Origin of the sequence: Halomonas sp. MMH1-48, from assembly GCF_022348105.1 — a bacterium.
Classification (GTDB): Bacteria; Pseudomonadota; Gammaproteobacteria; order Pseudomonadales; family Halomonadaceae; genus Vreelandella; species Vreelandella piezotolerans.
Genome location: NZ_JAKRFL010000022.1, coordinates 1 through 45,452, shown reverse-complemented (window position 1 = coordinate 45,452; position 45,452 = coordinate 1). Strand labels below are relative to the sequence as shown.

Genomic DNA, 45,452 nt, shown 5'->3' with positions numbered 1-45,452 from the left:
TTTGAGGTGAGGAGAGCGAGGCCTGTACGGCCTCACGTATAAATGCTTCGGTATAGCGTGGACTATTCTTGAACTTCATGACACCTTCTCCTAAAAAAAAGGTGTCTACTTTTTTAGGGCCGCTCCATGTGAATGGCTAGTTGTGAATGGCTAGTTGTGAATAGCTAGTTGTGAATGGCAAAACGCCGCCCGGTGTGGGCGGCGTTTTTTATGCGGGATGGATTGGCGGCTTGGCCGTCAGTCTTCCTGCTTACTGCCGGACTTCCACGACCAGTCGCGCCAGCGTAGGTCGAAGAGATCCTTGCGGCGGTCTTTGAGGTTGGTGACCGAGCCTTCGGCGCGCACCACGGTGAGGCGGGTGAGGTCCAAGTCGGAGAAGAAGATCATCTCCGTGTTGGGCGTGGTTTCGGCCAGCACCGCATCGTGGGGGAACGCGAAGTCGGAGGGCGTGAACACCGCCGACTGCGCGTATTGGATATCCAGGTTCTCGATGGACGGCAGGTTGCCGACGCTGCCGCAAATCACCACGTAGCACTCGTTTTCGATGGCGCGGGCCTGGGCGCAGTGGCGTACCCGCAGGTAGCCGTTTTTGGTATCGACCCAGAACGGCACGAAGAGAATGTCCATGTCCTGATCGGCCAGCAGGCGGCCCAGCTCCGGGAATTCCACGTCGTAGCAGATGAGAATGCCCACTCGGCCCGCGTCGGTGTCGAAGACCTGCAGATTGTCGCCCCCTTCGATCACCCAGTCGCGGCGCTCCTGCGGGGTGATATGTAGCTTGAGCTGCTTCTCGACCTCGCCATCGCGGTGGAACAGGTACGCTACGTTATAAAGACGGTCGTCTTCGCCCACCTCGATCATCGAGCCACCGATGATATTGATGTTGTAAGAGACCGCCATGCGGGAAAGCTCGCTCTTGAAGCGGTCGGTAAAGCCCGCCAAAAAGCGAATGGCCGCCGTTTGGTCTTTTTGGGCAGCCCGGTCCTGAAGCCCCATGAGTGGCGTGGTGAACAGCTCCGGGAAAACGGCAAAGTCGCTCTGATAATCCGACAAAGCATCGACGAAATACTCGATTTGCTGCAGCGCAGCCTCCACGGAGGCGAACTCACGCATTTGCCACTGCACCGCGCCCACGCGTACCTGAGTGGGGCGAGTGTCCAGCACGTTTTCAGCGGGCTCGAACAGAATGTTGTTCCACTCCAACAGCGTGGCGTAGCCTCGGGACTGCTCATCTTCCGGCAGGTACTTGCGTAACAGACGTTTGACCTGGAAGTCGTTGGCAAGCTGGAACGACAGAATCGGATCGTAAATCTCTTTGCGGGAGACTTTGTCGATGTACTGGGCAGGCGTTAGCTCGACGGCGTGCTGGTGATACTCGGGAATACGTCCGCCCGCCAAAATAGCCCGCAGGTTGAGCGAACGGCACAGCTCTTTACGCGCTTCGTACAGGCGGCGGCCCAGGCGGTAGCCGCGATAGTCTGGGTGGATCAGTACATCCAGCCCGTACATGGCATCGCCTTCCGGATCGTTCAGGATGATTTCACGATGGCCGATCAAATCGTCGTATTTGTGCGGGTTGGAGAACTCGTCGTAATCCACCTGCACGGTGAGCGCCACGCCGACCAGCACGCCATCGTCCTCGATAGCAATCTGACCATCAGGAAATTCTTGGATCAGCTTATCGATGGTGTGCTTGGGCCAAGCGCCACCAATGTCGTGATACACCGCGTCCATCAGCGACTTCAACTGATCGTAGTCGTCGCTGGCGAGGTTACGCAGATTGAGGTGCAGGTCTTCTAGGGACATAGTTCAGGGGTACCCAGTCGTCGAATGGAGATAGCCTAGTGTATCACTGCTGGGCGCTGCGCGTTTTATGCGGCGCGGCGGCGCGTACCAGCGGGCGCGTCAGCGTTTGGGCCATGATCACCCCGGCGAGAATCAGCAGGCCGCCAATGAAGTGGAAGCCCGATACCTGCTCACCCAATAGCGCCATGGCAATCAGCGCACTAAATAATGGCATGAGGTTGATGAAAATACTCGATTGATTGGCACCGATCTGGCGTACGGCGCGCATCCATAAAAACGTGGTGATGACCGAGGCGGGAATGCCCGCGTACAGGATCAGCCAAACGTTCTGCCCATCCACCGGTGTCATGGGGCCCATGAGATAGGGCGGCAGCAAGAACAACACGGCAAAACAGACCTGGGCATAGAGCATGACCCAAGGAGGCAGATTCATCGCCCAGCGTTTGAGCATCACGCCATAAAGCGCATAGCAAGTGGCGGCGACCACCATTAACGCGTCGCCCTGCGCCACCTCTAACTGCAGCAGAGAAAGTGGGTTGCCGCGGCCCAGCAGCACGGTGACGCCGATAAAGGCGAGCACGCCGCCTACGACACCGCCCAGCGTTGGGGGTTCCTTGAGAATCAAGGCGCTGAGTAGCACCGTCAGGAGCGGAACCATGGCGGCTAAAATGCCCATGTTGGTCGCGGTGGTGGTCTCTGCAGCCACGTAGGCCAGCCCTTGCCACAGCCCCATGCCCAGCAGCCCCAGCAGCGCCAGTTTCGGCCAGTTACGCACTATTTCCTCACGGTGGCGCAGAGCGGCAGGCAGCACGAAGGGCGTCATGACCAGCAGCGCGAGCAGCCAGCGCAAAAAGGCGATGCTGCTGGGGGCAATCGCCCCAACGGTCAGCTGGTTGATGGTCATGTTGCCCGACCAGATCAACACCGTGGCCAGCGGGGGTAAAAAGTACATCAACGGCATAGCGGCTTCCCTTAACTCGGTCCCTTATCGTTAGCCGGTTAATGTGACGCGCTTTGCTACGATGAGCAAGGGGCAGCGGCGTTTCGTGGTAGACCAAAGAGCAGGTCAACGAGCCGCCTAAAAGGCTGTACGTCGAACGCGCCATGTCATACGCTTGTTTGAATATGAGAGGCTAGCCACATCGATAACATTAAAGGAGCGCCGTGATGCACCCAGCGCCAGCTTATCCGCACCTGTTTCGACCGCTGACCGTCGGTCATTTGACGCTGCCCAATCGCGTTTTGATGGGGTCCATGCACACAAATTTGGAAGAGGCGCCGAACGGTTTCGAGCGTTTGGCTGCGTTCTATGCAGAGCGGGCGCGGGCGGGGGTCAGCCTTATCGTGACGGGAGGCATCGCGCCGAACGCCGAAGGCGCCGTCTTTCAGGGAGCCAATGCGCTGACGGACGCCTCGCAGGTAGCGGCGCACCGCCAGGTGGTCGAGGCGGTTCACGCCGAAGGCGGCCATTTATGTATGCAGATTCTGCATGCGGGGCGCTACGCCTACTCTCCGGAGTTGGTCGCTCCTTCAGCGCTGCAGGCACCGATCAACCCCTTTACGCCCCGGGCGCTCTCCAGCGACGACGTCGAGCAGCAAATCGACGACTACGTTCGCTGCGCCATCCTGGCGAAACAGGCGGGCTACGATGGCGTCGAGGTGATGGGATCGGAAGGCTACTTGATCAACCAGTTCATCTGCCGGCGTACCAACCAGCGTGATGACGACTGGGGGGGAGATTTCGAGCGGCGCATGCGTTTCCCCGTCGAGATCGTCAAGCGTATTCGCCAAGCCGTGGGCGAGCGCTTCCTGCTGATCTTCCGGCTCTCGATGATCGATTTGGTAGAGGAGGGCAGCTCCTGGGAAGAAGTCGTGCAGCTGGGCCAAGCCATCGAAGCCGCTGGCGCCAACGTCATCAATACCGGCATTGGCTGGCACGAGGCGCGGGTGCCGACCATCGTGACCAGCGTGCCCCGGGCCGCATTTACCGAGGTGTCTCGGCGCATGCGTGCGGCCCTGTCGATTCCGTTGATCACCACCAACCGTATCAATATGCCCGAGGTGGCCGAGCGGGTGCTGGCAGAAGGCCATGCGGACATGGTGTCGATGGCGCGCCCGTTTTTGGCAGACCCTGAGTGGGTACGCAAAGCGCAGGCGGGCTTGGCGGATGAGATCAATACCTGCATTGCCTGTAACCAAGCCTGTCTGGACCACACCTTCATGGGTAAGTTGACCTCCTGCTTGGTCAATCCCCGCGCTTGCCACGAAACCGAGATTACCCTGACACCGACGCAAACGCCTAAGCGGGTCGCGGTCGTTGGCGGCGGCCCGGCGGGGTTGGCGACGGCCGTGGCGGCGGCCAGCCGTGGCCACGCCGTGGTGCTGTTCGAGCGGCGCAGCGAGCTGGGCGGACAGTTCAATTACGCTCGTAAAATTCCTGGAAAGGAAGAGTTCAACGAAACGCTGCGTTACTTCCGTGTGATGCTGGAGAAACACGCGGTGGATGTGCGTCTGAATACCGAGGCCACCGTAGACGCATTGGCGGATTTCGATGAGATCGTGGTGGCCACTGGAGTGATGCCCCGTGAACTGGCGCTGTTGGGCGCCGGCCATCCCTGCGTGTTGAGCTATGCCGAGGCGATCGAGCAGCCCGAGCGGGTGGGGCAACGCGTGGCGGTCATTGGGGCAGGCGGAATTGGCTTCGATGTGTCTGAGCTGCTGTCTCACGAAGGCCACCCTGCTACGGATATCGACGCGTGGTGCGATGAATGGGGCGTGGATTTGGCAGTGGGCGAGCGAGGCGGCTTGAAAGCGCCACAGCCGCCGCGCTCACCGCGCAGTATCGTCATGCTGCAGCGTAAAAGCTCCAAGCCAGGCAAAAACTTAGGCAAAACCACGGGCTGGGTACATCGTGCTTCTCTAAAGCAGCGGGGTGTGCAGACGCTCACCGGCTGCGAATACGTGCGTATCGATGATGCCGGGTTGCATATTCGTCGCGACGGACAGGAGCAAGTGATCGAGGTGGACACCGTCGTAGTGTGCGCAGGGCAGGAGTCCGTGCGCGATTTGATAGCGCCGCTCACCCAGTTAGGTGGCCGCGTGCATGTCATTGGTGGCGCAGCAGAAGCGGCCGAGTTGGATGCCAAACGTGCCATCGATCAAGGCACGCGGTTGGCGGCAGCGCTGTAACGCGCATCGAGAGCGTGACGTTAACGGCACAATGGCGATAGACTGATGAATCACCCTAACTACTAAGCCACGTTAGGGATTTAAGGCGCAGGTGGCACCCAGCCTGCGCCGCACGACCGTCAGACATAAGGATTATCGTCATGCCCTCGGAGTGTACCCCACGATTTCTAGCCAGTGACAACACCTCCGGTATCTGCCCGGAGGCGATGCAGTACTTACTCGAAGCCAATCAGGCGGATGACCTCGCCTACGGCAATGACCGCTGGACCGCCCGTGCCGCCGACCGTTTTCGGGAAATGTTCGACTACGACTGCGACGTGTTTTTCGTGTTCAACGGCACTGCAGCCAATTCACTGGCGCTCTCCGCGATGGGGCGCAGCTACCACAGCGTGATTTGTCATGAGCTGGCACATATCGAGACCGACGAGTGTGGCGGCCCTGAGTTCTTTTCCAACGGTGCGAAGTTGCTCACCTCGCCGGGGGCAAATGGCAAGTTGACGCCCAAGGGGATCGAAGCGCTGGTCACCAAGCGTAGCGACATTCACTATCCGAAACCGAAAGTCGTTTCGCTCACCCAGGCCACCGAAGTGGGTACCGTCTATTCTCGCGAAGAGCTGCTGGCCATTCGCGCCATGGCAGATAAGCATGACCTTCGGCTGCACATGGACGGTGCACGCTTTGCCAACGCTTGCGCAAGCCTCAATGCATCGCCAGCAGAGCTGACGTGGCAAGTGGGCGTCGATGCACTGTGCTTCTCGGGCACCAAGAACGGCTTGGCGTTTGGTGAGGCGATCCTATTCTTCAATCGCGAATTGGCGGAAGACTTCTCCTACCGATGCAAGCAGGCGGGGCAGCTAGCATCGAAAATGCGCTATGTCTCTGCGCCGTGGTTGGGCTTGCTGGAGAGCGGGGCCTGGCTGACCAACGCCGAACATGCCAACGCCATGGCGCGTTATCTATCGGAAGGGCTACAGGCGCTGCCGGGTGTCTCGCTGATGTTCCCCACCCAGGCGAACAGCGTGTTCGTTGAATTGCCGCCTCACGCCATCGAAGCGTTGAAAGCCAAAGGATGGACCTTTTATACCTTCATCGGTGCTGGCGGAGCGCGGTTCGTCTGCGCTTGGAACACCACCGTTGAATTGCTCGATCAGCTATTGGCCGATGTGAAAGAGGTACTAGGATAGCCTGGCCAAGCGGCTAGAGCACTGCTTACACGCCACCTAAAAGGTGGCGTGTTGCGTTGTAGCGCCGAGTTGGATTCAACGCAACTAAACCTCTCCTCATACGCTCATAAGGGTATCTCAGCGGTCACATGAGCTGCGTTGAAGATAGTGTCATCACTTTTTGCTAATGCTGACTACGCTGATAGAGCGACACCTCGAATAGCACGCCGTCTGGGGTATTGGCTTGGCGGTTGCGCTGGGGGATGGGCCACAGGAGAGTTCCATGAGCATCTTTGATCACGTTCAAGACCGTTTTGCCCGCGTTCAGCAAGAGGACATGAGCCTCGAGGAGTACTTGGCGCTTTGTCGCCGCGACCCCAAGGTGTATGCCAGCGCCGCAGAGCGCATGCTGGAAGCGATAGGCGAACCTGAAGTGATCGACACGGCGAAAGACCCGCGTCTATCACGCATTTTTTCGAACAAGGTGATTCGCCGCTATCCAGCTTTTGCCGAGTTTCACGGTATGGAAGAGGCCATCGAGCAGATCGTGGCTTACTTCCGTCACGCGGCCCAGGGGCTCGAAGAGCGCAAACAGATTCTTTATTTGTTGGGCCCGGTCGGCGGCGGTAAATCCTCGCTGGCCGAGCGCCTGAAGCTATTGATGGAGCGCATTCCCTTCTATGCCATCAAAGGATCGCCGGTCTATGAATCGCCGCTTGGACTGTTCTCACCGGAAGAGGATGGTGAGCTGCTAGAGCAGGAGTACGGCATACCTGGGCGCTACCTGCGTAGCGTCATGTCGCCATGGGCCGCTAAGCGCTTGAAAGAGGCCGGCGGCGATATTTCTCAGTTCCGAGTCGTGCGCCTTTATCCGTCGCGTCTCAACCAAATCGCCATCTCCAAAACCGAGCCGGGGGATGAGAACAATCAAGATATCTCGTCGCTGGTCGGTAAAGTGGACATCCGCCAGTTAGAGCTTTACTCCCAAGACGATCCGGATGCCTACAGCTTCTCCGGCGGGCTGTGCCGTGCCAACCAGGGGCTGATGGAGTTCGTGGAGATGTTCAAGGCTCCCATAAAGGTGCTGCACCCGCTGCTGACCGCTACCCAAGAGGGCAACTACAACCCTACCGAGGGCATGGGCGCGATTCCTTTCGATGGCGTGATTCTGGCCCACTCCAACGAGTCCGAATGGCAGGCGTTTCGTAACAACCGCAATAACGAGGCGTTTCTGGATCGTGTCTATATCGTCAAAGTACCCTACTGCCTGCGGGTGTCGGAAGAGATCAAGATCTATCAAAAGCTGTTGGAAGACTCCTCCCTCAGCGCCGCGCCTTGCGCGCCGGATACGCTGCGCATGCTGGCGCAGTTCTCAGTGCTGTCGCGGCTCAAGGTGCCGGAGAACTCCAGCATCTACTCCAAGATGCGGGTGTATGACGGGGAGAACCTGAAGGACACCGATCCGCGCGCCAAATCGATTCAGGAGTACCGCGATGCGGCAGGCGTAGACGAGGGCATGCAGGGGCTCTCGACCCGCTTTGCCTTCAAGATTCTGTCGAAAGTGTTCAACTTCGACAGTATGGAGGTCGCGGCTAACCCGGTCCATCTGCTTTACGTGCTGGAGCAGGCGCTGGAGCGCGAACAGCTGCCCTCCGAAGTGTTCGAGCGTTACCTGGGCTTCATCAAGGAGTTTTTGGCCCCGCGTTACGTGGACTTCATCGGCAAAGAGATTCAAACCGCTTATCTCGAGTCCTATAGCGAGTACGGTCAGAACATCTTCGATCGCTATGTCACCTACGCCGATTTCTGGATTCAAGACCAGGAGTATCGTGATCCCGAGACAGGCGAGCTGCTCAACCGCCAATCGCTGAACGAAGAGCTCGAGAAGATCGAGAAGCCAGCAGGCATCTCCAACCCGAAAGACTTCCGCCATGAAGTGGTGAACTTCGTACTGCGGGCGCGGGCGCAAAACAACGGTATGAATCCCAGCTGGCAGTCTTACGAGAAGCTGAAAGGCGTCATCGAACACAAGATGTTTGCCAACACCGAAGAGCTTTTGCCGGTGATTTCCTTCAACGCCAAAGCGTCGAAATCGGATCAGAAAAAGCACGAGGATTTCGTGGCGCGCATGGTGGACCGTGGCTATACCGAGAAACAGGTGCGGCTGCTTTCAGAGTGGTATCTGCGCGTGCGTAAGTCTCAGTAGCGGGCTGCTTGGCCCGCATACAAGAGCGCCACGATTCGGCGCTCAAGATCGAGGTGTTGAGGAGGTCGAATGACCTACTTTATTGATCGCAGACCCAACGCTAAGCATAAGAGCGCGGTCAATCGGCAGCGCTTTTTGGAGCGTTACCGCAAGCACATCAAGCGCTCGGTGGAGGAGGCGGTCAACCGCCGCTCCATCACCGACATGGAGCGCGGCGAGAAAATATCGATTCCCACCAAGGACATTTCCGAACCCGTGTTTCAGCACGGCCCGAGTGGGGCACGCAACATCGTCTCGCCGGGTAATAAGGAGTTTTTGGAAGGTGACAAAATCCGTCGACCTAGCGGCCAAGGGGGTGGTGGCGGTGCCGGGGAAGGCGGCGCTTCCAACCAAGGAGAGGGGAACGACGAGTTTGCGTTCACCCTTAGCCGCGAAGAGTTTCTGGAGTTCGTCTTCGATGGCTTGGAGCTTCCCCATTTACAACGCAAGCCGCTCAAGTCGTTGGAAGAGATCAAAATGGTGCGCGCAGGACTGGCGCGGGATGGGGTGCCGTCACGCATCAGTATTACCCGATCGATGCGCGAGGCTTATGCACGGCGCATCGCCATGCGTGCACCCATCAAGCGTGCTTTGAAGGAGGCGCAAGAGGCGCTGGCGGCCGAGGAGCGTAAAGATCCGGTACTGCGTAATCCTGCTCGCGTCGGGGAGCTCAAGGCCGAGATCGAACGGCTGGAAAAACGTATCGACGCCATTCCCTTCATCGATACCTACGATTTGCGCTATCACCAGCTCGCCGCCCAGCCGCAACCATCGAGCCAAGCGGTGATGTTTTGTGTCATGGACGTGTCGGGCTCCATGACGCAGAACCATAAAGACATCGCCAAACGGTTTTTCTTACTGCTCTATCTTTTTTTAGAAAAGCATTACGAGAAAGTCGAGCTAGTGTTCGTGCGCCACCATACAGCTGCTAGAGAGGTGAATGAAGAGGAGTTCTTTTACTCACGAGAAACCGGCGGCACCATCGTCTCCAGCGCGCTGAACCTGGTCAACAAGATCATCGAAAAACGCTACCCCTCTGGCCAGTGGAATCTCTACGTGGCCCAGGCCTCCGATGGTGACAACTGGGACGATGATTCCAATATCTGCCGTGATCTGTTGGTGAAGCAGTTGATGCCTCAACTGCAGTACTACGCCTACGTGGAGATTACCCCGCACGATCATCAATCGCTGTGGCACGAGTACGAAGCCGTAGCGGCGCAGTTTCCCGAGCGTTTCGCCATGCGCCAGATCGTCGATGCGGGCGATATCTACCCCGTTTTTCGTGAGCTATTCAAGCGCCGCATGAGCCAAGAGCGGTAGTGCGAGTCGAGGAGTGCGCCATGAGTGTAAACCGCAAGCCCATCGCCACTGGGTCGGACTGGAATTTCAGCGTGCTGGAGCGCTTCGATGAGGAGCTTGCTAGGCTCGCCGATGAGTATCGGCTAGATACCTACCCCAATCAGATCGAAGTCATCACCACCGAGCAGATGATGGATGCTTATGCCAGCGTCGGTATGCCAGTGGGGTATCACCACTGGTCATTCGGTAAGCAGTTTCTCGCTGTCGAGCAGGCCTACAAACGTGGACAAATGGGATTGGCTTACGAGCTGGTCATCAACTCCAACCCCTGCATTGCCTACTTGATGGAGGAGAATACCTTGATGATGCAGGTGCTGGTCATTGCTCATGCCTGCTACGGTCATAACTCCTTCTTCAAGGGCAACTACCTATTCCGCACGTGGACCGATGCGGAATCCATCGTCGATTACCTCGTGTTCGCCCGCAAATACATCGCGCAGTGTGAAGAGCGCCACGGCGTGCACGCCGTCGAGCAACTTTTGGATGCCTGTCATGCGCTACAAAACTACGGGGTAGACCGCTACAAGCGGCCATCACCCATCTCGGCGGAGGAGGAGGCCAAACGCCAAGACGAGCGCGAAGCGTACCTGCAAACCCAGGTCAACATGTTGTGGCGAACGATCCCCGAGCCGCCAGCTGGCGTCGCGCCGCTCCCGGGAAGCTTGCACAGCGACGATGACCCCTTAGGGCTGCATACGGGGGGTCGCTACCCCTCCGAGCCCCAGGAGAACCTGCTCTACTTCATCGAAAAGAATGCCCCGCTGCTGGCCCCTTGGCAGCGTGAAATCGTGCGTATCGTGCGTAAGTTGGCCCAGTACTTTTACCCACAGCGGCAAACCCAGGTCATGAACGAGGGGTGGGCGTGCTTCTGGCACTACACGCTAATGAATCGACTTTACGATGAGGGTAAGGTCGATGAAGGGCTGATGCTGGAGTTCTTGCAGTCCCACGCGGCGGTCATCAATCAGCCGGGGTTCGATAGCCCCTATTACAGCGGGCTGAACCCTTACGCACTGGGCTTTGCCATCTTCATGGACATCAAACGGATATGCGATGCGCCGACCGCAGAAGATCGGGAGTGGTTCCCCGACATGGCGGGCAGCGCTTGGCGGGAGACCTTAGAGTTTGCGATGCGAAATTTCAAGGATGAGTCGTTCATCCAGCAGTTTCTATCGCCCAAGGTCATTCGCGATCTAAAACTCTTTTTGATCGTCGATGACGATCATGCGGAGACCCTGGAAGTCGCTGCCATTCACGACGACCGTGGCTATAAGCGCGTTCGCGAAGCGCTCGCGAGCCAGTATGCGCTGTCCGTTCGCGAACCCAATATTCAGGTGGTGGAAGCCGCCATTCGCGGAGATCGTTCGCTAACGCTGCACCACATTCAGGATAATCGCCGTCCTCTGGGCAGAAGTGTCTACCCTGTGATTCGTCATTTACAGGAACTCTGGGGCTTTCCTGTCCACTTGATATCAATGGAAGAGGGAAAAGTCACGCGTCGTTACCGTTGGCCCGTCGAAGAGGAGAGCAAAGAAGCGGGTTGATGATGGTATTCAGCCAAGTAATGGGTTTTTCGCCCAAAAAAACCATTACCCCGCGCAGTGCGCGGGGTAATGTCGTTGGCATTGCCAAAAAGCAGCTTACGCTTTTGCGGTCCAGGATTGGCACCAGCCTTCTGGGGCAACGCTATTTTCGGGGAAGAGCTGGCAACCCTCGGTGTCTGCATTGAAGAACATGCAGTTAGAGCAGAGTTCGCCCTCTTCATAAGCGGGGTGGTCACTCGCATCGCTGGCTTCTTCAACGTAGTTGAGCGCCTGAGCAGTAGGAGAGGACGGATCCAAGCGCGGGAGTTCCTGGGCAAAAGCACTCTTAGACAGGATTCCAGCACCAAACGGCAGGGCGGCGAGGCCAAGCACGCTGTTACGCATGAACTTACGACGGCTCTGATTAGCCATGGTGTCTCCTTATCGTCACGGTCTGACGTTTTACTACGGTGATCGGGTGGTGGTCCACCTCTTAAAACTCCGACAATTCTTATAAATCGGAGGTCTAAGGTACATGCTAGCGCATGCTAAAAATTAGTGCGAATAACCTTATAAATAGCGCGACAATTAGCCACGCCGAGCACCAGCGCTTGGCCGAGCCTTACAGGCTGCTATACTCGCCCCGTAGCGTGATAACCACACTTCATGAGCAGCGAGGGCGCCATGCAAAACGCAGTGATCTTGATCAATACCGAAAAAGGCCAGGTAAAAGCCGTTGCCGAGCGCCTAGCCGATGTAGAAGGGATCAGTGAAGTCTACTCAACTTGTGGTCGTTACGACTTGGTGGCCATTGCTCGAACCCGCGACTTCGAGAGCCTCGCCGAGCTGGTGACCGAGCGGCTCAATGCGGTGGAAGGGATCAGCGATACCGAAACGTTGAACGCCATGCAAGTACACTCTCGTCACGACCTGGAAACCATGTTTTCGCTTGGCTGGTAGTACAGGTCAGTGAAACAGTAGCTCATAAATACATAAAAGAAGTGGCTCAAAAGAAAGTGCAGGGGAGTGACGTCGTTGGGGAATTCATTTGTGCGCTGGCGCCGGCAAGGGCGGCGTCTGGGCATTGCTGTGCTGTTTGTCATGGTGGGCACCGGTCTATGGGAGTTCCAAGGACGGCAACACCAAGAGGCATACACCTGGAAAGGCGTGCCTACTTGGGAAACGTTTAGGCCTACCACCATTCATCGGGTGTTGCGTAACGACGGATTTTTGGCAGGGTGGTCGGATGTGCGTGTCGGTGCGCTATGGGTGAGCTATCAAGTCGCTGCCGTGCCGGACGACACGCGCATCGGTGGCCGACCCAATTTTCAAGCAGACTGGAGAACGCTTTGGCCCGTGGGCACCGACAGCTACTCAGGCAGTGGCTATGATCGCGGACACCTAGCTCCCAACTACGCCATTGCTGCGGTGCATGGCCGCCGTGCGCAAATCGATACCTTCTTGATGAGCAACATGGCGCCTCAACGACCTAACTTGAACCGTCAGCTGTGGCAGCGTTTGGAAGAGTCGGTGATGGACCACTTTGCGCCTCGTTTCGAGCGCTTGCAGGTGATCACTGGGCCTATTTACCCGGAGCGCTTCATGGATAACGTGTTCAATCGCGTGGGCTTCGTGGAAGTGCCGATAGCGTTTTATAAAATCATCGTCGCCCCCCACGAGGAAGCGCCTTTGGCGCTAGCGTTCATCATGCCCCAAGAGGTAAGAGGTAACGAGCCGCTGGATGATTATCTCGTCACCATCGATGAGGTCGAGGCGCGAACGGGGCTCAATTTCTTTCCAGACTTAACGCCTGCGATGGAGGCGGTGCTTGAGGGCGAGTTACGCACTCAAGGCTGGGCACTGGAAGAGGTGGCGCGTCGGCCGGGTCGCTACCAGTAAGTCGGCGGGCGAGAGTCGTTTGATTTTCGCTCGTCGTCGTGTATCACCGTAGTAGGGTTTAGGCGCGACAAATCAACATTCGCAGAGAGGAATGGGTCAAATAAAAAGAAGAAGTGCATCAACGTTTCGCACTGACGAAAAAGAAGCGTAAGAACAAAGAGAATAAAAGAAGGAGAGATATGAAAGAGTGATGCGGATGGGAACCCATCATGGTGCCCAGGAGAGGACTTGAACCTCCACGTCCGTACGGACACTAGCACCTGAAGCTAGCGCGTCTACCAATTCCGCCACCTGGGCGCATCATCTTTTCGTTTGTGGTCACAGCGCAACGTTCGTACTCGCATGGTGCCCAGGAGAGGACTTGAACCTCCACGACCATACGGTCACTAGCACCTGAAGCTAGCGCGTCTACCAATTCCGCCACCTGGGCGAACACGAACTCACTGCCGTAGCCTTTGCTACTGACTTGCCGCTGCACCATCGTGACGTCATGAAAAGGGGGTAACATGATGTCAAGTGGTGCCCAGAAGAGGACTTGAACCTCCACGACCATACGGTCACTAGCACCTGAAGCTAGCGCGTCTACCAATTCCGCCATCTGGGCAAGTGGCGCGTATGATACCCGGGTCGCCGCTAAATGCAAGCCCTTAGGCGGATTTTTTAACGCTGAAATACCATTAATGGGACGTTAGGTGGTTGGGTGATTGAACGGGCAGCGCTATACTGCGCCCATGACCAAACAAAACATGCCATGCGTCAGCTCATTAGTCGCTGATGCCGACGCCAGTTGCGTCGATAGTGATTCCCGCCCGCAGTGCCATGGCGCTGCGCCAACTGTCCGCCTCCCGCAAACGCCATCAAGGATGTTGATCGCATGAAGTACTGGACGTTAAGTGATGATCCGCACGCCGAGCGCGAGGCGCAAAAGTACGACAACCCTGCGCCCAGCCGCGAATATCTGTTGGCTGCCTTAGAGAGCTACGGCAAGCCCATCACCCATGAAAACATGAGCCGCATGTTGGGCATCGAGGATGAAGATCATCTCGAAGCCGTGCGTCGACGCATGGCCGCTATGGAGCGCGACGGACAAGTGCTGCGTGATCGACGAGGTGCTTACGCGCTGATCGATAAGCTCGATCTGATTAAAGGTAAGGTGCTTGGGCATCGCGATGGTTTTGGCTTCGTGCTCAGAGATGATGGCAAAAAGCCGGATCTCGTCCTGCCGCCTCGTCAAATGCGGCGTGTGTTTCACGGGGATCACGTGCTGGTACGCATTAGTGGTCGTGACCGTCGCGGTCGTGATGAAGCGACCATTGCCGATGTGATTGCCCGTAATACTCAAACCATTGTCGGTGTATATCGTAGTAACACGCCGGAGTTTGGGGTGCTGATTCCTGAAAACCCGCGTATTACGCAAGAAGTGATCATCCCACATACCGCCTGTGGGGGTGCCAAAGACGGCCAGGTCATTTCGGCCAAGATCGTGCAGCAGCCCGCCACGCGGGTGCAGCCGGTGGGTGAAGTCATCGAAGTGCTAGGTGAGCGTATGGATCCTGGCATGGAGATCGACATTGCCATTCGCAGTTACGATATCCCTGCCGAGTTTCCGCCAGAGGTACTGGATCAAACCAGCGAAATCTCTGCCGAGGTCTTGGAGGAGGATAAAAAGCATCGCGTCGATCTGCGTGCTATTCCGCTTGTCACCATCGATGACGAATCTGCCAAAGACTTCGACGATGCGGTCTGCGCTTGGAAGACCAAATCCGGTAGTTGGAAGCTGTTGGTAGCGATTGCCGATGTGTCGCACTATGTTCGACCCGGCACTGCGCTGGATGATGAAGCGCGTACGCGTGGGAACTCGGTTTACTTCCCCGGTCAAGTCGTCCCGATGTTGCCGGAGCTGCTCTCCAATGGCCTCTGTTCGCTGAATCCGCATGTCGACCGCCTGGTGATGGTGTGCGAGATGAATATCTCCAAAACCGGCGCCATTAGTCGCTACTCGTTCTATGAAGCCGTGATGAACTCCCATGCACGCCTGACCTATAACAAGGTGGCGGCCATGCTGGACGGCGAGAGCGAAGAGGGTGAGGCGCTGCGTCGTGAGCATGCGGAATTGGTCAAGCCGCTCAAGAACCTGCACGAACTCTACGGCCTGCTGCGTACCGCCCGTGAAGAGCGGGGCGCGATCGACTTCGATACCACCGAAACGGCGATCATCTTCAACGATGAGCGCAAGATCGAAAAAATCGTGCCGCGAACGCGTAACGACGCTCACAAGCTTATCGAGGAGTGCATGCTGGCCGCCAACGTGGCCACGGCGCGCTTCCTGGACAAGCACGACCTTCCAGCGCTCTACCGTATTCACGAGCGGCCCACGCCCGAGCGTTTAGACAAGCTGCGCCTGTTCTTGAGTGAGCTGGGGCTTTCCGTGGGTGGGGGCGACGAACCCACGCCGCAAGATTATCAAGCGCTACGCGAAGCCATCGCTGACCGACCGGATGCCGATATCATTCAGACGGTCATGCTGCGCTCGATGAACCAGGCCGTTTATTCGCCTCAGAACGAAGGACACTTCGGTTTGGCGTACCAGGCGTATGCGCACTTTACGTCACCGATTCGCCGCTATCCCGATCTCTTGGTTCACCGCGCTATTCGCTCGGTCATTCGCGGGCCGCGCCAGACCAATACGGTCGTGCGGGTAGAAGGGGCACCGGTAGAGCCGCCGAGCAAGTGGTGCCCCTATACCTTCGAGCAAATGCTGGAACTGGGCGAGCACTGCTCGATGACCGAGCGGCGCGCGGATGAAGCGACTCGCGATGTCGAGAGCTGGCTCAAGTGTGAGTTCATGTCCGATAAGCTTGGGGAGACGTTCGAAGGCACGATTGCCTCGGTGACTCAGTTCGGCCTGTTCGTGCGCCTCGATGACTTCTATGTCGAAGGGTTGGTACATGTAACGTCACTGCCCTCGGACTACTACCACTACGAAGCCGAGAAACATCGCCTGAAAGGGGAGCGCACGGGGACTACCTACCGCTTGGGTGACGGTCTGACCGTTCAAGTGGCGCGTGTCGATATGGACGATCGGAAAATCGACTTTGGTTTGGCCGACGACAAGCCGCGCCCGCGTCGTCAGCCCCGTAAGCGTCGTGGCGAAGAGGGTGGCCCCAAAGCGGCCGCCGCCACCGATAAACCGCCAGCGCGTCGCGGCCCGCGCCGCACGCGCAGCGGCTCGCGCAAACCATCAGCGAAAAAGGGGTGAGCATGAAATCGTCGTCGTCTCGACGTCACCCTCAAAAGGCCATCCGCACGCCGGATGGCTTGGATCACGTCTACGGCGTTCACGCCCTCGAGAGTCTGCTCGAGCGGGGAGAGGCACCCCGCGAGCTGTGGGTTCAGCAAGGGGCGGGTAACCGCTTGAAAGAGCTGGTGGCAAGCGCCCAGGCCAGTGGTGCACGCATCAAAGAGCAGCCCCGGGATGTGCTCGACCAGCTCACCCAGGGCGCGGCGCACCAAGGCGTGGTGGCGTTTTGCGCGCCTTTGACGCCCGAAGGGGAAGAGTCGCTGTGGTTGAAATTGCGCGCCTGGCAGGCATCTACACCGCCCCTGCTACTGGTGCTCGATGGCGTCACCGATGTGCATAATTTCGGTGCCTGCCTACGCAGTGCCGATGCCGCCGGGGCCCACGGCGTGATCGTGGCGAAAGATAAAGCCGCACCGCTCAACGCCACGGTCAGAAAGGTGGCCTGTGGGGCGGCGGAAGTCGTGCCGGTCTATCAGGTCACGAATCTATCGCGCACGTTGGCCAAGCTCAAAGATGCGGGTGTCTGGATTACCGGTACTGCCGGTGAAGCAGAGACCAGCGTGTTCGAGATCGACATGACGGGTCCTACTGCACTGGTGATGGGCGCCGAAGGCAAGGGCATGCGCCGGTTGACCCGGGAAGCCTGCGATAATCTCGCCAAGCTGCCCATGGCCGGGCAAGTGTCGAGCTTGAACGTCTCGGTGGCCACCGGTATCTGCCTGTTCGAAGCCGTTCGCCAGCGGCAGCTTGCAAGTTAGCGGCCAGCCCACTAGAATGCTTGCGCCCGTTTATTCATAAGCGGGCGTTCGTATGGATAACTCATCCGTACGATTAACAGTTCTGCTTGATGCGCTATCTCGGCTGTTCGCGGCCTAGAAAGGGCATTTCAGTTAACTCCTTGCTTCCCTGTCGCCGTTGAGGCATCTGCCCCAGCGCGCATCGGAAGCTGCCAAACCGCAAGGAGATTCCATGCGTCATTACGAAATCGTGTTTATGGTCCACCCGGATCAGAGCGAGCAAGTGCCGGCTATGGTCGAGCGCTACACCAGCATCGTTACCGAAAACGCTGGTACTGTGCATCGCCTGGAAGATTGGGGCCGTCGTCACCTGGCTTACCCGATCAACAAGATCCACAAAGCCCACTACGTGCTGATGAACGTCGAGTGCACCGGTGAGACTCTCGAAGAGATCGAGAACATCTTCCGTTTCAACGACGCCATCATCCGCAGCCTGGTCGTTCGCTGCAAAGAAGCGATCACCGAAGCGTCTCCGATGATGAAGCCGGCAGAAGAGAAGCGTCCGCGTCGCGAAGAAAAACCGCGCGCTGAAGCTGAAGAAACTGCCTGATTTTATCCACCGCACGTTTTAAGGAGCTAGTCCATGGCACGTTTTTTCCGTCGCCGTAAGTTTTGCCGCTTCACCGCTGAAGGCGTCAAGCAGATCGACTACAAAGATCTCGACACGCTGAAGGCTTACATCACCGAAACCGGCAAGATCGTTCCGAGCCGCATCACCGGCACCAAAGCACGCTATCAGCGTCAGCTGGCGACCGCTATCAAGCGTTCACGCTACCTGGCACTGCTGCCCTACTCCGATAGCCACCAGTAAGCGTTTGACGTGATGCTGGCACTCGCAAGATGGCTGATGCGTGGCACGCCCTATGCCGCAGGCGGGGCAGCGCTAGCAGCGTTAGTGCCCTGGCTGTTTTGGTTGGGTGCGGCCATCGCAGCGTTAGTGACCTTGCGCAAGGGCTTTGCTCCCGCGCTTCCGGTGATTATCGCTGCGGCATTACCAGCTGGTTTCTGGTGGGCGCAGGGCGATGTGATTCCGCTGGCGAGCGTACTACTCGTCTCGCTAATGGCGGTCATATTGCGCGAAAGGATGCGCTGGAGCGAAGCTTTGATCGTTGGCACCTTAGCGGCCGCGGTCATGGTTCAGCTTGGCATCTTCAGCCCCCCGGGTGGCACCGAACTCATGCTGGAGCAGCTGCGCGAGAGCTCGCAAGAGATCGACCGCATGCTCACGGAGTTTGCCAACCAAGGCATCGATACGACGACTCTGGCCGCCATGGTCATTGGCGGCGTCACGGGGTTGGTTGTGCTGTTAGCGGCCATCGCATGTTTGGCGCTAGCACGCAGCTGGCAGGCTGGGCTTTATAACCCAGGTGGCTTTCGTGATGAGTTTCATGCCTTGCGTTTGACACCCAAGGAGCTCGCTATCTTAGTGGGGCTTGGGGTGGCAGGCATGGTGCTGGGAGCGCAGGCGCTGGCCATGCTGAGTTGGATTCCGCTGCTGATCGCCGGTATTGCGTTAGTGCACGGGTTTATTGGAATAAAGGGGATGAACGGGCTGTGGCTGGTAGCATTCTATGTGCTGCTGATCACGACCTGGCCCACGATTCTCATTGTGCTGCTGTTGGGGCTGATCGATACATTCGCGAACGTTCGCGCACGCCTTGCCCGCAGCAATTGACAAGAGGTTTACGAGATGGAAGTCATTCTGCTCGACAACATTGGTAAGCTGGGCGGCCTGGGTGACAAAGTCACTGTCAAGCCCGGTTATGGTCGTAACTACTTGGTACCCTACGGTTTAGCCGTACCGGCCACCAAAGAGAACGTAGAAGCGTTCGAAGCGCAGCGTGCCGAGCTCGAAGCACAAGCCGCTGAGCGTAAAGCCGAAGCCCAAGCACGCGCTGAGCAGCTCAACGACATCGAACTGTCGTTGGTGTCCAAAGCCGGTGACGAAGGCAAGCTGTTCGGCTCTATCGGTCCGCGTGACCTGGCCGACGCCATCTCCTCTGCTGGCATCGAAGTTGCCAAGAGCGAAGTGCGTATGCCGCAGGGCCCGATTCGCCAAACGGGCGAATACGACATCGACCTCCACCTGCATGCAGAAGTGGACGCCGTTGTACGCGTGGTCGTTGTCGCCGAGTAATCTCGCTCGCCAACGCTAACGCCTCAAAGGGCGCGGGATCTCCCGCGCCCTTTGTCTTTTATGAACCGCTGACGAGTGTGATTCGGCCAGTGGTGTGAAGGAAGCTGCCCGGCTAAGATAAGCGCCGTTGGCAACGCGTTACATTTAAGGAGCTCGCTATGCAGGACCAGCCCTCTGCTGATCAGGAAACGGCGGCGCTAAAGCTGCCGCCGCACTCGCTAGAGGCGGAGCAGTCGGTGTTAGGCGGGCTCATGCTAGACAATCAAGCCTGGGATAACGTGTCCGAGCGCTTGGTCGCCGACGATTTCTATCGCTATGAGCACCGTTTGGTGTTCAACGTGATGATTCACTTGGCGGAATCAGGGCAGCCGCTCGATGTGGTCACGCTGTCCGAAGCGCTGGAAGCGCGGGACCAGTTGGATACCGTCGGCGGGCTAGGGTTTCTGGCGGAGCTTGCCCGCAATACGCCCTCGGCCAGCAACATACGCGCCTACGCGGATATCGTTCGCGAACGCGCCACGCTGCGCAAGCTGATTCGTGCCGCCAACCAAATCGCCGAAGGGGCGTTCTCACCGCAGGGACGACCCGCCGATGAGCTGTTGAACGAAGCCGAGCGGCTGGTGTTTCAAATTGCCGAAGAGCGCCCCAAAACCGGTGGACCTATCGGTATGAGCGATCTGCTCACCAAAGCGGTCGACCGCATTGATGAGCTATTCAACCTCAAAGGCGAGATGACTGGTCTCTCCACCGGTTTCCGCGATCTGGACGAGATGACCTCGGGTCTGCAGCCCTCCGACTTGGTGATCATCGCTGGGCGTCCATCGATGGGTAAGACGACATTCGCCATGAACTTGGTCGAGCATGCGGTCATCTCTAGCGACAAGCCGGTCATGGTGTTCTCCATGGAGATGCCCGCAGAGTCGCTGATGCTGCGTATGCTCTCTTCACTGGGGCGCATCGACCAGACGCGCGTTCGCTCGGGCCAGCTGGAAGATGAGGATTGGCCAAGGCTCACATCGGCTGTCAACCTTCTCAAAGACAAACAGCTGTTCATCGATGATACCGCCGCGCTCTCGCCCAATGAGATGCGCTCGCGACTGCGCCGTATCGTGCGTGAGCACGGCAACATGGCGCTGATCATGATCGACTATCTTCAGTTGATGCAGATCCCTGGCTTTTCCGAAAACCGCACGGGGGAAATCTCTGAGATCTCACGCTCTCTGAAAGGTTTGGCAAAGGAGTTCAACTGCCCGGTCGTGGCGCTTTCGCAGCTTAACCGCTCGCTCGAACAGCGCCCCAACAAGCGCCCCGTGATGTCGGATTTGAGGGAGTCGGGCGCGATCGAGCAGGATGCGGACGTCATTGCCTTCGTTTACCGGGATGAGGTGTATAACCCGGACAACCCAGATAATCAGGGCATTGCGGAGCTCATCATCGGTAAGCAGCGTAACGGGCCGATTGGCACCGTTCACATGGCTTTCATTGGTAAATACACGCGCTTCGAGGATTTGGCGCCCGATAGCTATGGCGAGGCGTTTGGCGATTAACTTGAGCGTCATGGGGGAGAACGTATAATGCGCACCCTCATGAGTAGTTCGCCTCGAGCAGATAGAGAGACAGGAGTAACAAATGGCAGGTGGTTTTAGGCGCGGTAACCGCAAACGTCTTCCGAAACTGGAAGGCCGTGGTGAACTCCAGTCGCTAGAGCGCGAAGGCCCTTTCAAAGAGTGGCTGGGCATGCCCGATCTCTATCGCTACTTTTTGGTGGTGGAGGGGGAGAAGTACAGCTACCAAACCGAAGATGCTGAACTCCCCGTCGTTGTAGGCGACAAAGTGGTGTTTCGCTATAAAGAGACCAAAGGTGGGAACTGGATCGATCGTAACTCGCTGGGCAAAGCAATCGACCCCTCCGAGTATCAATAAGTCGACCGTTAGTTGACGATTGAGACAGGAACTCTTCCCTGTTATTGCCGTCTTAGGCAGTTAGTGCCAAGGTAATATGATTGTCATGGAGCCGCTTCATGCTGTGTTCCATGACGATGACCAATAACAGGAGGGAACCATGGAACTGAAAGCGCTGAAACAGTTCGTCGTGAATCACGACAATTTTGAAATCCGTGTGATTACCCATTCGGGTAGTCGTTTTTACCAAGTCGAGCTTGAAGATGTAGAAGGTGAGCGCCACATGTTGATGCAGCGCGGTAAACCGATGCTGTTTCGCTCACTGGATGACGTTTATCTAGAGCTCAAGCGTGCGGGTATCCATCGCGCCTACTTAGTGCAGCACGTGCCTCAAGATGAGGTGATTGGCCGCGACGCTCATTATAGTGCGCCGCTGACCTCGCGTATGCCGCTCGTCTTTTGATCCAGCCGCTGTATTAGCTGACGGTTTTACCCTGTCGTTTTTCCCACCATCGCCCCAGCCGAATACGGCGACGGGCAAAGAAACGGTAGCCTGCATCCATCATGCTGCGCAGGCCCGGTAAGTAAGATAGCTTTACCAGCCGCCGGTAGCCCAACACCGCATAGAGGGCCCGGCTGGCGTCCATCCCGATGAACCACCTCCCTTCTTGATCTTGCAAATGCAGTTGGCCCATCATGGCGTCGAAACTGCGACCGACCTCGTCTGGCTTGAACTCGCTGCTCTGAATATCGACCAGCCGAACGCGAGACCGATGGCGGTGTTTGGCGAGCCAAGCGACTTCCACTCGGCAAAAGGGGCAGTCCCCGTCATGGTAGAGCGTGACCGGAGCCTGGGCATCCAGCGCTGCGAAACGGCTCATGAGCGGTTCTCCGAGTTAGATGTAGAGGAAGCGTGTTGGGCAGCAGAGGCATAGCCCTTCGTATGCGCCGGTTGGCCGTAGCCTTTACTGGTTGGCAGTTTGGCAAGGAATTGCTCGGCCTGCTGGCGAATGGCCTCGCGCTTCTCCTCTTTCATGCGTCCTAACGAGCCATAAATGAGCTTCATTCGTGGATTACGGTTGAGCCGTTCCGCATTGGTTTCCAAAAAGTGCCAGTAAAGACTGTTGAAAGGGCAGGCTTTGGGGCCGGTCATCTGTTTGGGCGAGTAGCGACAGTGCTGACAGTGATCAGACATCTTATCGATGTATTTACCCGAAGCGCAGTAAGGCTTGGAGCCCATCAAACCGCCATCGGCGTGCAGTACCATCCCGAGGGTATTAGGCAGTTCGACCCACTCGCAGGCATCGGCGTAGACGGCGAGGTACCAGTCGCACAGCGCTTCGGGCTTGACGCCGCACAGCAGGGCAAAGTTGCCGGTGACCATGAGTCGCTGGATGTGGTGCGCATAGCTGTTGTCGATGGTCATTTGAATGGCGCGCTGCAGGCAGCGCATGTCGGTGTTGGCGTCCCAATAAAACGCGGGCAGCTCGCGGGTGAAGCCTAGCTGGTTCTCCTGTTTGTACCCGGGCATGTGCGTCCAGTAGAGCCCGCGCACGTATTCGCGCCAGCCGAGTATTTGGCGGATGAAACCCTCTACCGCATTGATAGGCGCTTTGCCCGCATGGTAGTGCGCCTCGGCGGCGTCACACACTTCCATCGGCGAGAGCAGGCCAATGTTCATCGCCGCAGACAGGCGTGAGTGATACAAAAAGGGTTCTCGGTCACTAATGGCATCTTGGTAGCGGCCAAAGTCTGCTAGCCCGTGTTCGATGAAGTGGTTCAAATCGACCAGTGCCTGCCGCCGGGTGACCGGCAAGTTGAAGGTCTCCATCGTTCCCATGTGATCAGCGAAATGGTCAGCGGCGTCCTTAAGAGCTGCTTTTGTCACGTCATCCTGGCCGTGGTTGGGCAGTGCAGGAAAGCTCAGCGAGGCATCGATGGGCTCGCGGTTGTCGTGGTCGTAGTTCCACTGGCCGCCGCTGGGCGTATCGCCCTCCATGAGCAGGCCGGTGCGCTTGCGCTGCTCGCGGTAGAAATACTCCAGGCGCAGCTGTTTGCGGCCCTCTGCCCAGCGTGAAAAGTCGTCCGGTGTGGTGAAGAAGCGGTCATCTTCCCACAACTGCCAGGGGAGGGCGTTGTGTTGGCGCTGCTGCATGTCGTTCCACAGCCGCCACTCGCCGGGGCGGGTAACGCGAATTTCATCACAGCCGTACTGCTTGGCGAGCCGCTCGGCTTCTTCTATCAGCGACTGGGTGTTATCGCCATCATTGATGCGGCTGTAATGCACCGTATAGCCTTTGTCTCTCAAGGCGTCGGCAAAGTGGCGCATGGCGGCCATGAAAAGACCGATCTTATGCAGATGGTGAGGCACGTAGCGTGCCTCTTCGGCCACTTCGCACATCGCCACCACCGCATTGGAAGGCGCTTCGCGAAGGGTTGGCAGCGTCAGCGTGAGCTGATCACCCAGTACCAGGAGTAACGGCTTGGACATGAGTTGGCCTGCAGTTATACAAATAATGTTGATAGTATAACTTTATGCCGCGACTTTGCTGAAAAGTGTTAAGATTTTGCCCATTACGTACACCCGAGGAGTTAGCGAGATGGCCGATAGCATCGTGAAGGATCAACCCGGTGAGGGGCGCTTGGCCCACGCGCCCAGCAGCCACCCTGCCGTTCCCCGCGCCAAGGTGGGCGTCGTTCTAGCGAATCTGGGAACGCCCGATGCCACCGATTACTGGTCCATGCGTCGCTATCTCAGCGAGTTCTTGTCCGATAAACGAGTCGTAGATTATGCCGGATGGAAATGGCAGCCTCTTTTGCAGCTCATCATCCTGACCAAGCGTCCGTTCTCCTCGGGCAACGCGTACAAAAGCATCTGGAATAACGAGAAGAACGAAAGCCCGTTGCTGACCATCACCCGTGCACAAACGGAAAAAATGACCGAGCGCCTGAAAGCGCTTTACGGCGACGATGTCGAGGTCGATTTCTGTATGCGCTACGGCAATCCTTCAACGGACAGCGTGCTCAAACGCATGAAAGAGAAGGGTTGTGAGCGCATCGTCTTCTTCCCGCTCTATCCGCAGTACGGCTCGCCCACTACCGCTACTGCCAATGATCAAGCGTTTCGTACGCTGATGAAAATGAAGTGGCAGCCCTATATCCGTACCGTACCGGCCTATTTCGAGCATCCGACGTATATCCAGGCGTTGGCTAACTCGGTACAAGAGGCGTACGACGGCTTCGATAGTCGTCCCACCAAACTCGTGGCGAGCTATCACGGCGTGCCGGAGCGTTATCTGATGGAGGGTGACCCCTACCACTGCCAGTGTCAGAAAACGACGCGCCTACTGCGTGAAAAGCTGGGGTTGAGCAAAGAGGAGGTCGATACTGCGTTTCAGTCGCAGTTCGGTCCTGAAAAGTGGGTCGGTCCGCAAACGGTCGACCATGTTGCCGAACTGGCGAAACAAGGGCACAAGCACATTGCGATTCTTTCGCCAGCCTTTTCCTCTGATTGTGTCGAGACCCTCGAAGAGATCAAAGAGGAGATCCACGATAGTTTCATGGAAGCGGGTGGTGAAACCTTTAGCTACATCCCTTGCTTGAACGATCGCGATGACCATATCGATGCACTATTGGCGGTAGTGAATAACGAATTATCGGGTTGGTTACCAACAACGTAACGTCATATGGCGGTGCATAAAACCGCCTAGCGTATTGCGCTAGGCGGTTTTTTATTGAGAACGACTTTCCTAGAAAAGTGGGAAGGGTTGGTATAAGGTTTGTGGATATAAAATCACACTTATTCAACGCTCGAACGGCTGCTGACGTGTCGACAAGCGGCCGTTTTGAGGTGAATGCACGCAATTAGGGAGAAGGCGCCGGATGCAATTTGCCGTATTAATGGGCTTCGTGTTGGCAGCGCTGTCACCGCTGCTCAACCGCTGGTTTGGGGAGCGAGCAAGCCTGCTGCTTGCGCTATTTCCGGCACTTTTGGCCGCTTGGTTGTTAAGCCAAGCGCCGTTGGTTCTCCATGAGGGCCCTCAGCTATTGGCGTGGTCGTGGGTGCCGTCATTGGGTATCAGCTTAAGCTTTTTGCTCGATGGCCTGTCGCTGCTGTTTGGCTTGCTGATTACGGGGATCGGCACCTGCGTCTTGGTCTATGCAGGTGGCTATTTGAAAGGTCATCAGGATATGGCCCGTTTCCATTTGGCTCTGGTCGCGTTCATGGCCTCCATGCTGGGGCTCGTGCTCGCCGATGGCCTGCTTACGCTATTCATTTTTTGGGAACTGACCAGCATCACCTCCTACCTCCTGATTGGCTTCAATCACCAGGATATCGAGGCGCGTAAATCGGCACGTCAAGGTTTGTTCGTGACGGTGGCCGGTGGGTTGGCACTGATGGCAGGGCTAGTGCTGCTGGGTGTAGCAAGCGGTAGCTGGTCTCTCCATGACATTCTGCGCGCCGATGAGGACCTGCGCCAACACGCGCTCTATACCCCCATGTTGATCTGTTTGTTGCTGGGTGCGTTTACCAAATCGGCGCAGTTCCCTTTCCATTTCTGGTTGCCCAACGCCATGGCAGCGCCAACGCCCGTGTCCGCCTATCTGCACTCCGCCACCATGGTGAAGGCGGGCATTTACTTATTGGCACGGCTGCAGCCCGAGCTGGGTGGCACTGCCCTATGGGTGACGATACTCTCCGTGGTCGGAGCGACCACCATGCTGACCGGCGCTTTTCTGGCGATTCATCACACCAACATCAAGAAGTTGCTGGCGTACTCGACGGTCATGGCGCTGGGTACGCTGACCATGCTGTTAGGCATTGGCTCCGAGTATGCCATGACAGCGTTCGTGACGTTCTTGCTGGCCCACTCACTGTACAAAGGCGCCCTGTTCATGGTGGCGGGGATTCTTGATCACGAAACCGGTACCAAGGATGTCACGGCCATGGGGGGACTGCGCAGCGTGATGCCCGTGACGGCGACCATTGCACTGATAGCAGCGCTTTCCTTGGCGGGTGTGCCACCGTTACTCGGCTTTATCGGTAAAGAGCTAATGCTCGAAGCAGCGCTAGGCGCCGAGCGTGTCCGGTCAATATTGGTGGTGTTCGCCTTTATGGCGGCCGTGTTGACCATTGCGGTGGCGTCCATCATCGCGCTGCGACCTTTTTATGGCGCACGCCATGAAACTCCTAAAACGCCCCATGAAGCACCGCTAAGCATGCTGATCGGCCCAGGCCTATTGGCCCTTGGATCGCTCGCGCTTGGCTTAGCGCCCGCCATGTTGGGAGCCGATGCGTTATTGACGTCGGCGGCCACGGCAGTGGCGGGGGAGGCGCTGCCGATCTCGCTGTCGCTGTGGTATGGCGTCAACATGGCGTTGATCATGTCCGTGGTGAGCCTACTGCTCGGTTTCTTTCTCTTCAAGCGTTGGGACAGTGTACGTGGCCAGTTGGCCAGACTGACCCCCGTGATGCGCTATGGGCCCGAAGCAGGCTACGAGGGCCTGATGAATGGCATCGTGCGCTTTTCCGAGTGGCAAACTCGACTCCTGCAAAACGGCTATATGCGTAACTATATATTGGTGATGCTGGTCGTGCTGATTGCGCTAATCGGCAACTCCATTTTGTTGCGCCATTCCCCCCAGCTAGCGCTCGAGCTAGACGTGCGCTTTCACGAAGTGATCGTGGTGGGCACCATGGCGATGGGGGCTCTGTTCGCCACGATTTCGCGCTCTCGGTTGGGAGCCGTTGTCTCGGTCGGCATCATGGGCTTCTCCATCGCGCTGATCTTCATTCTGTTCAGCGCGCCGGACTTAGGCATTACCCAACTGCTCGTTGAAACCATGACGGTGATTCTGCTAGTCCTGGTGCTCTTCCGGCTGCCTCGCTTCTCCAACCTCTCCACGAATCTGGAGCGCATTCGCGATGGGTCGGTTGCAGCGACCATGGGCGTGCTGATGTTCTTATTGATCATGACGGCGTGGAGTATCGATCAGTTCGAAAGCATCTCGACCTACATGGTCGAGAACAGTGCGCCGCTTGCCCATGGTCGAAATATCGTCAATGTCATCCTGGTCGATTACCGTGCCCTCGACACCTTGGGTGAGATGTTCGTGCTAGCGTTGGCCGCCATTGGCGTGATTGCCATGCTCAAGCTTCGCCACGGCGAAACGGAGGGTAGGACAAATAGTGGCGAAAAAGCCAGCGTGAAGGAGCCCTACGATGGTTAAATCAGGCACGATCATTTTAAACACCGCAGCGCGCTTTCTCATGCCGCTGCAGCTCATGTTCTCGGTCTTCCTGCTGCTGCGGGGGCATGATGAGCCCGGGGGAGGATTCATTGCTGGGCTCGTGGCAGCGGGCGCGTTCACTTTGTATTTATTTGCCTTTGGCGTAAGCGCCACGAAAGAGGTACTGCGCATGGTCGACCCGCGAGACTTGATCGGCGCAGGACTCTTTTTTGGGATGATCTCGGTAGTGCCCGCTTGGTTCATGGGGCAGCCTTTTCTGACTGCTCAGTGGTGGACGATTCCGGTGATCGACTTCAAAGCCTCGACGCCGCTGATTTTCGATATTGGCGTCTATCTGGCGGTACTGGGCTCCGTCATGGGTATGGTCATGGCATTAATGGAGGTGGATAAGGATGAGCCATAAGTCCCTTAGACTCATCGAATCGGGAGGTCGCCGATGGAACCGTTAATGGCCCTCGTCATAGGCCTGCTCTACGCGACCGCCATATTCATGATGTTGCGTCGCTCTATCGTCAAGCTGGTGATTGGTCTGCTGCTACTGTCTAACGCCGCTAACCTGTTAATTTTTACCACGGCCGGTATGACGCGGGGTGCGCCCCCCCTGATCCCCGAAGGCATGATGCAGCCATTGGGTGGCGTTGCCGACCCCTTGCCGCAAGCAGTGGTATTGACGGCTATCGTGATTGCCTTTGGTGTATTGGCGTTTGCGGTGGTGCTGATTCGCCGCGCTTATGAAATCGTCAAGGCCGATGACTTGGACAAGATGAAGGATACCGACACGTGAGGCCTGAAGTCGCACTCCCCGTTTTACTGCCGCTACTTTCTGGGGCCATTTCGCTGATGTTTTGGCGTTCGCGCCCGATGCAGCGTTTTATTGCCGTGGCGGGCAACGTCGCGCTATTCGTCGTCAGCCTGTGGCTGTTCGTTGCGGTCTTAGAAGATGGCTACATCACCATTCAAATGGGCAGCTGGCCAGCACCGTTTGGGATAACGCTCGTCGCTGACATGCTCAGCGCTGTGATGATACTGCTCACCGGCATCATCGGCTTGGCCATGGGGATTTACTCCCTGGCGACGACTGGCCGCGGCCACGAAAAATTTGGCTACTACCCGCTGATGCATTTGCTACTGGCGGGGGTGGCGGGCGCCTTTTTAACGGGCGATATCTTCAACCTCTATGTCTGGTTCGAAGTGATGTTGGTGGCCTCGTTTGCGCTCCTAACGCTCGGTGGCGAGCGCGCCCAGATGGAGGGCGCCATCAAGTACGTCACGCTCAACCTGCTGGCTTCGGTGATTTTTCTCAGCGCGGTGGGGTTGCTCTACGGCACGGTGGGAACGCTCAATATGGCCGATATTGCGCTGCGCATGGATGAGGCCGAGCACAGCGGTATGGTCGAAGTGCTGGCGGTGATGTTCATGGTGGCCTTTGGTATCAAAGCCGCCGCGTTTCCGCTATTTTTTTGGCTGCCTGCGTCCTATCATACGCCGCCGGTGGCGGTATCGGCGTTGTTTGCGGGACTGCTCACCAAGGTGGGCGTTTACTCGCTGTTTCGGGTATTTACGCTGATCTTTGATCAAACCATGGGCTACCTCCAAGACATCATGCTGTGGGGAGCAGTATTGACCATGGTGACCGGCGTGTTAGGCGCCGCCGCTCAGTATGAATTTCGTCGTATCCTCTCGTTTCATATCGTCAGTCAGATTGGTTACATGATATTGGGACTGGCGCTCTATACGCCGCTGGCCATTGCCGGCGGTGTGTTCGCGATCATGCACAATATCATCGTCAAGACGAACCTGTTCTTGATCAGCGGCATTACGCATCGCCTCCAAGGGACGTACCAGCTCAAAAAAATGGGTGGGCTCTATCGTGAGCGGCCTTGGCTGGCCGTCGCGTTTTTTATCAGCGCGTTTTCTCTGGCGGGTATCCCACCGCTCTCGGGGTTTTTTGCGAAGTTCGTGCTGGTGCGCGCGGGCTTTGAGGCAGAGGCTTACGTGGCGACCGGCATCGCTCTGGCCGTGGGTTTGATGACGCTCTACTCCATGGTGAAGATCTGGAACGAAGTGTTCTGGAAGGCGCTACCTGAAGAAAACCAGGTGCCCGAAACACCGACACCGACTGGCGATGACGGCCGGTTGCTGAAGCCCAGCCTGTGGATGATGTATCTGCCTGTCGTGGTGCTGGCCATGATGTCCCTGCTCATTGGCGTGTTTGCCGAACCCATCATGCTGGTGATGAACCAAATAGGCGATCAATTGATGACGCCTTCAGGCTATATCGAAGCGGTACTCGGTGCCTCCGCAAGCGCGGAAGCAGCGCTACTGGATCCCCTTGAGATACAGGCCGAACGTGTCGATGACCGCTTGGAGGAAACACCATGACAGGCGCCATTTGGAACCTCTTGCTTGGTTTGGCCTGGGTGCTGCTGAGCGGCGACTTCTCCGGGTTGAATTTGTTGGTAGGGATGATTTTTGGCTATATCGCGTTGCTGCTGATCGAGCCTCAAGTCGATGGGTTGAAAGGCTATCCTGCTCGTGTGCCGCGCTTCATCGGCTTTCTCGGCTTTTTCATCAAAGAGTTGGTTCAGGCCAACTTACGCGTGGCATTCGATATCCTGACGCCGCCTTGGCACATGCAGCCGGGGGTCATTGCCTTACCGCTGTCGGCACGCACCGAAATGGAGATCACCCTGGTGGCGAATTTGATTTCGCTCACACCGGGTACCCTGAGCCTAGACGTGTCCGATGACCGTAAAGTGTTGTATATCCATGCGATGTTCCTGGACGACGAAGAGGAGCTTCGGCGCAATTTGAAAGAGATGGAACACAGGGCACTGGAGTTATTTCGTTAATGGAAACCGTGATTTTAATTAGTCAGGTGATCATGGGCTTGGCGCTCGTGCTGACCTTCGTTCGCGTGGTGCGTGGACCTAGTCTGCCAGATCGCGTAGTGGCCCTAGAACTGTTCTCGACGACGGTCGTGGGGTTGGTCGGTGTGTATGCCATTCAATCGGGCGTCTCCAGCTTTTTGGATGCGGCCATCGTCATTGCGTTGATGGGGTTTTTGGCCGCGATTGGCTTTGCACGCTTCTTGGAACGGGGAGGGCCTCGGGATGATTGATGCCATCAAAGGCGCCATGCTGCTGGTTGGCGCGAGTTTTATGCTGCTAGCCGCCGTAGGGCTCCTTCGCTTGCCCGATCTACTGACACGCATGCATGCCACCACCAAAGCCGCCGCGCTGGGTGTGATTCTGATCATGTTGGCCTCGGCCATGCATTTTGCCGAGGTAGGGGTCGTCGCTCGTTCGTTAGCCATTATCGTGTTCATTTTGATCACCGCACCTATTGCCGCCCACGTGATTGGCCGAGCCGGTTACTTTGTAGGTTCTCGGCTTTGGAGCGGCACGGTCAAAGATGAGCTGCGCCCTAACTACGACCCGCTCACCCATGAGCTGAAAAGCGGTATGGAGACGCAAGAAAACGCGAAGCGCCACCCTCGCAATACCGATCCCGACTAACGTTAAGAGTCACCGTAATTAAGAGAAGCCACCCAGGTTGGGTGGCTTTTTTTATGCGCGACTTAAAAGAGGGTAGGTGCGTGTTATGGCAAAGTCGAGGTATCAATTTATATACAATAATTGTACTGTATAAGTTATTATGTCCATGTATTACGGCGTAGCGTGGCATAGCCAGCACGCAGCGAGATGGATAGATGAAACGGAAACACGATTTACCGCAAAAAGACTGCGTTCAATGCCAGCGCCCATTTACTTGGCGGAAAAAAATGGGCGCGCTGCTGGGACGAGGTGCGCTTCTGCAGCGAACGTTGCCGTCGCGAGGCCAAGCAGCACAGCACGCCGAGGAGGCAAGAGCATGAACAGCACGACTGACATTGTCTGGCTGCAGGATAATCTGCGTGTCGCCGACAACCCCTTATTACATTTCGAACACTGCCCACATCAGCTACTCTGCCTTTACGTGCTCGACCAGCGTTGGCTCCAGGCGGCCGTGCCGGGTGAAAAGACGCCTAGGCTAGGACCAGCGCGTTTGCGCTTTTTATGGCAAAGCTTGATGGAGCTTCGCGGAGAATTGTTGCGCCGAGGTAGCGACCTGTTGGTGCGCATTGGCGACCCGGCAGCGGTCGTCGTCGAACTGGCTACCTCGCTTGATGCGCGTGAAGTCCGAGTGGCTGAACACTCAGGATGCGAAGAGTCGAAGAACATCACTCGCGCGGCTGCCGGTTTGCCCGATAGTTGCCGACTTTACCGTGCAGATAGCGGTTATTTGATCGACGCTGCTGCGCTGCCGTTCGAATTGGACGCGTTGCCATCCAGTTTTTCCGCGTTTCGTCGCAGTGTAGAAAAACAGTGTGAAATACCGCCTCCCTTACCCGCGCCGGTCACCCTGCCAGGCTGGCCTGACGGTGCGCCACGCGGTTTCCCACCGTTGAGGTCGGTGTGTGAAACCAGCGCCGCTTGGCAACCCGATAATCGTCAGGGGTTCGTATTCGTGGGCGGCGAGTCGGCAGCGAACGATCGTTTACAGCACTACTTATGGCGTCAAAACGGCGCGGAGTCTTATAAGAAAACGCGCAATGGCCTGCTAGGCGCCAACTTCTCCACGCGCTTTTCTCCGTGGCTTTCCCGTGGCTGCCTATCAGCCCGCCAAGTGAATCACGAAGTAAAAGCGTGGGAGGCCGAGTTCGGTAGCTGTGAATCAAGCTACTGGATCGTCTTCGAACTTTTATGGCGCGACTATTTTCATCGCGCTGCGCAGCTTGAAGGTGCGTCACTGTTCGGCCGTGATTCGCTGCCCGCTGCGAATGCGGCTTTCGATACGTGGCGTAACGCCGATACCGGTGTCCCCTTCATTGACGCTGCCATGCTCGAACTCAGGCGTACTGGCTGGATCTCTAATCGGGCTCGACAAAACGTCGCGAGCTTTTTAGTCAAAGATCTTCAGGTCGACTGGCGGTTAGGGGCTTGGTGGTTCGAACACTGCCTGATCGATTATGACGTGGCCAGTAACTGGGGCAACTGGCGCTACATTGCCGGAGTGGGACGCGATCCGCGGCAGGATCGCTACTTCAATGTATTGAAGCAGGCAGGCCACTACGACCCGAAAGGGCTTTACGTGGCCTACTGGTTACCTGCTCTCGAATCGTTGCCTTATGGATTGGAGCGCCACCAGCCCTGGCGTGTGGCACCTTCTCAATTCAAGCAGCCTTGCGTGTTGCCGGACGAGTGGCAGCGCTGGTTGATTGCTGCTACCGAATTCGAAGAAACGGATGAGTAACGATGGCGCGAATGGAGTCTGAAAAACGCTTGGCATGGAGCTTAGGCTTGGCCGGTCTGCTGCCGTTCATCGGTGGCGGCCTCGCCGCTTGGTGGGCACCGCCTGTCTGGCAGGTCAGTGCCATCTATGGCTTTACTTACTACAGCGCCGTGATTTTGTCGTTTTTAGGGGGCATTCATTGGGGCAGTGCGCTTCAAGTGCCCCGTGACAACAACGTACGGCGGCTAGTACTGGCCATGGTGCCTAGCCTGATAGCGTGGCCCGCTTTGCTATTCAACACGGTGACCGGGCTTTGGGTGTTGTTGGCAGGGTTTCTGTTGATGGGAGGCTACGATATTAGCCGGGAAGGGCGCGAAGGCTTTCCCAAGTGGTATCTGATCCTGCGCTGTGTGCTAACGGTGAGTGTGGTGATGCTCCATTTTGTGGTTTTGGGGCGCTTGTCTCTCTGAGGCTGGTAACTCGTTTATTTCTGAGCCATCATCAGCCTCACGCTAAGGATTGCCAAGAGATGAATACTATGACGTCACGCCCCAGGTCATTGAAACGTAATGGTTCGATACGTACCCGCCGCCACCTGCTGTGGCCACTGTTGGCCGCTGTTACTTTATACGTCCCTGCTGTGACGGCAAGCCCCCAGCTCATGACGGAAGTCGACGCCCGCGCCGCAGAGCAGGTGCGCTATGGCAACTTCAATGAGTGGCTCGGCGAGTTCCGCCGCTATGCCGCCAGCCAAGGTATCAGTGAGGCCACGCTTGCGTCGGCGTTCGATGGGATTCGTTACCGGGAGCGGGTCATCGAGCTAGATCGTTACCAGCCAGAATTCGTCCGTGCCATTTGGCAATATTTAGATAGTGCTGTGTCGCCAACGCGTATCGACAATGGACGAGAGACGCTGGCGCAGCACCGCGAGACAGCGCATATGATGCAGCAGCGCTACGGTGTCCCCGCCGAGATCATCGTAGCGATTTGGGGCGTGGAGAGTAATTACGGCAGCAATTTTGGCGATTTCTCGACACTCGAATCCCTCGCGACGCTGGCCTACGATGGCCGCCGACGAGAGTTCGCCCGGGGTGAGCTGCTGGCGGCCCTGCGCATCATCGACCAAGGGGACATTGCCGCCGAACAGATGAAAGGCTCCTGGGCGGGGGCGATGGGGCATACCCAATTTATCCCCAGCAGTTTCGAAGCCTACGCGGTGGATGGCGATGACGACGGGCGGCGCGATATTTGGGGCAGTATTCCCGATGTCATGGCGTCGACGGCGAACTATCTTGCGCGCGCTGGTTGGCAGGCAGGCCAACCCTGGGGTGCTGAGGTCAGGTTACCCGACGACTTTGACTACTCGCAAACCGACCGTAAGAGCAGCGCCGAATGGGCTGCACAAGGTGTGCGTGCCGTTCGGGGTGAGCTTCCCTCTTTCGATAGCGCTGCGGTCATCGTCCCGGCTGGGGCGAGTGGCCCTGCGTTCATCGTTGGTCCCAATTTCCGCGCGATTCTGCGCTATAACAATGCAACGAGCTATGCACTAGCCGTGGCGACGCTGGCCGATGCCATTGCCGGACGCGATGGCATCGCGCAGTCATGGCCCCGGGATGAGGCACCTTTGACGCGTGACGATGTCAGAACGCTCCAGCAGCGCTTGAACGATGCCGGTTACTCGGTAGGTGTCGCGGATGGCATCATGGGGCCGAATACCCAGGCGGGTTTGAGGGCTTTCCAGCGCGACCAGGGGATCGTTCCCGATGGCTTCGCCACTCAATCGCTGCTGGAGCGGTTACGTTAATGTTCAATCGTCGATGTTTCACCAAGGATGAGTCGAGATGGTAAAAACTGGCTTAGGAGTATGGGGTGCCAGCGTGCTGGCCAGCACGCTACTGTTGGGAGCGACTGCACAGGCAGAGGACGCTCAAACGCAAGACAACGTCTTCGGCTGGGTCGAAAATGCCTATATCGAGCCCTGGGGCATCGCGGTCAAAGCCAAGCTGGACAGCGGGGCGTTGACCTCTTCTCTGGATGCCCGAGACATTGAAATGTTCGAGAAAGAGGGTGAGGAGTGGGTGCGCTTTCGTTTGAAGCTGGAAGATCAAGAGAGCGGTGACACCTTTAGCGACCAAATCGAGCGTCCTCTCTATCGCGAGCAAACCGTGCGCGGCGCCGGGGGGCGTGACGAGCGCCCGGTGGTGCTGATGGACGTGTGCATGGGGGATACCATCTACGAGGAGCAGTTTAGCCTGCGTGACCGAGAAGAGATGATCTATCCGCTACTATTGGGGCGTCGTACCATCAGCCACCTGGGCTTGCTGGACGTACGCAATACGTTTCTACAGGAACCCGAGTGTGGAGAAAACGCTGCGTACGTTCCCCACGACCCAGAAGACGACCAGTCTTGATCCTTTATTAGTCAGGTAGCACTCAAAACAGCCGTGACAGCAGCGCGGTGACGGCTGTTTCGACGCGTAGGATGCGCGGTCCCAAGTGCATGCCCTCGCAGCCTGCCTGAATCAGTTGCTCCACCTCCCAAGGAATGAAACCACCTTCAGGACCGACCAGTAGCAGAGTGGGTTCATCCACGTCGCGTGGGCAGGCGTTTTCCATTCCCGGGTGAGCGACTAGCCCGCGACGTTCGCTCAGTAGTTGCGGGAGCTGGCCTTCTAGAAACGCTTTGAAGCCCTTGCACAGCGTCACATTGGGCAGCAGGGTATCTCGTGCTTGCTCGAGGCCCAGCACTAAATGTTGATGAATCTTGTCAGCCCTTAGCTCCGGTGATTGCCAATAGCTCTTTTCTACCCGTTTAGTATGCAGCAAGGTGATCTCTTTGACGCCCAGCGCCGTCACGTGCTCTAGCGTTCGCGCTAACATACGGGGGCGCGGCAAGGCCAGCACGAGGTGAACGGGCAGGGCGGGGGGCGCCGATTCACAAAGATCCTCCAGCGCAAAGAGCGCTTCGTGTTGACTGAGTGTTATCAGCGAGGCTTTACCCATGGCGCCGCCCTGAATGCCCACCGTCAAGCGGTCGCCCTGTTGGGCACGGTGTACGTCGTGTAAATGGGTCAAGCGCCGCGCATCGGTAATGCGCGCGTGGTGAGCGTCGACCTCGCTTGGGTCTAGCAGTATCAAATTCATAGTCGTCGTCTATTGGTCCAAGGAAAGGCGTGCTTAACACCACGAATCCGCTAAGCTGGCTTGCATGGGCGCGTGTTGCAGGCACAATAGCAGCAACGGCGACAAAAGCCTTTATCGCGTTTAAGGAGATGCGCTGTGCGCGTAATTCGTAAATATGCCAACCGCAGGTTGTACGACACCCAGCAGAGCCGTTATGTCACGCTCGAGGACCTGCGCCGTTTGATCATTGAAGAAGAGCCGTTTCGCGTCGAAGATGCGAAAAGCGGTGAAGATCTAACGCGCACCATCCTGCTATCGATCATTATCGAACAAGAACAGGCGGATAGTGAAGCCGAAGTGTTTTCCAATGACCTGCTGGCGCAGCTGATTCGTGTGTACGATATGTCCTCTCCACTGCCGCTGGCACGCTACTTGGAGCAGGGCACGCAGCTAATGCTAGAGCAGCAAAAGCGGATGCAGACCCAGTGGCAGCAGGCCATGCGCCACTCGCCGATCGAGTTCATGCGTGAATTGGCCGAAGAGAACATGCGGTTTTGGCAAAACGCGCTCAACCAGCCTACCCAGACGGACGATGACGAGACATCGGACAAGCGTTCCTAAGGCCACGGGGTGGTACGTTGTGGCATAATGCCGCCCATCGACGCTCTCCCGTTTAAGAAGGATACCCATGAAAGTTTTGATGATCGGTGGCGGTGGCCGCGAACATGCCCTGGCGTGGAAACTCGCCCAGTCCAGTGATGTCGAGCAAGTCTTCGTCGCGCCTGGCAACGCAGGGACCGCAACGGAGCCCAAGCTGACCAATGTGGCCATTGGTGTCACCGACCTAGAGGCACTGGTCGCGTTTGCTCAGCAAGAGCAGATTGCCCTGACCGTCGTTGGCCCAGAAGCGCCGCTCGTCGAAGGTGTCGTCGACCGTTTCCAAGCCGCCGGTTTGACGATTTTTGGCCCCAGCCAGCGCGCCGCCCAGCTCGAAGGCTCCAAGTCGTTCACCAAGGACTTTCTGGCCCGTCATGACATTCCCACCGCGGCCTACCAGACGTTTACGGCCGTAGAGCCTGCGCTAGCGTATTTGGCTGAGATGGGCGCGCCGATCGTGATCAAAGCCGACGGCTTAGCGGCGGGTAAAGGGGTCATCGTGGCCATGAGCGAAGCGGAAGCCGAGGCGGCGATTCGCGATATGCTCGAAGCCAATGCCTTTGGTGATGCGGGCGCGCGTGTCGTCATCGAAGAGTTTCTCGACGGCGAAGAAGCGAGCTTCATCGTCATGGTAGATGGCGAAAACGTCGTTCCGATGGCGACCAGTCAGGATCACAAGCGCGCCTACGATGGCGACACGGGCCCCAACACGGGCGGCATGGGCGCCTACTCCCCTGCGCCGGTCGTCACGCCCGACGTCGATGCGCGGATCATGGAGCAGGTCATTCTCCCCACCGTGCGCGGTATGGCCGCGGAGGGGAACGCGTATACCGGCTTCCTGTATGCGGGGCTGATGATCGATGCGCAAGGCAATCCCAAAGTCATCGAGTACAACTGCCGATTTGGTGACCCGGAAACCCAGCCGATCATGATGCGCCTTACCTCCGATTTGGCGGCGCTCTGTTTGGCTGGCGCAAAAGGCGAGCTGGCCGGAAAGCAGTGTACGTGGGATTCCCGTGCCGCCGTGGGCGTGGTGCTGGCCGCGGGTGGGTATCCCGGTAGCTATCGTAAAGGCGACGTGATTCACGGCTTGGACGATGCCGAGCGGGCGCAGTGCAAGGTCTTCCACGCGGGGACGGCGCAAAATGCAGAAGGTGAGATCACTACGGCCGGTGGGCGCGTGCTGTGTGTCACGGCCTTGGGCGACAGCGTCTCGGCGGCTCAGCAGCAGGCGTATCGAGGGGTTAGCGCGATTCACTGGGAAGGCGTCGAGTTCCGCCGTGATATCGCCTTCCGCGCCATTGCGCGGGAGCAGTAAAAAGCGACTTTTCCCGGTCATATCGTCACCCGACAAGGAGTAAAGCAATGGAGCGTGTCTCGCTGGACTTCCCTTTGGCTGCGGTCATTCATCGCCATTCACTGACGGTGCGGGTGACGGATATGAATTATGGCCGCCACTTGGGGCACGATGCCCTGGTGTCGCTGCTTCATGAAGCGCGGGCGAAGGCCTTTATGGCCTTGGATCTGCCGGAGTGGGATATGCACGGCTACCCCAGTGTGGTCGTAGATCTCGCCGTGCAGTATCAACAGGAGGCGCGCTTTCCTGACGCGCTGGTCATCGAAACGGCGGTGCCCGAGCCCGAGGACAAAGCGTTGACGATCTATCAGCGGGTCATCAAGGCAGATACGGGCGATGTCGTAGCGACCGCGCGAGTCAACAAGCTGCTACTGGACCTGGCGGTGGGTCGGCCGGTGGCGATTCCCGATGCGCTAAAGCAAACGCTGGCGGATGCCCGGGGGGGATAAATGTCGCGAGAATATCCCATCATCGCGGTGACGGGCTCGTCAGGGGCGGGGACCACGACCGTCCGCCGCAGTTTCGAGCGCATGTTCCTCCGTGAAGACGTGCATGCGGCCATGGTGGATGGCGACGCTTTCCACCGCTATACCCGCGATGATCTCAAACGTATTTTCCGCGAAGAGCCGGAGCGTAAGGACGAGCTCTCTCATTTTGCCGTCGAGGCCAACCTGCTCGACCGCTTGGAAGGCCTGTTCATCGAGTACGGAGAGCACGGTACCGGCACGTTTCGGCACTACATTCACGCGGAAGACAAGCAGAAAATCGAGGCGGGTTATCGCGTAGGCACTTTCACCGAGTGGCAGTCACTGCCCTGCGGTACCGATCTGCTCTTTTATGAAGGGTTGCATGGCGGCTTGGTGACGCAAGAGTACGATATTGCCCGTCACGTCGATTTGCTGGTCGGCGTGGCACCGACGATGAACCTCGAGTGGATTCAAAAGATCGACCGTGACACCAAACTGCGCGGCTACTCTCAGGAAGCAGTCATTGATACCATTTTGGGGCGTATGGATGATTACGTGCGCTATATTCAGCCGCAGTTTTCGCGTACCCACATCAATTTCCAGCGGGTGCCCACGGTCGATACCTCCAACCCCTTCGAAGTGCAGGATATTCCCACCGATGCCGAGTCGTTCGTGGTGATTCGTTTTCGTGACCCGTCGACGGTGGATTTTCCATGGCTGCTGGCGATGATCCAAGATTCTTTTATGACCCGTCCGCATACCCTGGTGGTGCCCGGTGCTCGTATGTCCTTGGCGATGGAGCTGATACTCGCACCGCTGGTTCGCCACCTGCTATCGCAGCGCCGTTTTCGCTAAGGCGGCGCTGCTCGACCGACCATAAACGCGCCAAACGTAAGGAGGCTGCGATGGAGTGCCTATTCTGTAAAATCATTAACCGCGAGATTCCGGCAGACATCGTGTTCGAGGATGAGCACGTACTGGCGTTCAACGATATTAACCCCCAGGCGCCAACGCATCAGCTCATCATTCCTAAAAAGCACATCCCAACGCTAAACGATATCGAAGCAGACGACGTGGCGCTCGTAGGTCGCTTACAGCACACCGCGGCACAGCTCGCCAAACAGCAAGGCTTCGCGGAAGACGGCTATCGAATAGTGATGAACTGCAATGAGATGGGTGGGCAGACCGTCTATCATATTCATATGCATCTACTGGGCGGTCGTGAGTTTACTTGGCCCGCGGGGTGAGACATTCGTCAGACACGTTCCCATCGTCATAAAAAAGCCCTGCATGAGCAGGGCTTTTTGCGTCGAGGAGCACGACGTTAGGCGTCGATACGCTTGTACTTCATGCGCTTCGGCGTGTCGTTACCGACGCGTTTTTTGTGGTCCTCTTCGTACTCGGTGTAGTTACCGTCGAAGAACACCACTTCGGAATCACCTTCGAACGCCAAAATGTGCGTGGCGATTCGATCCAGGAACCAACGGTCGTGAGAGATCACCATCGCGCAGCCGGGGAAGGCGAGCAACGCCTCTTCCAGAGCGCGCAGCGTTTCGATGTCCAGGTCATTCGAAGGCTCATCCAGCAACAGTACGTTAGCCCCCTGTTTCAGGGTCTGCGCTAGCTGCAGGCGACCCCGCTCACCGCCGGACAGCTCATCCAAACGTTTTTGTTGGTCGTTGCCCTTGAAGTTGAAACGGCCCACGTAGGCGCGTGAGGAGACTTCATAGCCGTTGATATTGAGAATGTCCTGCCCGTCTGACACGGCTTCCCAAACGGTCTGTTTATCGTCTAGCGCATCGCGCAACTGCTCGACGTAAGCGATGTCGACGGTTTCACCGATCACCACCTCACCGGCATCCGGCTGTTCTTTACCGGTGACCAGCTTGAACAGTGTCGATTTACCCGCGCCGTTACCACCCACGATCCCGACGATGGCGCCAGGGGGGATGGTGAAGGAGAGGTCTTGGTAGAGCAGCTTGTCATCGAAACGCTTGGTGACGTTGTGGAACTCGATCACCTTATCACCCAGGCGCGGGCCAGGCGGAATGTAGATCTCGTTGGTCTCGTTACGCTTCTGGAAGTCGCCAGACTGCATTTCTTCGAAGCGGTTAAGGCGCGCTTTGCTCTTCGCCTGGCGGCCTTTGGCATTGCTGCGCACCCATTCGAGCTCTTGCTTGATGGCTTTCTGACGAGACGCTTCTTGCTTCGCCTCTTGGGTCAGGCGCTGCTCTTTCTGCTCCAGCCACTGGGAGTAGTTGCCTTCGAACGGAATGCCCTGCCCACGGTCAAGTTCGAGAATCCAGCCCGCAACGTTGTCCAAGAAGTAGCGGTCGTGGGTGATTGCCACGACGGTGCCATTGTAGTCGTGCAAAAAGCGCTCCAGCCAAGCCACGGACTCTGCATCCAGGTGGTTGGTGGGCTCGTCGAGCAGTAGCATGTCAGGGCTGGAGAGCAGCAGACGACAGAGCGCCACACGGCGACGCTCACCGCCAGAGAGGTTGCCGACTTTTGCCTCCCATGGCGGCAGGCGTAGAGCTTCGGCGGCCACTTCTAGTTTGCGCTCGATGTTATGCGCGTCTGCCGCTTCGATGATGTTTTCTAAACGTGCTTGCTCGCTGGCAAGGGCATCGAAGTCCGCGTCAGGTTCAGCGTAAGCGGCGTATACCGCATCGAGCTTTTCCTGTGCTTCTTTGATGGCACCCAGCGCTTCTTCGACGGTATCACGGACGTTTTTCTCGTCATCTAGCTGCGGCTCCTGGGGCAAATAGCCCACATTGATACCGGGCATCGGACGAGCTTCACCTTCAAACTCTTTATCGACACCGGCCATAATGCGCAGCAGCGTGGATTTACCGGCACCGTTCAAACCCAGCACGCCAATTTTGGCGCCGGGGAAGAACGAGAGCGAAATATCCTTGAGAATTTGCTTTTTGGGCGGCACGACTTTGCCGACCCGGTTCATGGTGAATACGTATTGCGCCATGGAAATCCGTTAGGTTGTAGTAAAAGCGAGACCAGCAAGAGGCTGGCTTGGTGCACAGATGATAGTGCCCAGCGCGGCTAAAGGCCAGTAAACCCGCGTTGCAAGAGGCGCCCAAAAAGAAGGGCACGTCTAGGTGCCCTCCGGGTCGTCATTACTCTTCTTCGTCCCAGTCGTCTTCGATCGCCCGCTGCAGGCGACGCTCTTCCAGCCACGCTTCTACTTGGCGACGTGCACGCAGGGTATCCGCTTTACTGGGTTTGCTTTTACCGTAGTGATCGTCGTTGACGGCATCCACAGTGTCGAAATCGTCTGCGTCAAGACCGTCGTTGGTATAGGTGTCACGATTTAAGGGGTCACGGCTCATGGTATGCCCTCCAACCCAAGCCGGCGCACCGGCATCACAACGGCTTCTTACGCTATAGGAAAATGCGTAAAAAGCGCCTAACGCTCATTAAGCGCCTAGGCGCTATATAGCGCCACTGGGTTGGAAGTTCAAGCGTTTTTGACGCATGTGTCATGATTGTGGCGTGGGAGTGGTCTCTAATCGTCTGAGTATTACTTATTCTTGTCGGTGCGATGACGGTGAGACGTTACTCTGCGTGCTCCTGCTGCTTTTTCAATTCTGCCAGGGCTAGCTGCGCTTCGACACGCTCCGTTACGTCCTTTTGCACCCCGATGTAGTACATCAGCTTATCGGCTTCATCGTATACCGGGGTGATGGAGAGTTCGTTCCAAAACATCGTGCCATCTTTACGGTAGTTACGTAGCACTTCGCGGGAGGGGCGACCGTCCTGCAGCGCCTCACGTATCGACATGAGCGCATCCTGATCGCGATCTTCGTTTTGTAGAAAGCGGCAGTCGCGATAGAGGATTTCGTCTGCACTGTAGCCCGTCAAACGCTCGAAGCCTTTGTTCACGTAAATCAGAATGTTTTCGTCACCTTCCTGCTCTGCAACGACAATGCCATCTTCAGAAGCGTCAACAATGCGTTCGAGTAACTCCGGGCTTATCAAGGGAGATCGTTTCATCAATGGGTTCCTGTTGCTTCTCGTCTTTCTCCGCCATGGCGCTGTGCGTCAGCGCGGGGCGCTCTTTAGTGCAGGACGATGCCGTCTTTAACACCATCAAACAAAAATAGGATAGCAAAAAAACAGCTAGCCACCGTGATTTGCTGACCATCATGGCGAGCGTCGATCGGCTTTGCAATCGGCAATATCACTCCGCTTCGGGGAGTCGGTGCGCGCTAAGCATGGCGCCGAGGGCTATCAACGCCAAAATCACCAGCAGCATAGCGCTGCCTAACCACTGTGCCAATGCGCCAATCATGCCACCAACGATGAGCATTAGCACACCAGTAAAGGTATTGGAAAGCGCAACGTATAGCGCTCTATTGTCTTGGTTAGCGATGTCGACCAAATACGTTTTGCGCCCCAAGCGCACGCCGTGGTGAACCACCACCAATAGAGCGTATACACCCGCATAAGGCAGCACGCTCTGCGTCCAACTGCCTGGCAACCAGGCAATCAGAGCTGCCAGCAGGCAACACATAGCCGTGCCGATGGCCGCGTCGCGCATGACCCGACGGCTGGAGCGGTCCGCTCTTTTTCCCCATATAGGGCTTGCTACCATCGCGGCCAGTCCCGACACCACTACCAAAATGCCCAGCCCGCCTAGCTCGGTGCCACTTTGCTGCTGACCCAGCAGGGCCAGGTAGGGCAGGGCGAGCGCGCTAGAGAGCAGCAGCGCACGCGCCACGTTGAAGTGAAGAAACGTAGTGTCTTCGCGCATCAGAGATATGCCGAGTTTGATGCTATCCCAGGCGTTTTCACCGCCTTCCACGGCGCCTGGCACCTCTTTGATGCGCGCAGCGCACAGCGCGTTGAGCAGCCACCCCGCTGCGGCCACGCTTAGCAGAATTGCTAAGGCAATATTCCCGGGACGGTCGCCAAAGAGGACTAAGACACCCCCGGCTATGAGCGTGGCGGCACCGGCGATGCTGCCACTCCAACCCATCAGCGTACCGCGGCGGCGTTTGGCAATGGTTTTGCCGAGCACGTCTTTCGTAGCAATTGACGAGAGTCCGCGCGCTAATGACAGCATGACGAGTACGGCCAGCACCAGCCCGCCGCCAAGTGCTCCGTGGCCGATCAAGGCAAGCAGTGCTAACAGGGCGGCGGCCAAGGCCTGGAGTGTGGCCCCCGCGACCCACACCCATTTACGCTGGGGCTTCAAACGAATGAAGCCGGCGACGAACAGTTGGGGGAGCAGGGCGCCTGCCTCGCGGATGGGAACGAGTAACCCCACCATCCAGACCGGTGCGCCGATGATGCCCAGCAGCCAGGGCAGGACCAGACGAGCGCTCGAGAGTTCGTCGGCGAGTTTATTGCCCAGCGATGCCGATAGGTGAAGAAAAAAGTTGCGCGGCTGTTCCTGACAAGCGCCGTCAGGGATGTCGTCGCACATCCGGCTGTCGTCATCGCCAGTAAGCCACTCATAAAGCTGCGTTTGTGAAACATCCGGTTGGGCCATCATCGGTTCCTTGGCGGTTTACTCATACAAGATGACAGAATACCCTCAGGATGCCACATAATGCTGGCAAAAGGGGTTAGTCAGCGCCGCTGCGCAGTAAAAGGAACCGATCGATAAGGATTTGCACAATGGCCCGCATTCATATTCGCTACTGCACCCAGTGTCAGTGGCTGCTACGCAGCGCTTGGTATGCGCAAGAGCTTCTCTCTACGTTTGGTGAGCAGTTGACAGAAGTCGCGCTCTCACCCTCTCACGGCGGTACTTTCGAGATCTGGTGTGATGACTCGCTTCTCTGGGAGCGTAAGCGAGATGGTGGGTTTCCCGACATTAAAACGCTCAAACAGCAGGTGCGCGACCAGATCGATCCTGCCCAAGACCTGGGGCATATCGACCGATGACGCAAGATCAGCAGGCAGTACTGTATGGCTTGGGCGCCGTCGCGCTTTGGTCGACCGTGGCGACGGCATTCAAAGTCGCCCTGGCCTGGATGAGCCCGCTTGAACTCATGTGGTTGGCCGCTCTGGTGTCCTGGATGCTAATGGGCGCCATCGTCGTCAAGCAAGGGCATATGCGCGTTGCGCTACGCCGGGGGTGGGGGACGGCGCTTTGGGCTGGGTTAATGAACCCCGTGGCTTACTACTTGTTGCTATTTGCTGCCTATGACCGGCTACCTGGCCAAGAGGCCATGGCGCTCAACTATACATGGGCACTGGCGATGGCTTTTTTGGCAGTGCCGCTGCTGGGACATCGTCTCACCCGCTCGGATGTAGGGGCTGGTTTGGTGGCTTACAGCGGCGTTTGGGTCATTGCTACCCGAGGAGAGGTTTTCAACGTTGCGTTCGAAGATCCTTTGGGGGTCGTTTTCGCGTTGGCATCGACACTGGTATGGGCGCTTTACTGGCTGCTCAATGCGAAAGACGCGCGGCAGCCGTTGGTAGGGCAGTGGCAGAATTTCAGTGTTGGGTTACCTGTTTTAACACTATTGTTACTTTTTGGCCCTGGTCTGCAGTGGCACGGGTGGTCTGCGCTTGGGGCTGGTGCGTATGTCGGCCTCTTCGAAATGGGTGTTGCGTTCGTGCTTTGGCAAATGGCCGTGCAGAGCGTTTCACGAACTGCCAAGGTCTCTAATCTGATCTTCTTGTCGCCGCCTGTCTCCCTTTTGCTGCTGTTCTTGGTCGTCGGTGAGCCAATGCGGCTGTCTACCCTAGTGGGTTTAATACTGATTCTGTGCGGGTTGGCGATTCAACAGATTCCTCAAGCACGGCGTGAGCCAGCGCTGTAGTGTGTTTTTTTGGCCGCTTATTGTAAATTTTTGTGACTTTTGTTTTTATAGCTTGTCACTGCCGCTAATACGATTAATTGTAATGTTCCGGATGATCAAATCGCCTATAGGAGTTATCCTTTGCTAGCCGCCAGGGAGCTTCTTCAGCAATTCATCCGGGAACAGGTTCATGGACATCAAGCTGCATAAACAAGCAACGACAAC

The 45,452-nt window shown here is 57.3% G+C and carries 46 protein-coding genes and 3 tRNA genes; 36 read left to right on the top strand and 13 right to left on the bottom strand.

The genetic code is table 11. The features are described 5' to 3' along the window. Nucleotides 1-237: 237 nt before the first annotated feature. Both MHM37_RS15305 and MHM37_RS15300 read right to left on the bottom strand, forming a co-directional pair. On the bottom strand, nt 238-1,806 hold the full coding sequence (locus MHM37_RS15305; protein WP_139526787.1) for a bifunctional GNAT family N-acetyltransferase/carbon-nitrogen hydrolase family protein: 1,569 nt from the start codon (nt 1,804-1,806) through the stop codon (nt 238-240). A 43-nt stretch (nt 1,807-1,849) separates the two neighbouring features. Next, the gene (locus MHM37_RS15300; RefSeq protein ID WP_139526789.1) at nt 1,850-2,767 is read right to left on the bottom strand and encodes a DMT family transporter; all 918 of its coding nucleotides are present in this window, start codon (nt 2,765-2,767) and stop codon (nt 1,850-1,852) included. Nucleotides 2,768-2,973: 206 nt separating this feature from the next. Here MHM37_RS15300 and MHM37_RS15295 point away from each other — a divergent pair, with 206 nt between their 5' ends. The 5 genes from MHM37_RS15295 (at nt 2,974) to MHM37_RS15275 (ending at nt 11,306) form a co-directional block, all read left to right on the top strand. After that, nucleotides 2,974-4,995: an NADPH-dependent 2,4-dienoyl-CoA reductase gene (locus tag MHM37_RS15295; RefSeq protein ID WP_153843767.1), complete on the top strand. Its 2,022-nt coding sequence runs from the start codon at nt 2,974-2,976 to the stop codon at nt 4,993-4,995. Nucleotides 4,996-5,135: 140 nt separating this feature from the next. Continuing rightward, nucleotides 5,136-6,179, top strand: a complete 1,044-nt coding sequence (locus MHM37_RS15290; protein ID WP_139526792.1) for a low specificity L-threonine aldolase — start codon at nt 5,136-5,138, stop codon at nt 6,177-6,179. A gap of 262 nt (nt 6,180-6,441) precedes the next feature. Then, nucleotides 6,442-8,364 carry a PrkA family serine protein kinase gene (locus MHM37_RS15285; protein WP_153843766.1) on the top strand — a complete coding sequence of 641 codons (1,923 nt, stop codon included), beginning with the start codon at nt 6,442-6,444 and terminating at the stop codon, nt 8,362-8,364. Nucleotides 8,365-8,433: 69 nt separating this feature from the next. Beyond that, nucleotides 8,434-9,723, top strand: a complete 1,290-nt coding sequence (locus tag MHM37_RS15280; protein ID WP_239297214.1) for a YeaH/YhbH family protein — start codon at nt 8,434-8,436, stop codon at nt 9,721-9,723. Nucleotides 9,724-9,743: 20 nt separating this feature from the next. Then, nucleotides 9,744-11,306 (top strand): SpoVR family protein, encoded by a 1,563-nt coding sequence (locus MHM37_RS15275; RefSeq protein ID WP_139526797.1) that lies wholly within the window; start codon nt 9,744-9,746, stop codon nt 11,304-11,306. 96 nt (nt 11,307-11,402) lie between these two features. Here MHM37_RS15275 and MHM37_RS15270 read toward each other — a convergent pair whose 3' ends face one another. After that, the gene (locus tag MHM37_RS15270; RefSeq protein WP_139526799.1) at nt 11,403-11,717 is read right to left on the bottom strand and encodes a high-potential iron-sulfur protein; all 315 of its coding nucleotides are present in this window, start codon (nt 11,715-11,717) and stop codon (nt 11,403-11,405) included. 252 nt (nt 11,718-11,969) lie between these two features. On the opposite strand from MHM37_RS15270, the gene MHM37_RS15265 reads away from it, so the two are divergent. Next, nucleotides 11,970-12,245: an Lrp/AsnC ligand binding domain-containing protein gene (locus tag MHM37_RS15265; protein ID WP_044628486.1), complete on the top strand. Its 276-nt coding sequence runs from the start codon at nt 11,970-11,972 to the stop codon at nt 12,243-12,245. Between the two features lie 90 nt (nt 12,246-12,335). After that, entirely contained in the window at nt 12,336-13,184 is an 849-nt protein-coding gene (locus tag MHM37_RS15260; protein WP_139526804.1) for a DNA/RNA non-specific endonuclease, read from the top strand. A 210-nt stretch (nt 13,185-13,394) separates the two neighbouring features. Here MHM37_RS15260 and MHM37_RS15255 read toward each other — a convergent pair. From MHM37_RS15255 to MHM37_RS15245, 3 genes are all read right to left on the bottom strand, one after another. Then, nucleotides 13,395-13,481 (bottom strand) — tRNA-Leu (locus MHM37_RS15255). 46 nt (nt 13,482-13,527) lie between these two features. Beyond that, nucleotides 13,528-13,614, bottom strand: a tRNA-Leu gene (locus MHM37_RS15250). An 87-nt stretch (nt 13,615-13,701) separates the two neighbouring features. Next, nucleotides 13,702-13,788: transfer RNA gene (locus MHM37_RS15245), tRNA-Leu, on the bottom strand. A 270-nt stretch (nt 13,789-14,058) separates the two neighbouring features. On the opposite strand from MHM37_RS15245, the gene rnr reads away from it, so the two are divergent. The 9 genes from rnr (at nt 14,059) to MHM37_RS15200 (ending at nt 21,784) form a co-directional block, all read left to right on the top strand. Next, nucleotides 14,059-16,443, top strand: a complete 2,385-nt coding sequence (rnr, locus tag MHM37_RS15240) for a ribonuclease R (RefSeq protein ID WP_153843764.1) — start codon at nt 14,059-14,061, stop codon at nt 16,441-16,443. A gap of 2 nt (nt 16,444-16,445) precedes the next feature. Further along, entirely contained in the window at nt 16,446-17,243 is a 798-nt protein-coding gene (rlmB, locus tag MHM37_RS15235; RefSeq protein ID WP_153843763.1) for a 23S rRNA (guanosine(2251)-2'-O)-methyltransferase RlmB, read from the top strand. Nucleotides 17,244-17,454: 211 nt separating this feature from the next. After that, nucleotides 17,455-17,832, top strand: a complete 378-nt coding sequence (rpsF, locus tag MHM37_RS15230) for a 30S ribosomal protein S6 (RefSeq protein ID WP_044628490.1) — start codon at nt 17,455-17,457, stop codon at nt 17,830-17,832. A gap of 33 nt (nt 17,833-17,865) precedes the next feature. Next, nucleotides 17,866-18,093, top strand: a complete 228-nt coding sequence (rpsR, locus tag MHM37_RS15225) for a 30S ribosomal protein S18 (RefSeq protein ID WP_009097135.1) — start codon at nt 17,866-17,868, stop codon at nt 18,091-18,093. A gap of 12 nt (nt 18,094-18,105) precedes the next feature. Then, nucleotides 18,106-18,957 carry a hypothetical protein gene (locus MHM37_RS15220; RefSeq protein WP_139526938.1) on the top strand — a complete coding sequence of 284 codons (852 nt, stop codon included), beginning with the start codon at nt 18,106-18,108 and terminating at the stop codon, nt 18,955-18,957. A 15-nt stretch (nt 18,958-18,972) separates the two neighbouring features. After that, nucleotides 18,973-19,419 carry a 50S ribosomal protein L9 gene (rplI, locus tag MHM37_RS15215; protein WP_044628492.1) on the top strand — a complete coding sequence of 149 codons (447 nt, stop codon included), beginning with the start codon at nt 18,973-18,975 and terminating at the stop codon, nt 19,417-19,419. 158 nt (nt 19,420-19,577) lie between these two features. Further along, the gene (dnaB, locus tag MHM37_RS15210) at nt 19,578-20,966 is read left to right on the top strand and encodes a replicative DNA helicase (RefSeq protein WP_139526810.1); all 1,389 of its coding nucleotides are present in this window, start codon (nt 19,578-19,580) and stop codon (nt 20,964-20,966) included. Nucleotides 20,967-21,048: 82 nt separating this feature from the next. Further along, the gene (locus tag MHM37_RS15205) at nt 21,049-21,342 is read left to right on the top strand and encodes a hypothetical protein (protein WP_139526812.1); all 294 of its coding nucleotides are present in this window, start codon (nt 21,049-21,051) and stop codon (nt 21,340-21,342) included. Nucleotides 21,343-21,481: 139 nt separating this feature from the next. Then, entirely contained in the window at nt 21,482-21,784 is a 303-nt protein-coding gene (locus MHM37_RS15200; protein ID WP_153843762.1) for a DUF6482 family protein, read from the top strand. A gap of 13 nt (nt 21,785-21,797) precedes the next feature. Here the strand turns inward: MHM37_RS15200 and MHM37_RS15195 are convergent, their stop codons facing one another. Together MHM37_RS15195 and MHM37_RS15190 are read right to left on the bottom strand one after the other, a co-directional pair. Beyond that, complete coding sequence (locus MHM37_RS15195; RefSeq protein WP_153843761.1) at nt 21,798-22,202, bottom strand: DUF393 domain-containing protein; 405 nt, start codon at nt 22,200-22,202, stop codon at nt 21,798-21,800. Beyond that, nucleotides 22,199-23,812 (bottom strand): cryptochrome/photolyase family protein, encoded by a 1,614-nt coding sequence (locus tag MHM37_RS15190; RefSeq protein WP_153843760.1) that lies wholly within the window; start codon nt 23,810-23,812, stop codon nt 22,199-22,201. The genes MHM37_RS15195 and MHM37_RS15190 overlap by 4 nt, the downstream gene beginning before the upstream one ends. A 109-nt stretch (nt 23,813-23,921) precedes the next feature. On the opposite strand from MHM37_RS15190, the gene hemH reads away from it, so the two are divergent. The 13 genes from hemH (at nt 23,922) to MHM37_RS15120 (ending at nt 35,258) form a co-directional block, all read left to right on the top strand. After that, the gene (gene hemH / locus MHM37_RS15185; protein ID WP_139526820.1) at nt 23,922-25,001 is read left to right on the top strand and encodes a ferrochelatase; all 1,080 of its coding nucleotides are present in this window, start codon (nt 23,922-23,924) and stop codon (nt 24,999-25,001) included. Between the two features lie 202 nt (nt 25,002-25,203). Further along, complete coding sequence (locus tag MHM37_RS15180) at nt 25,204-27,552, top strand: putative monovalent cation/H+ antiporter subunit A (RefSeq protein WP_153843759.1); 2,349 nt, start codon at nt 25,204-25,206, stop codon at nt 27,550-27,552. After that, the gene (locus tag MHM37_RS15175; protein WP_044628498.1) at nt 27,545-27,976 is read left to right on the top strand and encodes a Na+/H+ antiporter subunit B; all 432 of its coding nucleotides are present in this window, start codon (nt 27,545-27,547) and stop codon (nt 27,974-27,976) included. Before MHM37_RS15180 ends, MHM37_RS15175 begins: the two co-directional genes overlap by 8 nt. Nucleotides 27,977-28,009: 33 nt before the next feature. Beyond that, nucleotides 28,010-28,357 carry a Na+/H+ antiporter subunit C gene (locus MHM37_RS15170; protein WP_139526823.1) on the top strand — a complete coding sequence of 116 codons (348 nt, stop codon included), beginning with the start codon at nt 28,010-28,012 and terminating at the stop codon, nt 28,355-28,357. Beyond that, nucleotides 28,354-29,955, top strand: coding sequence for a Na+/H+ antiporter subunit D (locus MHM37_RS15165; protein ID WP_139526825.1), 1,602 nt, complete (start codon nt 28,354-28,356; stop codon nt 29,953-29,955). Before MHM37_RS15170 ends, MHM37_RS15165 begins: the two co-directional genes overlap by 4 nt. Continuing rightward, nucleotides 29,952-30,425 (top strand): Na+/H+ antiporter subunit E, encoded by a 474-nt coding sequence (locus MHM37_RS15160; protein WP_044628501.1) that lies wholly within the window; start codon nt 29,952-29,954, stop codon nt 30,423-30,425. The genes MHM37_RS15165 and MHM37_RS15160 overlap by 4 nt, the downstream gene beginning before the upstream one ends. Further along, the gene (locus tag MHM37_RS15155) at nt 30,425-30,694 is read left to right on the top strand and encodes a cation:proton antiporter (RefSeq protein ID WP_044628502.1); all 270 of its coding nucleotides are present in this window, start codon (nt 30,425-30,427) and stop codon (nt 30,692-30,694) included. Before MHM37_RS15160 ends, MHM37_RS15155 begins: the two co-directional genes overlap by 1 nt. Next, the gene (gene mnhG, locus MHM37_RS15150; RefSeq protein ID WP_139526827.1) at nt 30,687-31,091 is read left to right on the top strand and encodes a monovalent cation/H(+) antiporter subunit G; all 405 of its coding nucleotides are present in this window, start codon (nt 30,687-30,689) and stop codon (nt 31,089-31,091) included. The genes MHM37_RS15155 and mnhG overlap by 8 nt, the downstream gene beginning before the upstream one ends. Before the next feature lie 288 nt (nt 31,092-31,379). Next, complete coding sequence (locus MHM37_RS15140; protein WP_231125653.1) at nt 31,380-31,463, top strand: hypothetical protein; 84 nt, start codon at nt 31,380-31,382, stop codon at nt 31,461-31,463. Next, nucleotides 31,447-32,868: a DASH family cryptochrome gene (locus MHM37_RS15135; protein ID WP_153843758.1), complete on the top strand. Its 1,422-nt coding sequence runs from the start codon at nt 31,447-31,449 to the stop codon at nt 32,866-32,868. Before MHM37_RS15140 ends, MHM37_RS15135 begins: the two co-directional genes overlap by 17 nt. Before the next feature lie 2 nt (nt 32,869-32,870). Beyond that, nucleotides 32,871-33,317: a DUF3429 domain-containing protein gene (locus MHM37_RS15130; protein ID WP_153843757.1), complete on the top strand. Its 447-nt coding sequence runs from the start codon at nt 32,871-32,873 to the stop codon at nt 33,315-33,317. A gap of 59 nt (nt 33,318-33,376) precedes the next feature. Further along, complete coding sequence (locus MHM37_RS15125; protein ID WP_231125650.1) at nt 33,377-34,651, top strand: lytic murein transglycosylase; 1,275 nt, start codon at nt 33,377-33,379, stop codon at nt 34,649-34,651. Between the two features lie 37 nt (nt 34,652-34,688). Then, nucleotides 34,689-35,258 (top strand): ATP-dependent zinc protease, encoded by a 570-nt coding sequence (locus MHM37_RS15120; RefSeq protein ID WP_139526835.1) that lies wholly within the window; start codon nt 34,689-34,691, stop codon nt 35,256-35,258. 22 nt (nt 35,259-35,280) lie between these two features. Here MHM37_RS15120 and MHM37_RS15115 read toward each other — a convergent pair whose 3' ends face one another. Beyond that, the gene (locus tag MHM37_RS15115; protein ID WP_239286459.1) at nt 35,281-35,991 is read right to left on the bottom strand and encodes a 16S rRNA (uracil(1498)-N(3))-methyltransferase; all 711 of its coding nucleotides are present in this window, start codon (nt 35,989-35,991) and stop codon (nt 35,281-35,283) included. Between the two features lie 135 nt (nt 35,992-36,126). Here MHM37_RS15115 and phaR point away from each other — a divergent pair, with 135 nt between their 5' ends. The 5 genes from phaR (at nt 36,127) to MHM37_RS15090 (ending at nt 39,698) form a co-directional block, all read left to right on the top strand. After that, complete coding sequence (gene phaR, locus MHM37_RS15110; RefSeq protein WP_139526839.1) at nt 36,127-36,591, top strand: polyhydroxyalkanoate synthesis repressor PhaR; 465 nt, start codon at nt 36,127-36,129, stop codon at nt 36,589-36,591. Between the two features lie 67 nt (nt 36,592-36,658). After that, the gene (purD, locus tag MHM37_RS15105; RefSeq protein ID WP_139526841.1) at nt 36,659-37,945 is read left to right on the top strand and encodes a phosphoribosylamine--glycine ligase; all 1,287 of its coding nucleotides are present in this window, start codon (nt 36,659-36,661) and stop codon (nt 37,943-37,945) included. A gap of 47 nt (nt 37,946-37,992) precedes the next feature. Continuing rightward, a complete protein-coding gene (locus MHM37_RS15100) occupies nt 37,993-38,433 on the top strand; it encodes a thioesterase family protein (RefSeq protein WP_239297215.1) in 441 nt (146 codons plus the stop codon). Continuing rightward, entirely contained in the window at nt 38,434-39,306 is an 873-nt protein-coding gene (locus MHM37_RS15095) for a phosphoribulokinase (RefSeq protein ID WP_139526845.1), read from the top strand. Nucleotides 39,307-39,356: 50 nt separating this feature from the next. Continuing rightward, nucleotides 39,357-39,698 carry a histidine triad nucleotide-binding protein gene (locus MHM37_RS15090; RefSeq protein ID WP_239297216.1) on the top strand — a complete coding sequence of 114 codons (342 nt, stop codon included), beginning with the start codon at nt 39,357-39,359 and terminating at the stop codon, nt 39,696-39,698. A 77-nt stretch (nt 39,699-39,775) separates the two neighbouring features. Here MHM37_RS15090 and ettA read toward each other — a convergent pair whose 3' ends face one another. The 4 genes from ettA to MHM37_RS15070 all read right to left on the bottom strand — a co-directional run bounded on the left by ettA (nt 39,776) and on the right by MHM37_RS15070 (nt 43,966). Beyond that, nucleotides 39,776-41,437 carry an energy-dependent translational throttle protein EttA gene (gene ettA, locus MHM37_RS15085; protein ID WP_139526850.1) on the bottom strand — a complete coding sequence of 554 codons (1,662 nt, stop codon included), beginning with the start codon at nt 41,435-41,437 and terminating at the stop codon, nt 39,776-39,778. A gap of 151 nt (nt 41,438-41,588) precedes the next feature. Beyond that, complete coding sequence (locus tag MHM37_RS15080) at nt 41,589-41,801, bottom strand: hypothetical protein (RefSeq protein WP_139526852.1); 213 nt, start codon at nt 41,799-41,801, stop codon at nt 41,589-41,591. 226 nt (nt 41,802-42,027) lie between these two features. Continuing rightward, nucleotides 42,028-42,465, bottom strand: coding sequence for a PAS domain S-box protein (locus tag MHM37_RS15075; RefSeq protein WP_139526853.1), 438 nt, complete (start codon nt 42,463-42,465; stop codon nt 42,028-42,030). Nucleotides 42,466-42,652: 187 nt separating this feature from the next. Beyond that, the gene (locus tag MHM37_RS15070) at nt 42,653-43,966 is read right to left on the bottom strand and encodes an MFS transporter (protein WP_153843754.1); all 1,314 of its coding nucleotides are present in this window, start codon (nt 43,964-43,966) and stop codon (nt 42,653-42,655) included. 128 nt (nt 43,967-44,094) lie between these two features. Here MHM37_RS15070 and MHM37_RS15065 point away from each other — a divergent pair, with 128 nt between their 5' ends. Both MHM37_RS15065 and MHM37_RS15060 read left to right on the top strand, forming a co-directional pair. Continuing rightward, nucleotides 44,095-44,364 (top strand): SelT/SelW/SelH family protein, encoded by a 270-nt coding sequence (locus tag MHM37_RS15065; RefSeq protein ID WP_139526857.1) that lies wholly within the window; start codon nt 44,095-44,097, stop codon nt 44,362-44,364. Further along, entirely contained in the window at nt 44,361-45,248 is an 888-nt protein-coding gene (locus MHM37_RS15060) for a DMT family transporter (protein WP_153843753.1), read from the top strand. Before MHM37_RS15065 ends, MHM37_RS15060 begins: the two co-directional genes overlap by 4 nt. Nucleotides 45,249-45,452 lie beyond the last annotated feature (204 nt).

Coding starts and splice junctions, on each gene's coding strand:
- MHM37_RS15305 (WP_139526787.1), bottom strand. CDS start 1,806: ATGTCCCTAGAAGACCTGCACCTCAATCTGCGTAACCTCGCCAGCGAC.
- MHM37_RS15300 (WP_139526789.1), bottom strand. CDS start 2,767: ATGCCGTTGATGTACTTTTTACCCCCGCTGGCCACGGTGTTGATCTGG.
- MHM37_RS15295 (WP_153843767.1), top strand. CDS start 2,974: ATGCACCCAGCGCCAGCTTATCCGCACCTGTTTCGACCGCTGACCGTC.
- MHM37_RS15290 (WP_139526792.1), top strand. CDS start 5,136: ATGCCCTCGGAGTGTACCCCACGATTTCTAGCCAGTGACAACACCTCC.
- MHM37_RS15285 (WP_153843766.1), top strand. CDS start 6,442: ATGAGCATCTTTGATCACGTTCAAGACCGTTTTGCCCGCGTTCAGCAA.
- MHM37_RS15280 (WP_239297214.1), top strand. CDS start 8,434: ATGACCTACTTTATTGATCGCAGACCCAACGCTAAGCATAAGAGCGCG.
- MHM37_RS15275 (WP_139526797.1), top strand. CDS start 9,744: ATGAGTGTAAACCGCAAGCCCATCGCCACTGGGTCGGACTGGAATTTC.
- MHM37_RS15270 (WP_139526799.1), bottom strand. CDS start 11,717: ATGGCTAATCAGAGCCGTCGTAAGTTCATGCGTAACAGCGTGCTTGGC.
- MHM37_RS15265 (WP_044628486.1), top strand. CDS start 11,970: ATGCAAAACGCAGTGATCTTGATCAATACCGAAAAAGGCCAGGTAAAA.
- rnr (WP_153843764.1), top strand. CDS start 14,059: ATGAAGTACTGGACGTTAAGTGATGATCCGCACGCCGAGCGCGAGGCG.
- rlmB (WP_153843763.1), top strand. CDS start 16,446: ATGAAATCGTCGTCGTCTCGACGTCACCCTCAAAAGGCCATCCGCACG.
- rpsF (WP_044628490.1), top strand. CDS start 17,455: ATGCGTCATTACGAAATCGTGTTTATGGTCCACCCGGATCAGAGCGAG.
- rpsR (WP_009097135.1), top strand. CDS start 17,866: ATGGCACGTTTTTTCCGTCGCCGTAAGTTTTGCCGCTTCACCGCTGAA.
- MHM37_RS15220 (WP_139526938.1), top strand. CDS start 18,106: ATGCTGGCACTCGCAAGATGGCTGATGCGTGGCACGCCCTATGCCGCA.
- rplI (WP_044628492.1), top strand. CDS start 18,973: ATGGAAGTCATTCTGCTCGACAACATTGGTAAGCTGGGCGGCCTGGGT.
- dnaB (WP_139526810.1), top strand. CDS start 19,578: ATGCAGGACCAGCCCTCTGCTGATCAGGAAACGGCGGCGCTAAAGCTG.
- MHM37_RS15205 (WP_139526812.1), top strand. CDS start 21,049: ATGGCAGGTGGTTTTAGGCGCGGTAACCGCAAACGTCTTCCGAAACTG.
- MHM37_RS15200 (WP_153843762.1), top strand. CDS start 21,482: ATGGAACTGAAAGCGCTGAAACAGTTCGTCGTGAATCACGACAATTTT.
- MHM37_RS15195 (WP_153843761.1), bottom strand. CDS start 22,202: ATGAGCCGTTTCGCAGCGCTGGATGCCCAGGCTCCGGTCACGCTCTAC.
- MHM37_RS15190 (WP_153843760.1), bottom strand. CDS start 23,812: ATGTCCAAGCCGTTACTCCTGGTACTGGGTGATCAGCTCACGCTGACG.
- hemH (WP_139526820.1), top strand. CDS start 23,922: ATGGCCGATAGCATCGTGAAGGATCAACCCGGTGAGGGGCGCTTGGCC.
- MHM37_RS15180 (WP_153843759.1), top strand. CDS start 25,204: ATGCAATTTGCCGTATTAATGGGCTTCGTGTTGGCAGCGCTGTCACCG.
- MHM37_RS15175 (WP_044628498.1), top strand. CDS start 27,545: ATGGTTAAATCAGGCACGATCATTTTAAACACCGCAGCGCGCTTTCTC.
- MHM37_RS15170 (WP_139526823.1), top strand. CDS start 28,010: ATGGAACCGTTAATGGCCCTCGTCATAGGCCTGCTCTACGCGACCGCC.
- MHM37_RS15160 (WP_044628501.1), top strand. CDS start 29,952: ATGACAGGCGCCATTTGGAACCTCTTGCTTGGTTTGGCCTGGGTGCTG.
- MHM37_RS15155 (WP_044628502.1), top strand. CDS start 30,425: ATGGAAACCGTGATTTTAATTAGTCAGGTGATCATGGGCTTGGCGCTC.
- mnhG (WP_139526827.1), top strand. CDS start 30,687: ATGATTGATGCCATCAAAGGCGCCATGCTGCTGGTTGGCGCGAGTTTT.
- MHM37_RS15135 (WP_153843758.1), top strand. CDS start 31,447: ATGAACAGCACGACTGACATTGTCTGGCTGCAGGATAATCTGCGTGTC.
- MHM37_RS15130 (WP_153843757.1), top strand. CDS start 32,871: ATGGCGCGAATGGAGTCTGAAAAACGCTTGGCATGGAGCTTAGGCTTG.
- MHM37_RS15125 (WP_231125650.1), top strand. CDS start 33,377: ATGAATACTATGACGTCACGCCCCAGGTCATTGAAACGTAATGGTTCG.
- MHM37_RS15120 (WP_139526835.1), top strand. CDS start 34,689: ATGGTAAAAACTGGCTTAGGAGTATGGGGTGCCAGCGTGCTGGCCAGC.
- MHM37_RS15115 (WP_239286459.1), bottom strand. CDS start 35,991: ATGAATTTGATACTGCTAGACCCAAGCGAGGTCGACGCTCACCACGCG.
- purD (WP_139526841.1), top strand. CDS start 36,659: ATGAAAGTTTTGATGATCGGTGGCGGTGGCCGCGAACATGCCCTGGCG.
- MHM37_RS15100 (WP_239297215.1), top strand. CDS start 37,993: ATGGAGCGTGTCTCGCTGGACTTCCCTTTGGCTGCGGTCATTCATCGC.
- MHM37_RS15095 (WP_139526845.1), top strand. CDS start 38,434: ATGTCGCGAGAATATCCCATCATCGCGGTGACGGGCTCGTCAGGGGCG.
- MHM37_RS15090 (WP_239297216.1), top strand. CDS start 39,357: ATGGAGTGCCTATTCTGTAAAATCATTAACCGCGAGATTCCGGCAGAC.
- ettA (WP_139526850.1), bottom strand. CDS start 41,437: ATGGCGCAATACGTATTCACCATGAACCGGGTCGGCAAAGTCGTGCCG.
- MHM37_RS15080 (WP_139526852.1), bottom strand. CDS start 41,801: ATGAGCCGTGACCCCTTAAATCGTGACACCTATACCAACGACGGTCTT.
- MHM37_RS15075 (WP_139526853.1), bottom strand. CDS start 42,465: ATGAAACGATCTCCCTTGATAAGCCCGGAGTTACTCGAACGCATTGTT.
- MHM37_RS15070 (WP_153843754.1), bottom strand. CDS start 43,966: ATGGCCCAACCGGATGTTTCACAAACGCAGCTTTATGAGTGGCTTACT.
- MHM37_RS15065 (WP_139526857.1), top strand. CDS start 44,095: ATGGCCCGCATTCATATTCGCTACTGCACCCAGTGTCAGTGGCTGCTA.
- MHM37_RS15060 (WP_153843753.1), top strand. CDS start 44,361: ATGACGCAAGATCAGCAGGCAGTACTGTATGGCTTGGGCGCCGTCGCG.